At 73.7% G+C, this 54,873-nt stretch carries 51 protein-coding genes and 1 riboswitch (1 of these 52 cut by a window edge); of the genes, 30 read left to right on the top strand and 21 right to left on the bottom strand.

Annotated features, from left to right (window positions below; genetic code table 11):
* The 4 genes from ACLQ2R_RS27360 to ACLQ2R_RS27345 form a co-directional block, all read left to right on the top strand.
* A protein-coding gene (locus ACLQ2R_RS27360) for a sugar phosphate isomerase/epimerase family protein (protein WP_425963540.1) crosses the window boundary here: on the top strand, positions 1-738 show its 3' portion. 12 nt of this gene lie to the left of the window's left edge; 738 of the gene's 750 nt are visible here — the last part of the coding sequence; the start codon falls outside the window, past its left edge; it ends in the stop codon at positions 736-738.
* Positions 735-1,847 (top strand): Gfo/Idh/MocA family protein, encoded by a 1,113-nt coding sequence (locus ACLQ2R_RS27355; RefSeq protein ID WP_425963538.1) that lies wholly within the window; start codon positions 735-737, stop codon positions 1,845-1,847. Before ACLQ2R_RS27360 ends, ACLQ2R_RS27355 begins: the two co-directional genes overlap by 4 nt.
* A gap of 133 nt (positions 1,848-1,980) precedes the next feature.
* Positions 1,981-2,592 (top strand): TetR/AcrR family transcriptional regulator, encoded by a 612-nt coding sequence (locus tag ACLQ2R_RS27350; RefSeq protein ID WP_425963537.1) that lies wholly within the window; start codon positions 1,981-1,983, stop codon positions 2,590-2,592.
* Positions 2,589-3,395 (top strand): VC0807 family protein, encoded by an 807-nt coding sequence (locus tag ACLQ2R_RS27345; RefSeq protein ID WP_425963536.1) that lies wholly within the window; start codon positions 2,589-2,591, stop codon positions 3,393-3,395. Before ACLQ2R_RS27350 ends, ACLQ2R_RS27345 begins: the two co-directional genes overlap by 4 nt.
* On the opposite strand, the gene ACLQ2R_RS27340 is transcribed toward ACLQ2R_RS27345, so the two are convergent.
* Positions 3,340-3,633 (bottom strand): hypothetical protein, encoded by a 294-nt coding sequence (locus ACLQ2R_RS27340; RefSeq protein ID WP_425963534.1) that lies wholly within the window; start codon positions 3,631-3,633, stop codon positions 3,340-3,342. The two genes, ACLQ2R_RS27345 and ACLQ2R_RS27340, sit on opposite strands and share 56 nt — an antisense overlap.
* Before the next feature lie 17 nt (positions 3,634-3,650).
* On the opposite strand from ACLQ2R_RS27340, the gene ACLQ2R_RS27335 reads away from it, so the two are divergent.
* Both ACLQ2R_RS27335 and ACLQ2R_RS27330 read left to right on the top strand, forming a co-directional pair.
* Positions 3,651-4,286: a hypothetical protein gene (locus tag ACLQ2R_RS27335; protein WP_425963533.1), complete on the top strand. Its 636-nt coding sequence runs from the start codon at positions 3,651-3,653 to the stop codon at positions 4,284-4,286.
* Positions 4,287-4,400: 114 nt separating this feature from the next.
* Positions 4,401-5,624 carry an NAD(P)/FAD-dependent oxidoreductase gene (locus tag ACLQ2R_RS27330; protein WP_425963532.1) on the top strand — a complete coding sequence of 408 codons (1,224 nt, stop codon included), beginning with the start codon at positions 4,401-4,403 and terminating at the stop codon, positions 5,622-5,624.
* A 59-nt stretch (positions 5,625-5,683) separates the two neighbouring features.
* Here ACLQ2R_RS27330 and ACLQ2R_RS27325 read toward each other — a convergent pair whose 3' ends face one another.
* Positions 5,684-6,145 carry a PPOX class F420-dependent oxidoreductase gene (locus tag ACLQ2R_RS27325; protein WP_425963531.1) on the bottom strand — a complete coding sequence of 154 codons (462 nt, stop codon included), beginning with the start codon at positions 6,143-6,145 and terminating at the stop codon, positions 5,684-5,686.
* A gap of 205 nt (positions 6,146-6,350) precedes the next feature.
* On the opposite strand from ACLQ2R_RS27325, the gene ACLQ2R_RS27320 reads away from it, so the two are divergent.
* Both ACLQ2R_RS27320 and ACLQ2R_RS27315 read left to right on the top strand, forming a co-directional pair.
* Entirely contained in the window at positions 6,351-7,031 is a 681-nt protein-coding gene (locus ACLQ2R_RS27320; RefSeq protein WP_425963530.1) for a fasciclin domain-containing protein, read from the top strand.
* Positions 7,032-7,323: 292 nt separating this feature from the next.
* Positions 7,324-8,967 (top strand): RecQ family ATP-dependent DNA helicase, encoded by a 1,644-nt coding sequence (locus ACLQ2R_RS27315; RefSeq protein WP_425963529.1) that lies wholly within the window; start codon positions 7,324-7,326, stop codon positions 8,965-8,967.
* A gap of 106 nt (positions 8,968-9,073) precedes the next feature.
* Here ACLQ2R_RS27315 and ACLQ2R_RS27310 read toward each other — a convergent pair whose 3' ends face one another.
* The 3 genes from ACLQ2R_RS27310 to ACLQ2R_RS27300 all read right to left on the bottom strand — a co-directional run bounded on the left by ACLQ2R_RS27310 (position 9,074) and on the right by ACLQ2R_RS27300 (position 11,471).
* The gene (locus ACLQ2R_RS27310) at positions 9,074-9,892 is read right to left on the bottom strand and encodes an SAM-dependent methyltransferase (RefSeq protein WP_425963527.1); all 819 of its coding nucleotides are present in this window, start codon (positions 9,890-9,892) and stop codon (positions 9,074-9,076) included.
* 121 nt (positions 9,893-10,013) lie between these two features.
* On the bottom strand, positions 10,014-10,832 hold the full coding sequence (locus tag ACLQ2R_RS27305) for an SAM-dependent methyltransferase (protein ID WP_425963526.1): 819 nt from the start codon (positions 10,830-10,832) through the stop codon (positions 10,014-10,016).
* A 135-nt stretch (positions 10,833-10,967) separates the two neighbouring features.
* Complete coding sequence (locus ACLQ2R_RS27300) at positions 10,968-11,471, bottom strand: ATP-binding protein (RefSeq protein ID WP_425963524.1); 504 nt, start codon at positions 11,469-11,471, stop codon at positions 10,968-10,970.
* Between the two features lie 229 nt (positions 11,472-11,700).
* Here ACLQ2R_RS27300 and ACLQ2R_RS27295 point away from each other — a divergent pair, with 229 nt between their 5' ends.
* The 6 genes from ACLQ2R_RS27295 (at position 11,701) to ACLQ2R_RS27270 (ending at position 18,788) form a co-directional block, all read left to right on the top strand.
* Positions 11,701-11,937 carry a DUF397 domain-containing protein gene (locus tag ACLQ2R_RS27295; RefSeq protein WP_425963522.1) on the top strand — a complete coding sequence of 79 codons (237 nt, stop codon included), beginning with the start codon at positions 11,701-11,703 and terminating at the stop codon, positions 11,935-11,937.
* 137 nt (positions 11,938-12,074) lie between these two features.
* Positions 12,075-13,001, top strand: a complete 927-nt coding sequence (locus tag ACLQ2R_RS27290; protein ID WP_425963520.1) for a helix-turn-helix domain-containing protein — start codon at positions 12,075-12,077, stop codon at positions 12,999-13,001.
* A gap of 202 nt (positions 13,002-13,203) precedes the next feature.
* Positions 13,204-14,760: an SDR family oxidoreductase gene (locus ACLQ2R_RS27285; protein WP_425963519.1), complete on the top strand. Its 1,557-nt coding sequence runs from the start codon at positions 13,204-13,206 to the stop codon at positions 14,758-14,760.
* 313 nt (positions 14,761-15,073) lie between these two features.
* On the top strand, positions 15,074-15,583 hold the full coding sequence (locus ACLQ2R_RS27280; RefSeq protein ID WP_425963517.1) for a PadR family transcriptional regulator: 510 nt from the start codon (positions 15,074-15,076) through the stop codon (positions 15,581-15,583).
* A complete protein-coding gene (locus ACLQ2R_RS27275; RefSeq protein WP_425963515.1) occupies positions 15,580-16,290 on the top strand; it encodes an ABC transporter ATP-binding protein in 711 nt (236 codons plus the stop codon). The genes ACLQ2R_RS27280 and ACLQ2R_RS27275 overlap by 4 nt, the downstream gene beginning before the upstream one ends.
* Positions 16,287-18,788: an FtsX-like permease family protein gene (locus ACLQ2R_RS27270; protein ID WP_425963513.1), complete on the top strand. Its 2,502-nt coding sequence runs from the start codon at positions 16,287-16,289 to the stop codon at positions 18,786-18,788. The genes ACLQ2R_RS27275 and ACLQ2R_RS27270 overlap by 4 nt, the downstream gene beginning before the upstream one ends.
* Positions 18,789-18,845: 57 nt before the next feature.
* Here ACLQ2R_RS27270 and ACLQ2R_RS27265 read toward each other — a convergent pair whose 3' ends face one another.
* Together ACLQ2R_RS27265 and ACLQ2R_RS27260 are read right to left on the bottom strand one after the other, a co-directional pair.
* Positions 18,846-19,334, bottom strand: a complete 489-nt coding sequence (locus tag ACLQ2R_RS27265; RefSeq protein ID WP_425963512.1) for a low molecular weight protein-tyrosine-phosphatase — start codon at positions 19,332-19,334, stop codon at positions 18,846-18,848.
* 83 nt (positions 19,335-19,417) lie between these two features.
* Positions 19,418-19,990 (bottom strand): TetR/AcrR family transcriptional regulator, encoded by a 573-nt coding sequence (locus tag ACLQ2R_RS27260; protein WP_425963511.1) that lies wholly within the window; start codon positions 19,988-19,990, stop codon positions 19,418-19,420.
* A 182-nt stretch (positions 19,991-20,172) separates the two neighbouring features.
* Here ACLQ2R_RS27260 and ACLQ2R_RS27255 point away from each other — a divergent pair, with 182 nt between their 5' ends.
* Genes ACLQ2R_RS27255 through cobM form a run of 3 tightly spaced genes read left to right on the top strand, consistent with a single transcriptional unit; the run spans position 20,173 to position 22,614 of the window.
* Positions 20,173-20,601 (top strand): pyridoxamine 5'-phosphate oxidase family protein, encoded by a 429-nt coding sequence (locus ACLQ2R_RS27255; RefSeq protein ID WP_425963510.1) that lies wholly within the window; start codon positions 20,173-20,175, stop codon positions 20,599-20,601.
* Entirely contained in the window at positions 20,594-21,874 is a 1,281-nt protein-coding gene (gene cbiE / locus ACLQ2R_RS27250) for a precorrin-6y C5,15-methyltransferase (decarboxylating) subunit CbiE (RefSeq protein ID WP_425963508.1), read from the top strand. The genes ACLQ2R_RS27255 and cbiE overlap by 8 nt, the downstream gene beginning before the upstream one ends.
* A complete protein-coding gene (gene cobM / locus ACLQ2R_RS27245) occupies positions 21,871-22,614 on the top strand; it encodes a precorrin-4 C(11)-methyltransferase (RefSeq protein ID WP_425963507.1) in 744 nt (247 codons plus the stop codon). The genes cbiE and cobM overlap by 4 nt, the downstream gene beginning before the upstream one ends.
* A gap of 68 nt (positions 22,615-22,682) precedes the next feature.
* Here the strand turns inward: cobM and ACLQ2R_RS27240 are convergent, their stop codons facing one another.
* Complete coding sequence (locus tag ACLQ2R_RS27240; protein ID WP_425963506.1) at positions 22,683-23,786, bottom strand: cobalt-precorrin-5B (C(1))-methyltransferase; 1,104 nt, start codon at positions 23,784-23,786, stop codon at positions 22,683-22,685.
* A gap of 41 nt (positions 23,787-23,827) precedes the next feature.
* Between ACLQ2R_RS27240 and ACLQ2R_RS27235 the strand changes: the two genes are divergently transcribed.
* Complete coding sequence (locus ACLQ2R_RS27235) at positions 23,828-24,598, top strand: cobalt-precorrin-6A reductase (protein ID WP_425963505.1); 771 nt, start codon at positions 23,828-23,830, stop codon at positions 24,596-24,598.
* Here the strand turns inward: ACLQ2R_RS27235 and ACLQ2R_RS27230 are convergent.
* The 3 genes from ACLQ2R_RS27230 to cobG all read right to left on the bottom strand — a co-directional run bounded on the left by ACLQ2R_RS27230 (position 24,586) and on the right by cobG (position 28,312).
* Positions 24,586-26,238 carry a precorrin-2 C(20)-methyltransferase gene (locus ACLQ2R_RS27230; RefSeq protein WP_425963644.1) on the bottom strand — a complete coding sequence of 551 codons (1,653 nt, stop codon included), beginning with the start codon at positions 26,236-26,238 and terminating at the stop codon, positions 24,586-24,588. The two genes, ACLQ2R_RS27235 and ACLQ2R_RS27230, sit on opposite strands and share 13 nt — an antisense overlap.
* A gap of 116 nt (positions 26,239-26,354) precedes the next feature.
* Positions 26,355-26,981: a precorrin-8X methylmutase gene (locus tag ACLQ2R_RS27225; RefSeq protein ID WP_425963504.1), complete on the bottom strand. Its 627-nt coding sequence runs from the start codon at positions 26,979-26,981 to the stop codon at positions 26,355-26,357.
* Positions 26,978-28,312, bottom strand: coding sequence for a precorrin-3B synthase (gene cobG / locus ACLQ2R_RS27220; RefSeq protein WP_425963502.1), 1,335 nt, complete (start codon positions 28,310-28,312; stop codon positions 26,978-26,980). The genes ACLQ2R_RS27225 and cobG overlap by 4 nt, the downstream gene beginning before the upstream one ends.
* Positions 28,305-28,477: riboswitch (cobalamin riboswitch) on the top strand. It overlaps the preceding gene by 8 nt.
* 121 nt (positions 28,478-28,598) lie before the next feature.
* On the opposite strand from cobG, the gene cobN reads away from it, so the two are divergent.
* Positions 28,599-32,276, top strand: coding sequence for a cobaltochelatase subunit CobN (gene cobN / locus ACLQ2R_RS27215; RefSeq protein ID WP_425963500.1), 3,678 nt, complete (start codon positions 28,599-28,601; stop codon positions 32,274-32,276).
* 91 nt (positions 32,277-32,367) lie between these two features.
* On the opposite strand, the gene ACLQ2R_RS27210 is transcribed toward cobN, so the two are convergent.
* Positions 32,368-33,309: a siderophore-interacting protein gene (locus tag ACLQ2R_RS27210; protein WP_425963499.1), complete on the bottom strand. Its 942-nt coding sequence runs from the start codon at positions 33,307-33,309 to the stop codon at positions 32,368-32,370.
* A 175-nt stretch (positions 33,310-33,484) separates the two neighbouring features.
* The gene (locus ACLQ2R_RS27205) at positions 33,485-34,603 is read right to left on the bottom strand and encodes a CHAP domain-containing protein (RefSeq protein WP_425963497.1); all 1,119 of its coding nucleotides are present in this window, start codon (positions 34,601-34,603) and stop codon (positions 33,485-33,487) included.
* 368 nt (positions 34,604-34,971) lie between these two features.
* On the opposite strand from ACLQ2R_RS27205, the gene ACLQ2R_RS27200 reads away from it, so the two are divergent.
* The 3 genes from ACLQ2R_RS27200 to crcB all read left to right on the top strand — a co-directional run bounded on the left by ACLQ2R_RS27200 (position 34,972) and on the right by crcB (position 37,135).
* The gene (locus ACLQ2R_RS27200; RefSeq protein WP_386236658.1) at positions 34,972-35,421 is read left to right on the top strand and encodes a hypothetical protein; all 450 of its coding nucleotides are present in this window, start codon (positions 34,972-34,974) and stop codon (positions 35,419-35,421) included.
* Between the two features lie 758 nt (positions 35,422-36,179).
* Positions 36,180-36,776, top strand: a complete 597-nt coding sequence (locus ACLQ2R_RS27195; RefSeq protein ID WP_425963496.1) for a fluoride efflux transporter FluC — start codon at positions 36,180-36,182, stop codon at positions 36,774-36,776.
* Positions 36,773-37,135 carry a fluoride efflux transporter CrcB gene (gene crcB / locus ACLQ2R_RS27190; protein WP_425963494.1) on the top strand — a complete coding sequence of 121 codons (363 nt, stop codon included), beginning with the start codon at positions 36,773-36,775 and terminating at the stop codon, positions 37,133-37,135. The genes ACLQ2R_RS27195 and crcB overlap by 4 nt, the downstream gene beginning before the upstream one ends.
* Positions 37,136-37,333: 198 nt before the next feature.
* Here the strand turns inward: crcB and ACLQ2R_RS27185 are convergent, their stop codons facing one another.
* Positions 37,334-37,495, bottom strand: a complete 162-nt coding sequence (locus ACLQ2R_RS27185) for a DUF3073 domain-containing protein (RefSeq protein WP_386236652.1) — start codon at positions 37,493-37,495, stop codon at positions 37,334-37,336.
* A 294-nt stretch (positions 37,496-37,789) separates the two neighbouring features.
* Between ACLQ2R_RS27185 and ACLQ2R_RS27180 the strand changes: the two genes are divergently transcribed.
* Both ACLQ2R_RS27180 and ACLQ2R_RS27175 read left to right on the top strand, forming a co-directional pair.
* Positions 37,790-37,993 carry a hypothetical protein gene (locus tag ACLQ2R_RS27180; RefSeq protein ID WP_425963493.1) on the top strand — a complete coding sequence of 68 codons (204 nt, stop codon included), beginning with the start codon at positions 37,790-37,792 and terminating at the stop codon, positions 37,991-37,993.
* A gap of 2 nt (positions 37,994-37,995) precedes the next feature.
* The gene (locus tag ACLQ2R_RS27175; RefSeq protein ID WP_425963492.1) at positions 37,996-38,331 is read left to right on the top strand and encodes an ArsR/SmtB family transcription factor; all 336 of its coding nucleotides are present in this window, start codon (positions 37,996-37,998) and stop codon (positions 38,329-38,331) included.
* A gap of 125 nt (positions 38,332-38,456) precedes the next feature.
* On the opposite strand, the gene ACLQ2R_RS27170 is transcribed toward ACLQ2R_RS27175, so the two are convergent.
* The 4 genes from ACLQ2R_RS27170 to ACLQ2R_RS27155 all read right to left on the bottom strand — a co-directional run bounded on the left by ACLQ2R_RS27170 (position 38,457) and on the right by ACLQ2R_RS27155 (position 42,698).
* Positions 38,457-39,290 (bottom strand): pentapeptide repeat-containing protein, encoded by an 834-nt coding sequence (locus tag ACLQ2R_RS27170; protein ID WP_425963491.1) that lies wholly within the window; start codon positions 39,288-39,290, stop codon positions 38,457-38,459.
* Positions 39,291-39,425: 135 nt separating this feature from the next.
* Positions 39,426-40,613 carry an FAD-dependent monooxygenase gene (locus ACLQ2R_RS27165; protein ID WP_425963490.1) on the bottom strand — a complete coding sequence of 396 codons (1,188 nt, stop codon included), beginning with the start codon at positions 40,611-40,613 and terminating at the stop codon, positions 39,426-39,428.
* Positions 40,614-41,852: a DUF3500 domain-containing protein gene (locus tag ACLQ2R_RS27160; protein WP_425963489.1), complete on the bottom strand. Its 1,239-nt coding sequence runs from the start codon at positions 41,850-41,852 to the stop codon at positions 40,614-40,616.
* 3 nt (positions 41,853-41,855) lie between these two features.
* A complete protein-coding gene (locus tag ACLQ2R_RS27155; protein WP_425963488.1) occupies positions 41,856-42,698 on the bottom strand; it encodes a fumarylacetoacetate hydrolase family protein in 843 nt (280 codons plus the stop codon).
* A 147-nt stretch (positions 42,699-42,845) separates the two neighbouring features.
* Between ACLQ2R_RS27155 and ACLQ2R_RS27150 the strand changes: the two genes are divergently transcribed.
* The 4 genes from ACLQ2R_RS27150 to ACLQ2R_RS27135 all read left to right on the top strand — a co-directional run bounded on the left by ACLQ2R_RS27150 (position 42,846) and on the right by ACLQ2R_RS27135 (position 48,177).
* A complete protein-coding gene (locus tag ACLQ2R_RS27150) occupies positions 42,846-45,224 on the top strand; it encodes a phosphoketolase family protein (RefSeq protein WP_425963487.1) in 2,379 nt (792 codons plus the stop codon).
* Between the two features lie 178 nt (positions 45,225-45,402).
* On the top strand, positions 45,403-46,350 hold the full coding sequence (locus ACLQ2R_RS27145; protein ID WP_425963486.1) for a TIGR03557 family F420-dependent LLM class oxidoreductase: 948 nt from the start codon (positions 45,403-45,405) through the stop codon (positions 46,348-46,350).
* Between the two features lie 139 nt (positions 46,351-46,489).
* Positions 46,490-47,671, top strand: coding sequence for a zinc-dependent alcohol dehydrogenase (locus ACLQ2R_RS27140; RefSeq protein ID WP_425963485.1), 1,182 nt, complete (start codon positions 46,490-46,492; stop codon positions 47,669-47,671).
* A gap of 32 nt (positions 47,672-47,703) precedes the next feature.
* Complete coding sequence (locus tag ACLQ2R_RS27135; RefSeq protein ID WP_425963483.1) at positions 47,704-48,177, top strand: hemerythrin domain-containing protein; 474 nt, start codon at positions 47,704-47,706, stop codon at positions 48,175-48,177.
* A gap of 199 nt (positions 48,178-48,376) precedes the next feature.
* Here the strand turns inward: ACLQ2R_RS27135 and ACLQ2R_RS27130 are convergent, their stop codons facing one another.
* From ACLQ2R_RS27130 to ACLQ2R_RS27120, 3 genes are all read right to left on the bottom strand, one after another.
* Positions 48,377-49,771 carry an FAD-dependent oxidoreductase gene (locus tag ACLQ2R_RS27130; RefSeq protein WP_425963482.1) on the bottom strand — a complete coding sequence of 465 codons (1,395 nt, stop codon included), beginning with the start codon at positions 49,769-49,771 and terminating at the stop codon, positions 48,377-48,379.
* Between the two features lie 67 nt (positions 49,772-49,838).
* The gene (locus ACLQ2R_RS27125) at positions 49,839-51,389 is read right to left on the bottom strand and encodes a multicopper oxidase family protein (RefSeq protein ID WP_425963481.1); all 1,551 of its coding nucleotides are present in this window, start codon (positions 51,387-51,389) and stop codon (positions 49,839-49,841) included.
* Positions 51,386-51,841: a hypothetical protein gene (locus ACLQ2R_RS27120; RefSeq protein WP_425963480.1), complete on the bottom strand. Its 456-nt coding sequence runs from the start codon at positions 51,839-51,841 to the stop codon at positions 51,386-51,388. Before ACLQ2R_RS27120 ends, ACLQ2R_RS27125 begins: the two co-directional genes overlap by 4 nt.
* Before the next feature lie 251 nt (positions 51,842-52,092).
* Here ACLQ2R_RS27120 and ACLQ2R_RS27115 point away from each other — a divergent pair, with 251 nt between their 5' ends.
* On the top strand, positions 52,093-53,139 hold the full coding sequence (locus ACLQ2R_RS27115; RefSeq protein ID WP_425963479.1) for a LacI family DNA-binding transcriptional regulator: 1,047 nt from the start codon (positions 52,093-52,095) through the stop codon (positions 53,137-53,139).
* A 247-nt stretch (positions 53,140-53,386) separates the two neighbouring features.
* A complete protein-coding gene (locus tag ACLQ2R_RS27110) occupies positions 53,387-54,760 on the top strand; it encodes an ABC transporter substrate-binding protein (RefSeq protein WP_425963477.1) in 1,374 nt (457 codons plus the stop codon).
* Positions 54,761-54,873: the final 113 nt, after the last annotated feature.

The following is a 54,873-nucleotide window of genomic DNA, read 5'->3' as shown; positions in this document are numbered from 1 at the left end:
GCCGTCCAGCTCTACTCCGTACGGCAGGAGGCGGCCGCCGGCCGCCCCGCCGTCCTCCGCGCGATCGCCGACATGGGATACGGCGCGGTGGAGCCGTACGACGTCCATCTCGATCCCGAGGGCCTGCGGGACGACCTCGCCGAGGCCGGGCTCGCGGTGTGCGGCGTGCACGCCCCGCTGCTCGGCGAGGAACGCGCGGCGGCGCTGGCCGCGGCGGTCACCGTCGGCGCCGGCACCGTCATCGTGCCCTTCGCGCCCGCCGAGTGCTTCGCCGACAGGGAGGGGGTGGAGTCGCTGGCCGCGCGCATCGGCGAGGCGGCCCGCGAGGCCGCCGACCACGGCCTGCGCCTCGGCTACCACAACCACTGGTGGGAGCTGGAGCAGCGGGTGGACGGCCGCCCCGCCCTGGAGGTGCTGGCCGACCTGCTCGACCCCTCGGTGCTGCTGGAGGTCGACCTGTACTGGGCGGCGACCGGAGGGGTGGACCCGGCCGCCCTGCTGGCCCGGCTGGGCGACAGGGTGAGCCACCTGCACGTCAAGGACGGCCCCGCCACCCGGGAGGGGCCGATGACGGCGGTCGGGGCGGGCCGGGTGCCCGTCGTGGAGGCCCTGAACGCCGCGCCGGACGCGACGCGGATCGTGGAGCTCGACCACTGCGCCGGCGACATGCTGCGGGCGCTCGCCGACAGCCACGCCTACCTGACGGACCTGGTCGCGACCGGGCGGGTGAGCCGGTGACCGGTCCCCTCGGCCCCGTCGGCGTCGCCGTCGTCGGCTGCGGCACCATCAGCCACCAGTACCTGGCCAATCTCGCGACCTTCCCCGGCGTGCGGGTGGTGGCCTGCGCCGACCTCGACCTGGAGCGCGCCCGGGAGGTCGCCGCGCGGTACGGCGTGCCGGTGGCGGCCACCCCTCCGGAGGCGATCTCCCACCCGGACGTGGAGCTGGTGGTCAACCTCACGATCCCCTCCGCGCACGCCGAGGTGGCGCTGGCCGCGGTCGCGGCCGGGCGGCACGTCTACAACGAGAAGCCCTTCACCGCCGACCGGGAGTCCGGCGCGGCGCTGGTCGAGGCCGCGGCGTCGGCGGGGGTGCTGCTGGGCAGCGCCCCCGACACCTTCCTGGGCGCCGGGCTGCAGACCGCCGCCCGGATCGTCGCCGAGGGCGGCATCGGCACGCCGCTCAGCGCGCTGACCCTGCTCCAGGGGCCGGGACCCGAGTCGTGGCACCCCAGCCCGGAGTTCCTGTTCCAGCCGGGAGCCGGGCCGCTGTTCGACATGGGCCCCTACTACCTGACGGCGCTGGCCACCCTGTTCGGCCCGGCGCGCAGGGTGGCCGCGGTCGCCCGCAGGGCCAGGGACGAGAGGGTCGTCGGCTCCGGCCCCCGGGCCGGGACGCGCTTTCCCGTCGAGGTCCCCACCCACGTGACCGCGCTCGTGGAGTTCGCCGCGGGGCAGGCCGCCACGATGGTGTTCACCTTCGACTCCCCGCTCCGCCGCGCCGGGTTCGTCGAGATCACCGGGACCGAGGCGACCATGCGGGTGCCCGATCCCAACACCTTCGGCGGCGAGGTCCGGCTGCGCCGGGCGGGCGACGACGACTGGACGCCGGTGCCCGTCGAGGGCGCCGAGGCCGGCCGCGGTCTCGGCGTGCTCGACATGGCGCAGGCCGTCCGCGAGGGGCGGCCGCACCGGGCCACCGGCGAGCTGGGCCTGCACGTCCTGGACACGATGATCGCCGTCACCGAGTCGGCGGAGCGGGCCTCGTTCGTGGAGATCGGCAGCGGCTGCCCGGTGCCGGAACCGCTGCCGAGGGGGTGGGACCCGACGGCGATCCGGTTCGGCTGACCCGGGCGCGCGGGCATCGCGCGGACGCCGTACGGGGACGGCACGCACCGGCGGTGAGCGGCGGGGAGGAGGGCCCGGCCGGTGCGCGCCGTGCGCCCTTGCGGACGTTACTCACCTGAGTTATTTTTTACTCATGCAAGTAACAAAGCCTCCGAGTCCCGCGGCCGTCGCGCGGCGCGCGCAGATCGTGGAGGCGGCCGTCGAGACCATCGCCGAGCTGGGCTACGGGCACGCCTCCTTCGCCCGCATCGCCGAGCGGGCCGGGCTCAGCAGCACCCGCCTGATCTCGTACCACTTCCGCGGCAAGGACGAGCTGATCGCCCGCATCATCGCCCAGATCTACGGCGAGATGGGCGACTTCATGTCCGCGCGGCTCCGGGCGGAGACGACGGCCGCCGGGACGATCAGGGCCTACATCACCGGGACCGTCGAGTTCATCGCGACCCACCGCGCCCGGATGAGGGCGCTGTACGAGATCTTCGTCAACCACCGCCCCGAGGACGGCGAGGGGTCCTACGACGCCGCCACCGACCTGGGCGTCCTGTCCCGCATCGAGGAGGTCCTGCGCTGGGGGCAGCGGGAGGGCGAGTTCCGCTCCTTCGAGCCCAGGGTGATGGCGATGAGCATCCAGCGGTCCGTGGACGGGCTGCCCTTCCTGCTGGAGAGCGGCGCCGACGTCGACACCGCTCTCTACGCCGCCGAGCTGGTGACCATCTTCGACCTGGCCACCCGGAGCGGGAGATGAGAACGAGCCGCCGCACCGCGGCCGTGCTGATGCTGGTGGACTTCGTGCTGCCCGTCGGGCTCTACTACGCCCTGCGCGCGGCGGACGTCGGCTACGTCACCGCCCTGGTCGTCAGCTCCCTGGTGCCCGGCACCGGGATGGTCGTCACCCTCGCCAGGGAACGCCGCCTGGACTCGGTGGGGCTGTTCATGACGAGCCTCATGCTGCTGAGCGCGGGGCTGTCGGTCATCGGCGGCAGCCCGAGGTTCCTGCTCCTCAAGGGCGCCCTGCTGATGGTCCTGGCAGGCGGCTGGTTCCTGGCCACCGTGCGCGGGCCGAGCCCGCTGGCGCTGCGGTTCTCCCGGCCGCTGCTGGAGGGCAGGACCGGCGACAGGCGGGCGTCCTGGGACGAGCTGTGGGAGACCTCGCCGCGCTTCCGGCGCGTATGGCGCGTCTGCACGGCCGCCTGGGGGATCGGGGCGCTGGTCGACGCGGCCGTACGGACGCTGATCGCCCTGACCTTCCCGATCGACCTGGCCGTCGGGCTGGGCGGCCTGCAGTACGGGATCTACTCGGTCGTGATGCTGGTGATCCTCAACGTCTACCAGGCGCGCGCCGGCCTTCACGATCCCCGCTCCGCGCTCTACCGCACGCCGCGGGAGGCCGCGGGGGACTCCACGGCGGAGGTCGCGCCCGGACCCGTGCCCCGCCGCGTGCCCGGGGACGCGCCGCGGGAGCCCGCGCCGGGCGCGGACGGATCGTTCAGCGCTACCGGCCCAGCAGGGAGCCCAGCCGGGCCGCCCCGCCCCGGAGCCGCTCCCTGAGCGACCGGTGGGCCCCCGGGGCCGCGGGCATGTCGGAGAAGTCGCCGGCGGGGACGGCCGCGGAGGCGCCGGCGGGCCTGAGGTCGTCCTCGGGCGGCTCCTCCAGCCGGGCGCGCAGCCGGGTCCGGATCTCCTCGGGCGTGTAGGCCTGGCGGCGGCGCTCCGCCCGCGCGATCACCACGCCCGTCGCCGCGACGCCCGCGACACCGGCCAGACCCAGTACCTTCCACCATCGCATGTGCCTACGCTATCGGAATGTCCGGCAAGAGCATCAGCCTCGATGAGGCCGTCAACCTGACCCGCACCGGCGACGTGTGGCTGTTCCGTGGCCGAACGGTCCCCGATCGCGCCATCCAGACCGTGACCAACAGCCCGGTGAACCACGTCGGCATGTCGGTCGTCATCGACGACATGCCCCCGCTGATGTGGCACGCCGAGCTGGGACGGTCGCTGCCCGACCTGTGGTCGGGAACCCACCAGCGCGGCGTCCAGCTGCACGACCTGCGCGAGGCCGTCACGGTCTGGGCCACCCGCTACGGCCAGCGCGGCTGGCTGCGGCAGCTGTCGCCGGAGCCAGCCCGGGAGATGGAGGACGCCGTCCTGCGGACCGTCGCGCGGCTGGACGGCACCCCCTTCCCGTCCACCAGCAGGCTCGCCGGCCGCTGGCTGAGGGGACGGGTGCCCACGCTCCTGAGGCGGGCCGCGCAGGACAACGCCCTGGAGAGCGCGTACTGCGCGGAGGTCGTCGCCGTCACCTACGAGGCGATGGGCCTGCTGCCCGCCGGGCGGCGCCCGAACTGGTACGACCCGGGCCGGTTCTGGAGCGGCGACGACCTGGACCTGGAGGGCGGGTTCCGGCTCGGGGGAGAGATCACCGTGAAGCTGGGGTAGGCCCCGTGAGGAACGGGCGGCGGGCGCAACCCAAGGCGCCCGCCGCCCGAAGACACAGGCGACGGCCCCCGGTCCGCGGGAGCCGCGCCGTCGTGGACCCAGGGGAGATTCGTCATGCCGGACACGGTGATCGTCGTCGGCGCGGGCCTGGCCGGCCTCGCGTGCGCGCTGCGGCTGCGCTCGGCCGGGGTGGACGTGCGCGTCCTCGACGCGGCCGGCGAGGTGGGCGGCCGGGTGCGCACCGACGTCGTGGACGGCTTCCGGCTGGACCACGGCTTCCAGGTGTTCAACACCGCCTACCCCGAGGCCGCCCGCGTCCTCGACCTCGGCGCCCTGGACCTGCGCGCGATCCCGTCGGGGGTGATCTCCTTCGACGAGGGACGGCGGGAGCGGCTCATGCTGCCCTGGCGTCACCCGTCCCAGGCGTTCAGCGGGGTGCTGGCCGACGTGGGCACGCCCGTGGACAAGGCGGTCCTGGCCGCGCTGACCACGCGCGACATCGTGCTGCCGGCGAGCCGGCTGCGCGCCGGGCGCGAGCGCACCACCCTGGAGGAGCTGAAGCACTGGGGCGTCTCGCCCAAGATGGTGGAGAAGCTGATCCGCCCCTTCCTGGCGGGCGTGGTGCTGGAGCGGGAGCTGGAGACCTCCAGCCGTTTCTTCCACCTGATCTGGCGCACCTTCGCGCGCGGCACGATCGCGGTGCCCGCGCTCGGCATGGGCGAGATCACCCGGCAGCTCGCCGCCCGCCTGCCGGCGGAGGCGGTCACGCTGGAGACCCCGGTCATCGCGGTGACCGAGGAGGGGGTGGAGACGGCCCAGGGCGGGACGATCCCGGCCCGCGCCGTGGTGGTGGCGACCGACCCCGCCATGGCCGCCGCGCTCCACCCGGGGCTGGAGATCCCCGCGATGCGCTCGGTGACGACCTTCTACCACGCGGCCTCGCGCCCGCCCACGGACGACGCCACCCAGTTCGTCGACGTGCAGGGGGAGATCACCGACACCCTGGTCATCAGCAACACCGCGCCCGCGTACGCCCCGCCGGGCCGCGCGCTGATCTCCACCTCGGTGCTGGGGGTGCTCACCGACGCCGACGAGCCCCGGGTGCGGGCGCGGCTGGCGCGGATCTACGACACCGACGCCTCCGGCTGGGAGCACCTGGCGACGTACGCCGTCGAGGGGGCGCTGCCCGCGATGACGCCGCCGTTCTCGATGCGCCACCCGGTCCGCCTCGGGCCGGGGCGCTACGTGTGCGGCGACCACCGCGACACCGGTTCGCAGCAGGGCGCCCTGGTCTCCGGGCGGCGGGCGGCCGACGCCGTCCTGGCCGACCGGCGCTGAACGGGGCGGGACGGCTGGAGAGACAGAGGGGACGGGCTCGGGAGGGCGGGGGAGAGGGCTCAGGCCAGGCGGGCGGGGAAGCCGCCGGTGGCGATCGGGCCCCAGCGCTCCGGGGTGACGCGCAGCAGCGACTTGCCCTGCCGGGTCATGGCCTCGCGGTACTCCGCCCAGTCCGGGTGCTCGCCGGAGATCGACCGGTAGTACTCCACCAGCGGTTCGAGCGCCTCGGGCAGGTCGAGCACCTCGGCCGTGCCGTCCACCTGCACCCACGGGCCGTCGAAGTCGTCCGACAGGACCACGACGCTCACCCGGGGGTCGCGGCGCGCGTTGGCGGCCTTGGCGCGCTCGGGGTAGGTGGACACCACGACGCGGCCCTCGGCGTCGAGACCGCAGGTCACCGGGGACGCCTGCGGCCTGCCGTCGCCCCGCGCCGTGATGACCAGCGCGCGGTGACGGTCGCGCAGGAAGTCGAGCAGGCCCTCCCGGGAGACGGTCTGATTGGTGGCGATCCTGGGGCTCATGGTTCCACTGTACGTGGGTGGGACGAACCCGTATTCACGCCCCGACGAATGGAAAATAGCTATCTTTCTTGGGAGATATGTAGTCAAGAGTGCTCTAATGGGGCATTTAGCATCAAATTTCAGGGAATTGATCTCCAATACAGCACATGAGCGGTTCTGGCCCGTCCGGCCCGAGCGGCTCATCCGCCCGAAGAAGGAGATAACCGTGAAGCAGAAGTCTCTTCTGGCATCGGCCCTGACCGTGCTCGCGCTGACCGCCGCCCCCGTCGCCGCCGAGGCCGGGACCGGCGCCTTCGCGCGTACCCTCTCGCCGACGCCGGTCCCCACGGACATGGCCTCCCCGCCGGCGGAGAGCGCCTCGCCCACGGATTCCGTCATGCCCACGGACGGCACCTCGCCGTCGGCGGGCGCCGCGGGCGAACCGTTCGGTCCCGCCTGCGCGTCCCTGCCCACCAGCGGGGCGGGCAGCCCGGCCGAGATGGCCACCCAGCCGGTCGCCACCGCGGCCTCGTCCAACCCCGAGCTGTCCACGCTCGCGCAGGCCATCGAGCAGGCCGGCCTGACCGAGACGCTCAACTCGGCCAAGGACATCACCGTGTTCGCGCCGACCAACGACGCGTTCGACAAGATCCCGAAGGACACGCTCGACAAGGTCCTGGCCGACAAGGAGCAGCTCACCAAGCTCCTGACCTACCACGTCGTCGAGGGGAAGAAGACCCAGCAGGACCTCGCCGACGGCGAGCTGACCACCATGCAGGGCGGCACGCTCACCGTCCAGGGCTCGGGCCAGGAGTACACGGTCAACGACGCCAAGGTCGTCTGCGGCAACGTCCAGACCTCCAACGCCGTCGTCTACCTGATCGACACGGTCCTGATGCCCAAGTGAGCACGGTGTCCGAGGCGGCCACGGCCCGAAAAGGGCGGGCCGTGACGCCGGCCGGAGCCTGATCCGGCCGGTCGGGCCCGTGGTCCGACGGAGGGGTGCCCGCGGGAGGTGCCCCTCACCCGTGTCCGGACCCCGTTCCGTGTCCCTCCCCGCGCCCCGTCCTCGTCTTCTCCCCATCCTTCCGTCATGCTCTCCGCCCAGCTCATGCCCGCGGACCGGGTCCGCGCCGCGACGGCCGGGGACTACCGCGCCGATCATGGGGTAACGGGGGCGGGACACGGAAGGCGGAGGCATGAGCATCAAGGACAGGTTCGGGCCGCGGGCGCGGAAGTTGCGCTCGGTGGCCCGCAAGGTCTTCGGCTGGAAGGACCTGCGACCCGGGCAGCTCGACGCGATGCGTCACCTGCTCGAAGGCGGTGACGCCCTCGTCGTCATGCCCACCGGCAGCGGCAAGTCGGCCGTCTACCAGGTGCCCGCGCTGCTGCTCGACGGCCCCACCGTGGTCGTCTCGCCGCTCATCGCCCTGCAGCGCGACCAGGTCGCCGGGCTGGCCGAGGCCGACGCCGGAGGCGCGGTCGCGGTCAACTCCGCCCAGTCCGGCGCGGAGGCGTCGCTGGAGGAGGTACGCGCCGGCACCACCGAGTTCGTCTTCCTCTCCCCCGAGCAGCTCGCCAAACCGGAGACCGTGGAGCGGCTGCGCGCCGCGCGCCCCTCGCTGATCGCCATCGACGAGGCGCACTGCGTGTCGGCGTGGGGTCACGACTTCCGGCCCGACTACCTGCGGCTCGGACAGGTCATCGAGCGGCTGGGCCACCCCCCGGTGGTGGCGCTGACCGCCACCGCCACCCCCTCGGTGCGCGAGGAGATCGTCACCTCCCTCGGCCTGAGGAACGTCCGCCAGATCGTGCGGGGCTTCGACCGGCCCAACATCGACCTGGAGGTACGGCGATTCGTCACCCAGGAGGACCTGCGGCGGGCACTGGTGGAGGACGCCGTGTCCCGCGAGGGGCTCGGCCTCGTCTACGTGGCCACCCGCAAGGCCGCCGAGGAGTACGCCGCCGCGCTGCGCGAGGCCGGTCGCAGGGCCGAGCCCTACCACGCGGGCATGAAGGCGGCCGAGCGCCACCGGATCCACGAGATGTTCCGCGACGACGAGCTGGACGTGGTCGTGGCCACCTCGGCGTTCGGCATGGGCATCGACAAGCCGGACGTGCGGTTCGTGCTGCACGCCTCCCCGCCGGAGTCGCCGGACTCCTACTACCAGGAGATCGGCCGTGCCGGACGCGACGGGAAGCCGGCCGCCGCGGTGCTGTTCTACCGGTCCGAGGACCTCGGGCTGCGCAGGTTCTTCGCCGGCGGGCGCGCCGACGAGGAGCTCCTGCTGCGGGTCGCCACGCTGGTGGGCGAGCACGGCGGCACCGTGCCCACCGGTGAGCTGCGCGGCGTGCTCGACATCGGCGCCACCCGGCTGACCCGGGTGGTCAACCTGCTGGAGCGGGCGGGCAGCGTCCGGGTCACCCCCAAGGGCGACCTGCGCCGGGTGCCCGGCGCGCCCGGCCCCGAGGAGGCCACCGCCCGCGCCGTCGAGCTGGACGAGACCCGCCGCCGCATCGACGACTCGCGGATCGACATGATGCGCGGGTACGCCGAGACCACCGGCTGCCGCCGCCGCTTCCTGCTGGAGTACTTCGGCGAGCCGCGCGAGCGTGCCTGCGACGCCTGCGACACCTGCCGCGCGGGCCTGCCCGACGAGGCCGAGACCGTGGCCGAGGGGCCGTTCGCGATGCACGCCCGGGTACGGCACAGCGCCTGGGGCGCGGGAATGGTGATGAGCAGGGAGAGCGACCGGATCACCGTGCTGTTCGACGAGGTCGGCTACAAGACGCTCTCGCTGGAGGCAGTCGAACGCGAGGACCTCCTGGTCCCCGCCGGGTGACCCCACCGGGCCGCCCGCCACCGGGCGGCCCGGCGTACCGGCCACCGTGCGGCTCGATGTCCCCCGATGTCCCCCGATGTCCCCCGGCGTCCCCCGGCGGGCGGGGTCAGCCCTCGGTCTTGCGGCCGATCCCGCCCATCGACCACGTCCTGTCGCCTCCCCGCGTCGTGAGCGGGTTGTCGGGACGCCAGTGACGGAGGTGGACCAGGCCGGGCTCGACGAGCTCCAGCCCGTCGAAGAAACGCAGCACCTGGTCGCTGGTGCGCGAGGCGTCCTCCTGGCGGCCCAGGACGCGCCGGTAGATGTCGACCAGCGGGCCGGCCGCCTCGGGACGCGTGTCGAAGACGACGTGGGCGATGGCGAAGTGGCTGCCGACCGGCACGGCCTCGCGCAGGACGGCGACGCTCTTGTGGGGATCGTCCTCGTCGGGGATGAACTGCAGGGCCGACAGGATCAGCACGGCCACCGGCCGCTCCAGGTCGATCAGGCGCCGCAGCCCGGGATCGTTCAGCAGCTCCCGGGGGTGCAGCACGTCGCCCTCGACGACGGTGACGCGCTCGTCGGTGGCGAGCATGGCGCGGGCGTGGGAGAGCACGACCGGATCGGTGGCGACGTAGACCACCCGGGTGTCCGGCTCGACCTCCTGGGCCACCTGGTGGACGTTGCGGGGGCCGGGCAGCCCGGAGCCGATGACGAGGAACTGCCTCATGCCCTCTTCGGCGAGGTGGCGCACCACCCGGCCGAGGAAGGCGTGGGACTCCTGGGCCATGGCCCTGATCTCCGGCGCGACGGCGAGCACCCGCTCGGCCGCCTCGCGGTCGGCGGCGAAGTTGTCCTTGCCGCCCAGGAAGTAGTCGTTCATCCGGGCGACGTTGGGCACGCTCGTGTTCAGGCCGGGAACCGGCCGCCGTTCGGCGTCGCTCATGCGTCGTCCTCTCCGCTACCTGTGACATCAAAGGACCGCACGCCCGGTGAACGGATGTCAAGGCCCGTGCCGGATCCAGGATCCCCGCGCGTCCCGTCCCGGTCTGGTCTCCCCACGGGGCCTACTCCTTGACCCCGACCCCGCCGACGACCCAGATGGGGGCGGGGTGATGGGGCGCCGTCCCGTCCGGCCGCCACTCGGGGATGTAGACCAGGCCCGGTTCGACGAGTCTCAGCCCCTCGAAGAAGGGCTCGACCTCGGCCATGGTCCGCAGGTTGCCGCGGTGGGGGCCGGCGATCGACCCGCGTTCGCGGTAGAGCTCGGAGAGCTTGGCCGTCGTCTCCGGGCACAGGTCCGAGACCGCGTGCGAGAGGGCCAGGTGACTTCCCGGCGCCATGGCCTTCTGCAGGACGGTCGTGATCTGCGTGGCCTCGACGTCGTCGCTGAGGCGGGTCAGCGCCGAGAAGAGCAGGACGGCCACGGGGGCGTCCAGGTCGATCGTGGCGGTGAGGCCGGGGTGTCTCAGCAGCCGCTCGGGGTCCCGGACGTCGGCCTCGACGGCGACGGCCGGGCCGTCCTGCTTCAGCACGGCCTGGGTGTGCACGACCATCATCGGGTCGTGGTCGACGTGGACGACCCGCGCGCCGGGGGCGAGATCGCCCAGGAGCCGGTGCACGCTGTCCTCGTTCGGCAGGCCGCAGCCGATGTCGACGAACTGGCGGACACCGGCCTCGACGAGGAACCGCAGGACGCGGCCGTGGAACCTGCGGCCCTCCCTGGTCAGGGCGGGCAGTTCGGGGGCCAGCGCCAGCGCCATCTGCGCGGTCTCGCGGTCGGCGGCGAAGTTGTCCTTGCCGCCCACGTAGTAGTCGGACATGCGGCCGGCGTTCGGGGTCGTGGGGTCGAACCTGAGGCGTTCGGGCTGTTGCGACGCCATCATGTCCTCCGTCCAGCGATGCGGCTTGCAGCGGACATTATCGGCCTTTTGGCCACGGCGTGACGTTTTTCGGTGTGACTTTCTCCCCTGTGGGTGATGTGTCGTATCTAGTGGGGATTGCCCGTCTTTCGGCCGCGGTCAGTGACAGGGCTCCGGGTGCCGGCCGCTCCCCGGGGGCAGCGCGAAGGCCGCCCACACCGCCTTGCCGCGCTCCTCCAGCGGGGCCCAGCCCCACGTCTGGCTGACACCGTCGATGAGCTGAAGTCCCCGGCCGCACTCGGCCTCGTAGTCGGGCTCGCGCAGGCGAGGGGCCCGGTCGCTGGGGTCGGTGACCGCGCAGAGCATCGAGTGCCCGGTGTGGCAGAGGATCACCGTGACCTCGGGGAGGGGGCAGGCGTGCGGGGCCTCCCGCGTACCGTGGCGCAGCGCGTTGGTCACCAGCTCGGAGACCACGACGCCGGTGTCGTCGATCAGCGGCTCCAGCTCCCAGGCACGCAGCGCCCGTACGGCGAACTCGCGGGCCGTCCGCGCGGCGCGCGGGTCGTGGCGCAGGCTGCGGACGGCCATCTGCATCTGGTCGGCGCGGCCCTCGCCGCCGCTCCAGAAGGGGACGCCGTCGGGGGGGAGTACGTGATCGAGCATCGACAACCACCGTTCCCACCCTCCGATCGCGGATCGGACGGGTGTGGCTTCGTGTCTTCGGTAACCAGTCATCGGAGACCTTGGGGTAGGGCGATCGTGGGCGGACAGAGATCCTTTCAAGCAATCTTGCACGCCGTTATGTGCATAGGCAAGTACAGATGCACGTGCATCTGCACAAATGCCCCTATGCTCATGGGTGTTGTCCCCTCCCACATCCCGAGAGGCGAGGATGAATCCGCCGTACAACGGCATGCCGGCCGCCCACATGGGCGGCGTCGTCTGGCGCAAGAGCCACTTCAGCAATCCGAGTGGCAACTGCGTGGAACTCGCGGAGCTTCCCGACGGCCGGGTCGCCATGCGCAACTCCCGCGACCCCGAGGGGCCCGCGCTCGTCTACACCCGCCACGAGACCGACGCCTTCGTCCGAGGGGTGAAGAGCGGGGAGTTCGACGACCTGATCGCCTGACCGCCCGCCCTCCGGCCGGAGACGGTCGAGGAGTGAGGTTCTCTATGGTCTGCGCGGGACGGGCGGAGTACCGTGAAGGGTCGCGATCGCCGTGAACGGTGGGCGGCGGCTCGCCCCCGTGCCCGAAGGACTGGTAGATGACCACACCCCACGCCGACGGCGGACCGGTCGCCCCGCTCGCGATCGCCGCGCAGCGGGGCAACTCCACCGTCCTGCGGATCGTCCTGGGCGCGCAGCTACGCCGCCTGCGCGAACAGCGCGGCATCAGGCTGGAGGAGGCGGGGTACGCGATCCGCGCCTCGCACTCGAAGGTCAGCCGCATGGAGCTCGGCAGGGTCGGCTTCCGGCTCAGGGACGTGGCCGACCTGCTGACGCTGTACGGGGTGACCGACGACGCCGACCGGGAGCCGCTGCTCTCCCTGGTGGACAGGGCCAACCTCGCCGGCTGGTGGCACAACTACAGCGACGTGCTGCCCGCCTGGTTCGAGACGTACGTGAGCCTGGAGGAGGCCGCCACCGGCATCCGCAACTACGAGGTCCAGTTCGTGCCGGGCCTGCTGCAGAGCGAGGGCTACGCGCGGGCCGTCGTCCAGCTCGGCTTCCCCTCGGCGACCCCCGCCGAGGTCGACCGTCGGGTACGGCTCCGCCTGGCACGCCAGCGGCTCCTGCACCGCCCCGACCCGCCCCGCCTGTGGGCCGTGCTCGACGAGGCCGTGCTGCGCCGCCCGCTCGGCGGCGTCGAGGCGATGTGCGAGCAGATCGACCACATCCTGGAAGCCCTCGAACTGCCCAACGTGACCGTCCAGATCGTGCCCTTCAGCGTCGGCGGCCACGCCGCGGCCGGCGGGCCCTTCAGCATCCTGCGCTTCTCCCAGCCCGACCTGCCCGACGTGGTCTACATGGAGCAGCTCACCAGCGCCGTCTACCTGGAGAAGCGTGACGACGTGGACCGCTACCTGGAGGTCATGGAGCGCCTGTGCATCGAGGCCGAGCCGGCCACGCGCACCCGCGAGATCCTCCTGGGCATCCGCGAGGGGTTCCGGTCCCGGAGCACCGCTCCCTGAGCCGGGGCGCGGTCCCGGGCGGGTTTTCCCGCCGGACCGGCCCGTGCGGCGTCCGCGGCCGGGGGTGGCCGTCTCCCGGGCCGCGGCGCGGTCCCGGAAGGGGCTCTCCCGCCGGACCGGTCCGTGCGCCGTCCACGGTCCCTGGCGCGCTCCCGCGCGGCCCGGCCGCAACCGCCGGAGGGGGCCGTACGAAGATGGGTGAATGAGATGTCTCGTGACCGGTGCGACCGGATACATCGGGGGACGGCTGGTCCCCGAGCTGCTGGACGCGGGTCATGAGGTCCGCTGCATGGCCCGCTCGGCGGGCCGGCTGCGCGACCAGCCGTGGGCCTCGCGGGTCGAGATCGCCCAGGCCGACGCGACCGACGCCGGGCAGGTGGACGAGGCCCTGGAGGGCGTCGACGTCGCCTACTACCTGATCCACACCATGGGCGGGGGCAAGGACTTCGCCGCGGCCGACCGCGAGGCGGCCACCGTCTTCGCCGCCGCGTGCGAGCGGGCCGGGATCCGCCGCGTCGTCTACCTGGGCGGCCTGGCGCCCGACGAGAAGCTCTCGGCGCACATGAGCTCCCGTACCGAGGTGGGGGAGATCTTCCTGGACTCCGCCGTGCCCGCGGTGGTGCTGCGGGCGGCGATGATCATCGGCTCCGGCTCCGCCTCCTTCGAGATGCTGCGCTACCTCACCGAGCGGCTGCCGGTGATGACGACGCCCCGCTGGGTCTCCACCAGGACCCAGCCCATCGCCATCCGCGACGTCCTGCGCTACCTGACGGCCTGGGCGAGCGTGCCGGACGAGGTGAACCGCTCCTTCGACCTCGGCGGCCCCGACGTGCTGACCTACGCCGACATGATGCGCGTCTACGCCGACGTCGCCGGCCTGACCCGCCGGTTGATCATCCCGGTCCCGCTGCTCAGCCCCGGCCTGTCCAGCCACTGGGTGGGGCTGGTCACCCCCGTCCCCGCCGGGCTCGCCCGCCCGCTGGTGGAGTCGCTGCGCAACGAGGCGGTCTGCGGCGAGCACGACGTCGCCCGGTACGTCCCCGACCCGCCCGAAGGCCTGATCGGGCTGCGGCGCGCGGTCGAGCTCGCCCTCAAGAAGATCAAGGAGGCCGGGGTCACCACCCGCTGGTCCTCGGCCTCCACCCCGGGCGCGCCGAGCGACCCGCTGCCCACCGACCCCGACTGGGCGGGCGGCAGCCTCTACCTCGACGCGCGGGCCCGCCGGGTGAACGCCTCCCCGCGGCAGCTCTGGGAGGTCGTCGAGGCGATCGGCGGCGAGGCCGGCTGGTACTCCCTGCCCATCGCCTGGCACGTGCGCGGCCTCATGGACCGCGCGGTCGGCGGCGTGGGCCTGCGCAGGGGACGCCGGGACCCCCGGCGCCTGCGGGTGGGCGACTCGGTCGACTTCTGGCGCGTCGAGGAGGTGCAGCCGGGCCGCCTGCTGCGGCTGCGGGCGGAGATGCGGCTGCCCGGCCTGGCCTGGCTGGAGATGCGGGTGCTCGAACACGAGGGGGAGACCGTCTACGGCCAGCGGGCGATCTTCCACCCCCGAGGACTGTCCGGTCACCTGTACTGGTGGTCGGTCTCGCCCTTCCACACCCTGATCTTCGGCCGGATGCTGCGCAACGTGGCCGCCGCCGCCGAGCACGGACCGGTCTCGCCCCGCCCGTCCCGTGACGGGGGCGCCGGACCCGGGGACGGCCCGGCCGGGTCCGGCGAACCTGCGGCCCCGGCCCGGGACGCGACGGCCCGGCCCTGAACCCCCGCTGAATTCACGGCCGCGATGTCCGGCCGCCGAACCTACGGCCCCTGGCCCATGCCCGGGGCCGTATCCATGCCCGGGCGGGACGTGGCGTCCGGCCGCCGAGCCCGCGTTCCCGGCCCTGAGCGCCGTGCCCGGACGTGACGACCCACCGGCGGGAGCCGGCCGTCCGGGCTGTGCCGGCACGCCTGTCCCGCATGCCCGGAGGACACCCGGGCGCGACGGCGGCCGATGAAGTGAAATGCCCGTCCCGTAGGGAAATGCGGGAATCCCTTGAGTGATGCATACTGAATATGCATACTTAGTATTTATGTCCATCAGGCACGCCCTGCTCGCCCTGCTCAGCCTGGGACCCCGGCACGGCTACCAGTTGCGGGTGGAGTTCGAGGCGTCGACGGGGGCGACCTGGCCGCTGAACGTCGGCCAGGTCTACACGACGCTGTCCCGCATGGAGCGTGACGGCCTGGTCACGCCGGGGGAGCCGGACGAGCAGGGCCGGATCGTCCACGCGATCACCGAGGCCGGCCGGGCGGAGATGGGGCGATGGTTCGACACCCCCGTCGTCCACTCCGACCGGCCTCGGGACGAGCTGGTCGTCAAGCTGGCCATGGCCGTCGCCGCCGGGGAGGTGGACGTCGCCGAGGTCGTCCGCAGGCAGCGGACCGCGACGATGCGCGCGCTCCAGCAGCTGACGAAGGCCAAACGGGCCGCCGGGGAGGGCGTGGCCCGGCGGCTCGTGCTCGATTCCATGATCTTTCAGGCCGAGGCCGAGCAGCGATGGCTGGATCACTGCGAGGCCGTTCTCAAGGAGGAGAGATGACCGTTGTACGGCTGGCCGACGTGGCCAGGGTCCATGGCGGGGGGGCTACGGCCGTACACGCTCTGAGGGGCGTGAGCCTCGAGGTCGGCGAGGGGGAGCTGGTCGCGGTCACGGGCCCGTCCGGTTCCGGCAAGTCGACCCTGCTCAACCTGGCGGGCGGGCTCGACCGGCCCACGTCGGGGACGGTGAGCGTCGGCGGGCAGGACCTGACCGCCGTGCGCGACCTGGCGGCACTGCGGCGCCGCGGCGTCGGCTACGTCTTCCAGGACCTGAACCTGATCACGTCGCTGACGGCGGCGGAGAACGTCATGCTGCCCCGCGAGCTGGACGGCGTGCGCTCACGCCTCGCCCGCGAGGAGGCCATGGCCGTGCTGGCGGAGATCGAGGCGGAGGACCTCGCCGACCGCTTCCCGGACGAGCTGTCCGGTGGCCAGCGCCAGCGGGTCGCGATCGCCCGCGCACTGGTCGGCGAGCGGCGCCTGCTGCTGGCCGACGAGCCGACCGGCGCGCTCGACACGCGTACCGGGGACGAGATCCTGCACGTCCTGCGGGCCCGCTGCGACGCGGGCGCGGCGGTGCTGCTCGTCACCCACGAGCCGCGCTACGCCGCCTGGGCCGACCGGGTGGTGTTCCTGCGCGACGGGGTGATCGCGGACTCGACCGACTCCACCGGCTCGACCGGCTCCACGCCGGTGGGCGCCCGATGAGCGCCGTCGTCGCCGCGCTGCGCATCGCGCGGCGGAACGCGTGGCGTTCCCGGGGCCGAAGCGCGCTCGTCATGGTGATGATCGGCCTGCCCGTCCTGGTGATCACGGCGATGCTCACCCTCACCGAGACCACGACCGTCACCGGGGCCGAGGGGATGGTGGCCCAGCTGGGCGCCGCCGACGCCGCCATCACACAGTTCCCGAAGGGCTCGATGCTCCGGCAGGACCCGAACGGGGCGGGCTGGAACAGCGACGGCGACGGGACGCCCGTGCCCAGGCTCGGAGACGCCGAGCTGGCGGCGCTGCTCGGGCCGGGCACCCGGTCGATCCCCTTCGACGCCGGCGTGCTCCGGCTGGGCCCCGAACGGGTCGAGGCGCTGGAGACCGACCTGCGCGACCCCCTCACCGCGGGGATGCTGACGCCGGCCGAGGGCAGGTTCCCCTCCTCCGCCCGCGAGGTCGTGGTGACGCCCGCGCTCGGCCTGAGGCCCGGCGAGCTCCTGCGCCTGCCCGGCGAGGCGCCGCTGACGGTGGTGGGCGTGGTCGAGCACCCGCACCGGCCCTCGCTCCGCAAGGTCGTGGGCTTGGATCTCCCGTTGAGCCCGCAGGAGGCGCACTCCCCGGGCGAGTACGGCACCGGGTGGCTCGTCGACACGGCGAAGCCGATCTCCTGGGCAGAGGTGCCCGCGCTGAACAGGGCCGACCTGTACGTCGTCTCCCGCGCCATGCTCACGGACCCGCTGAGCGCCCAGGCCCGGCGGGCCCCGGCCTTCGACGTCGAGCAGACGGCCGGGCTCGGCGCCATGGTGATCGTCACCGTGCTGGAGACCGTGCTGCTGGCCGGCCCGGCCTTCGCGGTCGGGCTCAGGAGACGGCGCCGGGAACTGGCCCAGATCGCGGCGCAGGGCGGCTCGGCCCGGCACCTGCGGGCGATCGTGCTCGCCGACGGGCTGATCCTCGGTGGTGCGGCCACCCTCGCGGCCACGGCGCTGGGCATCGGAGCCGGAGTGCTGGCCGCCCGGGTCGCGACGCGCTGGGGAGGGACGATCGGCCCGCCGGGGGTGCCGTGGGCGCCGGTTCTGGGCGTCGCCGCGCTGGGCCTGCTCGCCGGTCTGGTGGCGGCGCTGGTGCCCGCCGTGCAGGCGGCCCGGCAGGACACCGCGGCCGTGCTGGCCGGCCGCTCGCCCGCCGTGGCCGACCGGCCGGGACGGCCCCTGGCGGGGGTCGTGCTGGTGCTGGCCGGGCTGGGGGCGACCGTGGTGGCGAGGCGCCAGCCGGACCCGGTGTGGGTGTTCGTCTCGGCGGTCCCGGTCCTGCTCGGGCTGGTGGTGCTGACGCCGTGGCTGGTCGGCCGCACGGGACGGGCGGCCGCGCGGTTGTGGCTCCCGCTGCGGGTGTCCGTCCGCGACGCGGTCCGTCACCGATCCCGGACCGCGAGCGCGGTGGCGGCCGTCATGGCGGTCACGTCCACGGTCGTGGCGGTGGGCATCGGTTTCCAGAGCCAGTACACGGACCAGCGCAACGCCTACACCTCGGCGCGCCCGACCGGCACGCTGGCGATCTGGGGCGGAAGCATGCGCGACGCGACTTGGGACAGGGTCCGCGCCGAAGCGGCCCGCCTGCTGCCGGGCGTGCCGCTGGTCCCCGGCTACCAGGTCAGGGACGCCCAGGACCGCCACTACGCGTTGCGGTACTCGGTGCGATGGAACGGGGCGCGGACGCGCCGCACGGTGGCCGTCGGGGACCGGGCCCTGCTCGCGTTCCTGCAGGGGCGCCACGACCCGCGGGCGGCCGCGGCGCTGGCGAGCGGCAAGGCCGTGGTGTTCGACGCGGCCGCGCTGCGGAACGGCATGCTCACGCTGCGGGCGAGCTCCACGTCCGGTCCGCCGCGCAGGTTCGACGTGCCCGCGGTCGTGGCCGCGCCGGCCGACGAGCACCAGGGCGGCGCCCTGCTGCCGCGCGCCCTGGTCGAGCGGACCGGTTTCTCGACGGTGGAACGCCAGCTCTACGCCGCCCACCGGCCCCCGGGCGGCTCGTCGCTGTGGCGCGACCTCAACGCGGTGACCCCCCGCGTCACGGTCGCCGTCGAGGAGGGCGACCGCCACCTGCCCGCCCCGGGCCTGTGGGGCTGGCTCGCCGGCGCCCTCGTCCTCGTCGTCGGCGGCACGCTGGCCGCCACCCGCCTGGCGGCCGCCGACATGCGGCCCGAGCGGGCGACGATGGCGGCCATCGGCGCCCCGCGCGGGACGCTGCGGATGGTCGTGGCGGGCCAGGCGCTCTACATCTCCGGGCTCGGCGCGCTGGTGGGGCTGGTCGCGGGAACGGTGACGGGCGTGGCCCTGAGCCGGCCGCTGACGACCTCCGGCACCGGGGATCCCGCCACGCTCGCCGTACCGTGGCCGTTCGTGATCGCCGTGGTGGTGGGCCTGCCCGTTCTGGCGACCCTGGCGGCGCTCGTCACCCGGACCGGGCCGCTCCTGGCCCGCCGCCTTCCGTGACCCCTCGGCTTACTTTGTAAAGGCGAGCGCCTGGATCGAAACGATCATGAAGCGGGATCACACACCGGTGGATCGGGGAAGGGTGGCGGCCAGGTGCCCGGCCAGACCGGCGGAGGCGGCCTCGACCATCCGCAGCACCTCGGCGAACCCCTCGCGTTCGCCGTAGTACGGGTCGGGCACCTCGGCACCCGGCGGGGCGGCGGGGTCGAAGGAGCGGAACAGGCGCACGTCCGCGCCCGCCGGGGCGAGGCGGCGCAGCGCGTCCAGGTTGCGGGCGTCCATGGCCAGCACCAGGTCGATCCCTCCCCACCAGTCCGGCAGGAACTGCCGGGCGCGGTGCTGCGAGCCGTCGTAGCCGTGGTCGGCGAGCATCGCGGCGGCCCGCGCGTCCATCGGGCCGCCCTGGTGCCAGTCCCCGGTGCCCGCGCTGTCGACCGTGACGAGGTCGCCCAGGCCGTGACCGGCGAGGGTCGCGCGCAGCACGATCTCGGCCATGGGGGAGCGGCAGATGTTTCCCATGCACACCAGGCATACGTGATAGCTCATGCGTACAGGATGCCGCCTGGCGGGACGGCTCCGGCAGGTGTCCCGTCGGAGGATCGCGCCCCGCCCGGCTCCGCCACGTGGCGCTACGGGCGCGCGGGCCAGCTCTCCAGCAGGACGTGCAGGGCGTCCAGGGCCCGTTCCCACGAGGCCCGCACGTCGCGGGAGTGGCCGAACCCGCCGTTGGCCTCCAGGACGACGTAGCCGTGGAAGGTGCTGCGCAGCAGGCGGCCCGCGTCGGTCAGGTCCGGTTCCTCCAGCCGGTACGCGCGCAGCATCGCGTGGGTGAGCTCGATGTTGCGCGCGTAGGCGGCGGATCCGGCGACGACGGCCGGGTCGAGCCGGACCTGGGTGGCGGCGTAGCGGCCGGGGTGGGCCAGCGCGTACTCCCGGTAGGCGTCGGCGAACGCCGTCATGGCCTCCTTGCCGGCGCGGCCCGCGACCGCCGCGGCGATGTGGTCGGCGAGCTCGCCCGCGGCGAGGAGCGCGACGCGCTCGCGCAGGTCCTGGAGGTTGCGGACGTGCGAGTACAGGCTCGCGTCCTTGACCCCGAAGCTCCGCGCCAGCGCGGACACGGTGAGGTTCTCGAACCCGACGGCGTCGGCCATCTCCGCCGCCGCCCGCGTCACCCGCTCGGCCGTCAGCCCCGCACGCGCCATGCGCCGGCCTCGTCTTTCCTGGGGGAACGTGGGTTGTCGCTTGGTGGGCACAGGGATTCTAGCGTTCCGCGCCGTGTGACCGGCGGGTGAGCGGACGCGGGTGGCGTGCGGTTTCGTACGGGCGGGCGGGTGAGGCGCGCCGGGCCGGTGCGGTCCGCCGGTGCCGCGGGGGCAGGACTAGCATGTCGCCCGACGGAACGGCATGGGGAGGGGTGGGGTCGGTGAGGGATCTCGGGGAGGAGCTCCGCGCCTTCTGGCGGGAGCGTCACCTGTGCACGCTGAGCACCGTGCGCGCCGACGGCACCCCGCACGTGGTCCCGGTGGGGGTGACGCTGGACGCGGACGCGGGGATCGCCCGGGTGATCACGTCGGGCGGGTCGCACAAGGTCCGGCACGTGCTGGCGGCGGGCGAGGGGGGCGCGGCGGTCGCGGTCTGCCAGGTGGACGGGCGGCGCTGGTCGACGCTGGAGGGGCGGGCGGTGATCCGTACCGACCCGGAGTCGGTCGCCGACGCCGAGCGCCGCTACGCCGAGCGGTACCGGGTGCCGCGCGAGAACCCGGCCCGCGTGGTGGTGGAGATCCGTATCACCCGGGTGCTGGGCAATGTCTGACCCCTTCACCGGTTCCGCCGCCGGTCCCGCGACCGTTTCCGTGACCGGCCCGGTGACCGACCTGGTGACCGTGGTGGGGATCGGGGCGGACGGGTGGGCCGGTCTCTCCAGGGCGGCGCGGTGGGAGCTGCACGCCGCCGAGGTGCTGATGGGCGCCGCGCGGCAGCTCGCGCTCGTTCCCGAGCCCAGCGCCGAACGGGTGGTGTGGCCCTCACCGCTGCTCCCGGCGCTGCCGGGCCTGATCGACGCCCATCGGGGCCGCCGGGTGTGCGTGCTGGCCAGCGGCGACCCCATGTTCCACGGGATCGGCGCGACCCTGGTGCGACTGCTGGGCGCCGACCGGGTCCGGGTGCTGCCGCACCCCTCGTCGGTATCGCTGGCCTGCGCCCGGCTGGGCTGGGCGGCCGACCGGGTCGAGGTGGTCAGCCTCGTGACGCGCCCGCCCGAGGTGCTGCACCCGGCCCTGCACGACGGCCGCCGCCTCCTGGTCCTCAGCGCCGACGGCCGCACCCCGGCCGCGGTCGCCGCACTACTCGTCGCCCGCGGGTACGGGGCGAGCGCGATGACGGTCCTGGAGCGGCTCGGCGGCGCCGAGGAGCGGGCGGTCACCGGCACGGCCGCCGGGTGGTCCCCGGCGGCGTCCCACGACCTCAACGTGGTGGCCGTGGAGTGCCGCGCCGACGCCGGCACGGTGGCGCTGCCCCGGCTGCCGGGCCTGCCGGACGAGGCGTTCGAGCACGACGGCCAGCTCACCAAGCGGGAGGTGCGCGCGGTCACCCTCTCCCGGCTGGCCCCCGCCCCCGGCGAGCTGCTGTGGGACGTCGGGGCGGGGGCGGGCAGCATCGGCGTGGAGTGGATGCGCGCCCATCCGGACAACCGGGCCGTGGCGGTGGAGTCGCGTCCCGGCCGGGCGGCGGCGATCGCCCGTAACGCCGCCGCGCTGGGCGTTCCCGGCCTGGAGGTGGTGGTCGGTGCCGCTCCGGCGGCGCTGGCGGGCCTGGAGCGTCCCGACGCCGTCTTCGTCGGCGGCGGGGTGACCGTGCCGGGGGTGGTGGAGGCGTGCTGGGAGGCGTTGCGGCCGCGGGGCAGGCTGGTGGCCAACGCGGTCACCGTCGAGTCGGAGGCGGTCCTGGCCTCCTGGCACGGCGAGCTGGGGGGCGAGCTGGTACGGCTGGCGGTCAGCAGGGCGGCCCCGGTGGGAGGGTTCACCGGCTGGCGGCCGATGATGCCGGTCACCGTCTGGGTCGCGGTCAGGGGCGAGGGGGAGCGATGACGGTGCGTTTCATCGGTGCCGGGCCGGGTGCCGCCGACCTGGTGACCGTACGGGGACAGCGGGCGATCGAGGCCGCGCCGGTCTGCCTGTTCGCGGGGTCGCTCGTCCCCCGGGAGCTGCTGGAGTCCTGCCCGCCGGGCGCGCGGCTGGTCGACACGGCCAGGATGGCGCTGGGGGAGATCGTCGCGGAGATGGTCGCCGCGCACCGGGCCGGGCACGACGTGGCCCGGCTGCACTCGGGCGACCCGTCGGTGTTCAGCGCGATGGCCGAGCAGATGCGCCGGCTGGACGCCGAGGGGGTGCCGTACGAGGTGGTGCCCGGGGTGCCCGCGTTCGCGGCCGCCGCGGCGTCGCTGCGGCGCGAGCTGACCGTGCCGGGGGTGGGGCAGACGATCGTGCTGACCCGCACGTCGGTACGGGCCACCCCGATGCCCGAGGGCGAGGATCTCGGCACGCTGGGCCGGAGCCGGGCCACGATGGTGCTGCACCTGGCGGTGCAGCGGATCGGGGAGGTCGCGGCGGAACTCGTGCCCAACTACGGGGCCGACTGCCCGGTGGCGGTGGTCGCCAGGGCCAGCCGCGACGACGAGGTGATCCTGCGCGGGACCCTGGCCGACATCGCCGAGCAGGTGCGACGGGCCGGGATCCTGCGGACGGCGGTGATCGTGGTGGGCCGGGTGCTGACCGCCTCGGAGTTCCCCGACAGCCACCTGTACTCGGCCGCGCGCTGCCGTGACTGACCCGCGCGGTGCGGCGCCGGGCCCGCGTGGTGCGGCGACCGGCCTGCGCGACGCCGCGCCGGGCGGGATCAGCCGGCGCGGCCGACGACGGTGCCGGCGCGGTCGATGACCACCACGTCCACGATCACCGGCGCCTCGCGCAGTACCCCGGCGGCGGTGCGGCGGGCACCCTCGGCGACCAGGTCGCCCAGCGGAAGCCCCGCCTCCTGGCACAGGTGCAGCGCGTGCAGCGCCGTGTTGGCCTCCAGGACGCGACCGGCCAGGCCCTCGTCCCCGCCCGCGGAGCGGACGAGCCCGGCCAGCATCCCCGGATCGACCTGGGAGCGCCCGGAGTGAAGGTCGAGGTGGCCGTCGGCGAGCTTGGAGAGCTTGCCGATGCCCCCGGCGACGGTCAGCCGGGGGACGGGGTGCCTGCGCAGGTACTTCAGCACCGCCCCGGCGAAGTCGCCCATGTCCAGCAGCGCGTCGTCGGGAAGCCCGTACAGCTCGGCGGCGACCCTCTCGGAGGTGCTGCCGGTGCAGCCGGCGACGTGGGTGTGGCCCGCGGCCCTGGCCACGTCGATGCCGCGGCGGATGCTGTCGATCCAGGCCGAGCACGAGTAGGGCACCACGATGCCGGTCGTGCCGAGGATCGACAGGCCGCCCAGGATGCCCAGCCGCGGGTTCCAGGTCCTCTTCGCCAGCTCCTCGCCGCCCTCCACGGAGATCTCCACGAGCACGTCGCCGCTCCCGCCGTGCCGGGCCGCGACCTCGGCGACGTGCTCGCGCATCATCGTCCGGGGGACCGGGTTGATCGCGGGTTCGCCCACCGGCAGCGGCAGGCCGGGCTTGGTGACGGTGCCCACGCCGGGGCCGGCACTGAAGGCCACCCCGGAGCCCGGGGCGCCGTGCCGTACGGTCGAGGAGATCAGCGCGCCGTGCGTCACGTCGGGGTCGTCACCGGCGTCCTTGACCACCGCCGCCCTGGCAGCGGTCCCGGTCGCGGCCCCGGTGGCCACGGTGGCGCCGGTGAGCTCCTCGACGGCCAGGGCGAAGGCCGGGCGTCGCCCGCCGGGCAGGGTGATCCGCACCGGGTCGGGGAACTCACCGGTCAGCAGGGCGGTGTACGCGGCCGCGGTGGCCGCGGTCGCGCAGGCGCCGGTGGTCCAGCCGTGCCGCAGGGAAGTGCTCATGGTCCAAGCATCCGACGGTGCGAGCGGGGAGAGGTGGCGGGGTGCCGAACATCCTGATCCTGGGCGGTACGGACGAGGCCAGGAGGCTGGCCGCCGCGCTGGCCGGGCGCGAGGGCACGCACGTGGTGTCGTCGCTCGCGGGCCGGGTGCGCGATCCGAAGCTGCCGGTGGGGGAGGTGCACGAGGGCGGGTTCGGCGGTCCCGGCGGGCTCGCGGCCTGGCTGGCGGAGCGGGGGATCGACACGGTGGTGGACGCCACCCACCCGTTCGCGTCCCGGATGACCGCCTCGGCGGTCGAGGCGACGGGGCGGACCGGCCTGCCGCTGCTGATCCTGCGCCGTCCCGGCTGGCAGGCGGGCCCCGGGGACGACTGGCGCTGGGTGACGTCGCTGGAGGCCGCCGCCGGGCTGCTGCCGTCGCTGGGGGAGCGGGTGTTCCTGACGACCGGACGCAGGAGCCTGCCGGTCTTCGCGGGCCTCGACGACCACTGGTTCCTGGCCCGTTCGGTGGACCCGCCCGAGCCGCCGATGCCGCGCCGGACGGAGGTGCTGCTCAGCCGGGGGCCGTTCACCGTGGAGGGGGAGACGGCCCTGATGCGCGAGCATCGGGTGGAAGTGCTGGTGACCAAGGACAGCGGCGGCGAGATGACCACGGCGAAGCTGCGGGCCGCCCGCGAGCTCGGGCTGCCGGTCGTGATCGTACGCCGCCCGCCCCCGCCCGCGGGGGTGCCCGCGGTGGGGGACGTGCCGGCCGCGCTCGCCTGGCTGGAGGACGCGGCCGTCCCCGGCGGTGGCGGAGGTCATGCCGGGTAGCGGCGGGGGGTGAAGACCACCCGGCCGCCACCCCGCTCGGCGACCCGGGTGGTGGAGGAGCCCACCAGCAGCAGGCAGCGCATGTCGACCGCGGCCGGGTCCAGGTCGCCCAGGGTGGTGACGGTCACGCTCTCGGCGGCTCCGCCGACGTCGCGGCCGATCACCACGGGCGTCTGCGGGACGCGGTGCTCCAGCAGCAGGTCGCGGGCGGCGGCCACCTGCCAGGTGCGGCTGCGGGAGGCCGGGTTGTAGATCGCCAGGACGAGGTCGGCCCGCGCGGCGGCGCTGATCCTCCCCGCGACCACCTCCCACGGCTTGAGCAGGTCCGACAGCGACAGCACGCAGTAGTCGTGGCCCAGGGGAGCCCCGGCCCTGCTGGCCACCGCGTGCGCCGCGGTCAGGCCGGGCAGCACGCGGACCGGCACGCCGGCGAACCTCGGCTCGCACGCCACCTCCAGCACCGCGCTGGCCATCGCGAAGACCCCCGGGTCGCCCGAGGAGACCACCGCCACCCGGGACCCGGTGAGGGCCAGCTCCAGCGCGTGCGCGGCCCGCTCGGCCTCCACCCGGTTGTCGGTGGGGTGGCGGCGCTGGCGCGGGTTCGGCGGGACGCGGTCCAGGTAGGGGCCGTACCCGACGAGCTCGTCGACGGCGGCCAGCGCCTCCTGCGCCTCGGGGGTCAGCCAGGGCCGCCCGGCCGGGCCGAGCCCCACCACGACCACCTCGCCGCGCGACCGGTCCCCGCCCGTGGCGTGCCGGCCGACCGGCACACCGACCGGCGCCTCGACCGGCCCGCCGACCGGCACGGAGGCAGGCACGGAGGCAGGCACGGAGACCGTGACCGTGGTGCCGGGCGGAACGGAAGCCTGAGCGGTGGTGGCGGGGGAGCCGGTGGAAGCGGGGTGTGCCGCGTTGACCGGGCTGGGGATCAGGGCCAGCGAGAAGTACGGCACGCCGGCCGGATCGACCTCGGCGAGCGGTGCCATGCGCTGCTGCCCGGTGGTGGCGCGCTCGACGTACCACGCCTCGTCCAGACGCCCGGCCTCGGCGAGGGCGTCACGGACCTTGGTGAAGGTACGGCCGAGCTTCAGCACCGCCGCCGAGTCGGTGGCGGCGAGGCGTTCGGCGAGCACCTCGGCCGGGAGCGTTCCCGGCAGCACGGTCAGCACCTCGTCGCGCTCGACCAGCGGGCGTCCCAGCACGGCCGAGGCGCCGCTCACCGAGGTCACGCCCGGTACCACCTCGGTGACGTAGCGGTGCGACAGGCGCTTGTGCATGTGCATGTACGAGCCGTAGAAGAGCGGGTCGCCCTCGCACAGCACCACCACGTCGCGCCCGGCGTCCAGGTGGGCGGCGAGGCGCTCGGCGCAGTCGGCGTAGAAGTCGTCGATCGCCCCCTGGTAGCCGCCCGGGTGGTCGGTGGTCTCGGTGGTGAGCGGGTAGATGAGGGGTTCCTCGACCTGGCCCTCGCGCAGGTAGGGGACGGCCACCGAACGGGCGATGCTCCGGCCGTGGCGGGCGCTGTGGAAGGCGATCACGTCGGCCTCGCCGATCAGGCGGGCGGCCTTGACGGTCACCAGCTCGGGATCGCCCGGCCCCAGCCCCACGCCCCACAGCCGCCCGGTCGCGCGTACGGTCACGCCTGCGTGTGCGCCGGCGCTCACGGTGTGGCCCGCGCCGTCGCCAGCGGTGCCGCTCGTGGTGTCGTTCACGGTGTGGCCCGCGTTGTCGCCCATGGTGTCGCCCACGTCGTCGTTCACTCTTCCTCGCTCGCGATCGCGTTGACCGCGGCGGCGGTCATCGCGCTTCCACCCCGGCGCCCGTCCACGACCAGGTACTCCAGGTTCGACGGGTGCTCGGCGAGGGCCTGCTTGGACTCGGCGGCGCCGATGAAGCCGACCGGGACGCCCAGCACGGCGGCCGGACGCCCGGCTCCCTGTTCGACCATCTCCAGCAGCCGGAACAGCGCGGTGGGCGCGTTGCCGATCGCGACCACCGATCCCTGGAGCCGGTCGCGCCACAGCTCCAGGGCGGCGGCACTGCGGGTGGTGCCCAGTTCCTCGGCCAGGGCCGGGACCCGGGGGTCGCCGAGCGTGCAGATCACCTCGTTGCCGGCGGGCAGGCGGCGCCGGGTCACCCCGGAGGCGACCATCATGGCGTCGCAGAGCACCGGGGCGCCCGCGAGGAGCGCCTCGCGGGCCGCCGGCACCACCCCGGCCGACCAGCGCAGGTCGTTCACCAGGTCGACCATCCCGCAGGCGTGGATCATGCGGACCGCCACCCGGGCGACGTCCGGGGGCAGCGCGCCCAGGTCGGCCTCGGCGCGGATGGTGGCGAAGGAGCGGCGGTAGATCTCCGCGCCGTCGCGGACGTAGTCGATCACAGTTCCCCTCTGGCGGCCGTCACCGCGGCCGCGGTCTCCTCGATGCCGGAGCAGGTCAGGCCGGTGCCGTCAAGCTCCAGGTGGTAGCCGTGGCCGGTGGCGACCACGTCGGCGACCCGCCCCCTGGGACGGCCGCAGCGTCTGGCGCAGCCCGCCCAGTGCACGGGGAGCGTATCGGTGCCGTACGGGCGCCGGGAGGGCGGGGCCAGGGCGACGACGGCGGTCGCGTCGGCCCGCACGTCGGCCAGGGATTTGGCGCAGCCGGGACGGCCCGCGCAGGCCGTGACGCCGATCCACGGCGAGGCGGGGTCGACGACCAGACCGGCGGCCCGCAGCCGGCCGGCCGCGTCCGCGGCCTCGGCGGGGGCCAGGCGGGGCAGGACCGCGCCGCGCCAGGGGGTCAGGCGGATCTCCCCGCCGGAGGCGAGGCCGGCGAGCAGCCGCGCCTGGTCGGAGGTCAGCCGCCCCAGGGGCACGGCCACCCCGAGCGCGACGCGCGCGGAGTCTCCGACGAGTCCCACCGGTCCGAGCGCCACGGGTCGCGGTCGTACCGGCTCGAAGGGCGTCACCCGCGCGGTGAGGGCGGTCAGCACGCGATCGGCGACCAGGACGGGACCGTCGGGGAGCTCGGAGATCCGCCAGGCGGTGACGTCCCGGGCGGCCAGCTCGTCGAGGAACGCCTCGGCGGCGGCCAGCAGGGCGGTCACGGCCGTATCCGCCCCGACGCGCAGGCCGGTGTCGGTCCCGGCGAGAAGCAGCGCGACCCGGTCGGGAGCGACGAACACGACCGTGGCGTCCGCGCCCAGCCCGGCGACGTCACCGCGCCCGTCGTCGAGGGCGAACATGAACCGGCCGGGAAGGGCGGCGAGCGCGGGCCGGGCGCACAACCGCCGGTCCAGCTCGCCGATCAGCGGCGTGACGTCGGCGATCCCCCCGCCGCCGGGACCGTCCAGGCCGGTCAGCGGGGAGGCCAGGATGTTGCGGATCCGCTCGTGGGTGGTCGAGGGCAGCAGGCCCGCCCGCGCCATCCGCGCGGCGAATCCGTGCTCCTCGTCCGGGGCGAGACCCCGGACCTGCACGTTGGCCCGGGAGGTGAGTTCGAGGGCCCCGTCACCGTGGAGGCGGGCCGCCTCGGCGAGTTCCCGGAGCCGGTCGGGGGTCAGGCGGCCTCCGGGCACGCGGACACGGGCCAGGCCGCCGTCGGCGGCGGCATGGACCTGAAGTGCGCCGGGACACGCGTCAGGCCGGGATCGTCCATGAAAGTCGGCAATGTCCACGCACGGGATGCTAATACCAGTTTCTTGCGGAGAGCCGGACTGCCGTAGTGTCATCGGTGGCGATGGCGTTGGGAGGAAGCCGGTGAGAATCCGGCGCGGTCCCGCCACTGTGACCGGGGAGCGAACCTCAACCGGGCCACTGCCCGGCGACGGGCGGGAAGGCCGGGGCGAGCACCGATCCGGGAGCCAGGAGACTCCAGCCGTCGCGGCCGACGACGACCCGGGGCGAGGACCCCGAGGGAGGATGCTCCGTGCGCTTTTCGCCGTTCCCCCACCGCGGTGCGACACCGCTTTCGCCGTTCCCCCACCGCGGTGCGACACCGCCGATGGAGTGTGCCGCGTGATCCTGCTGCTCTCCACCTCCGACACCGACCTGCTGAGCGCCCGCGCGAGCGGCGCCGACTACCGTCTGGGAAACCCCGCCCGCCTGGGCGTCGACGACCTGCCACCGCTGCTGGAGGGCGCCGAGGTGGTCGTGGTACGCCTGCTCGGCGGGCGCCGCGCCTGGGAGGAGGGACTGGACGCCCTCCTCGCCGGGCCCCGGCCCGTCGTCGTGCTCGGCGGCGAGCAGGCACCGGACGCCGAGCTGATGGAACTGTCCACCGTGCCCGGCGGGGTCTGCGCCGAGACGCACGCCTACCTCGCGCACGGCGGCCCGGCCAACCTGACCGAGCTGCACCGGTTCCTGTCCGACACGCTGCTGCTCACCGGCCACGGCTTCGCCGCCCCCGCCCCCACCCCGACCTGGGGGACGCTGGAGCGCGAGGCGCGCGACCAGGACGGGCAGGACGGGCAGGACGGGCAGGACGGGCCGGTCGTCGGCGTGCTCTACTACCGCGCCCACCACGTGTCCGGCAACACCGCCTTCGTCGAGGCGCTCTGCCTGGCGATCGAGCGGGCCGGGGCGCGGGCGCTGCCGCTGTACTGCGCGTCCCTGCGCACGGCCGAGCCCGGCCTGGTGGAGGCGCTGCGCACGGTGGACGCCCTGGTGGTCACCGTCCTGGCAGCGGGCGGCACCCGGCCGGCGACCGCGTCGGCCGGCGGGGACGACGAGGCGTGGGACGTCGGCGCGCTGGCCGAGCTGGACGTGCCGATCCTGCAGGGACTGTGCCTGACGAGCAGCCGCGCCTCCTGGGAGGAGAACGACGACGGCCTGTCCCCGCTGGACGCCGCCACCCAGGTCGCCATCCCCGAGTTCGACGGGCGCATCATCACGGTGCCGTTCTCGTTCAAGGAGATCGACGAGGACGGGCTGACCGTCTACGTGGCCGACCCCGAGCGCGCCGCGCGCGTGGCGGGCATCGCGGTGCGCCACGCCGCGCTGCGGCACGTGCCGCCCGCCGAGCGGCGGCTGGTGCTGATGCTGTCGGCCTACCCCACCAAGCACGCCCGCATCGGCAACGCCGTCGGCCTGGACACCCCCGCCAGCCTGGTGCGCCTGCTGGCCGCACTGCGCGAGCGCGGCTACGACATCGGGGCCGAGGGCGAGCTGCCCGGCGTGACCGAGCAGGACGGCGACGCGCTCATCCACGCGCTGATCGCCGCGGGCGGGCAGGACCGGGACTGGCTCACCGAGGAGCAGCTCGCCGGCAACCCGGTGCGCATCGCGGCGACCCGCTACGCCGAGTGGTACGCCACGCTGCCCGCCGACCTGCGGGAGAGGATGGAACGGCACTGGGGGCCGCCCCCCGGGGAGTTGTTCGTCGACAGGTCGGGCGACCCGGAGGGCGAGATCGTGCTTGCCGCGCTGCGCGCCGGCAACGTGGTGGTGATGGTGCAGCCGCCACGCGGCTTCGGGGAGAACCCCATCGCCATCTACCACGACCCCGACCTGCCGCCCAGCCACCACTACCTGGCCGCCTACCGCTGGCTGGCCGACGGCTTCGGCGCCCACGCCGTGGTCCACGTGGGCAAGCACGGCAACCTGGAGTGGCTGCCCGGCAAGTCCGCGGGCCTGTCGGCATCCTGCGGGCCCGACGCCGCGCTCGGCGACCTGCCGCTCATCTACCCGTTCCTGGTCAACGACCCCGGCGAGGGCACCCAGGCCAAGCGCCGGGCGCACGCCACCCTCGTCGACCACCTGGTGCCGCCGATGGCCCGCGCCGACAGCTACGGCGACATGGCCCGCCTGGAGCAGCTCCTCGACGAGCACGCCTCCATCGCGGCGATGGACCCGGCCAAGCTGCCCGCGATCCGCGCCCAGATCTGGACGCTGATCCAGGCCGCGCGGCTTGACCACGACCTCGGCGTCGCCGACCGGCCGCACGACGCCGAGTTCGACGACTTCCTGCTGCACATCGACGGCTGGCTGTGCGAGGTCAAGGACGTCCAGATCCGTGACGGCCTGCACGTGCTGGGCGCCGCCCCCGAGGGTGCGCCGCGCGTGGACCTGGTGCTGGCCATGCTGCGCGCCCGGCAGATGTGGGCCGGCAGCCAGGCGCTCATCGGCCTGCGCGAGGCCCTGGGCCTGGCCGAGGACGGCAGCGCCGGGCGGATCGGCGTCGACGAGGCCGAGACCCTGGCCCGCGCCCTGGTCGAGGGCATGGAGGAGCGCGGCTGGGAGGCGTCCGCCGCCGCAGAGGTGACCGCCGCGGTCCTGCGCCCGGCGACGGACGCTCCCGGTACGGACCCCGGCGCGGACCCCGGCGCGGATCCCGGCGCGGATCCCGGTGTGGTGGAGGAGATCCTGCGGTTCGCCGCGCTGGAGGTCGTGCCGAGGCTGGCGCGTACCACCGACGAGATCGACGCGATCCTGCACGCCCTCGACGGCGGCTACGTGCCCGCAGGGCCGAGCGGATCGCCGCTGCGCGGGCTGATCAACGTGCTGCCCACCGGCCGTAACTTCTACTCGGTCGACCCCAAGGCCGTGCCGAGCAGGCTGGCCTGGGAGACCGGGCAGGCGATGGCCGACTCCCTGCTGGAGCGCTACCGCGCCGACACCGGCGACTGGCCGCGCTCGGTCGGGCTGTCGGTCTGGGGGACCAGCGCGATGCGCACCTCGGGGGACGACGTGGCCGAGGTGCTGTCGCTGCTGGGCGTGCGGCCGGTCTGGGACGAGGCCTCGCGCCGCGTCACCGGGCTGGAGCCGATCCCGGCCGCCGAGCTGGGCCGCCCCCGGGTGGACGTCACCGTCCGGATCAGCGGGTTCTTCCGCGACGCCTTCCCGCACGTGGTGGCCATGCTGGACGACGCGGTACGGCTGGCGGCCGGTCTGGAGGAGCCCGAGGAGCTCAACTACGTGCGCGCGCACGTGCTCGCCGACCAGGCCGCGCATGGCGACGAGCGCAGGGCCACCATGCGCATCTTCGGCTCGCGTCCCGGCGCCTACGGGGCCGGGCTGCTGCCGCTGATCGACAGCCGGAACTGGCGCGACGACGCCGACCTCGCCGAGGTGTACGCGGTCTGGGGCGGCTTCGCCTACGGCCGCGACGTCGACGGCGTACCGGCCAGAGAGGACATGGAGACGGCCTACCGCAGGATCGCGGTGGCGGCCAAGAACGTCGACACCCGCGAGCACGACATCGCCGACTCCGACGACTACTTCCAGTACCACGGCGGCATGATCGCCACGGTCCGGGCCCTCACCGGCAAGGCCCCGGCCGCCTACATCGGCGACAGCACCAGGCCAGAGGCCGTCCGCACCCGTACCCTGTCGGAGGAGACCTCCAGGATCTTCCGCGCCCGGGTGGTCAACCCGCGCTGGCTGGCCGCCATGCGCAGGCACGGCTACAAGGGCGCCTTCGAGCTCGCCGCGACCGTCGACTACCTGTTCGGCTACGACGCCACCACCGGCGTCGTCGCCGACTGGATGTACGACAAGCTGGCCGCGACCTACGTGCTGGACCCGGAGAACCGGGAGTTCATGGAGAAGTCCAACCCCTGGGCGCTGCACGGCATCGCCGAACGGCTGCTGGAGGCCGCGAACAGGGGCATGTGGGAGCACCCCGACCCGGCCGTCCTGCGCGACCTGCAGGAGGTCTACCTCAAGTCGGAGGGGGACCTGGAGGACGGCGTCTGATCGCCGGGCCGTTCCCCGCCGGCCGTCCCCGCCTGGGCGGCCGGCAGGGGCTGCTCGGCGCGGTGAACCGGACGGGGACGGGCAGGGGCCGTCAGTTGCTCTCGGAGCGTCCCAGCCGCCAGTAGCCCATGAAGGCCACCGACGAACGGTCGACGCCCAGCTCCTGGACCAGGTGCCGGCGCAGCAGCTTGACCACGCCCGCCTCGCCCGCCAGCCAGGCGTACAGGCCCTCGCCGGGCGGGGACTCGGGGACCTCCCAGAGGATGTCCGCGTCGACGTCGACGTCCTCCAGACGACCCGCCGAGGGAGCGCCCGGCGCCGGGTGCGCCGTGACGAGCGCCCGCAGGGTCTCGCGGACGGCGGGTACGAGCAGGTCGCCGTGACGGGCGCCGTCGCGCGGCAGCCAGACGACCCGCACGCCGGGCCGGACGTCGAGCGGGAGCCGGTCGGCGTCCTCGGGCACCTCGAGCAGCGCCGTGGCCGGCACCTCACCGGACAGCGACTCGACGATCGAGGCGATGGCGGGCACGGCCGTCTCGTCCCCGGCCAGCAGCAGGTGCGTCGCCCCGGCCGGCTGCGCCCACTCCCGGCCGCCGGTGGGACCGGGGAAGGCCGCGTTGGGGCCGACCACCGTGACCCGGTCGCCGGGGGCGGCGCGGGTCGCCCAGCGCGAGGCCGGGCCGCTGTCGCCGTGCAGGAAGAAGTCGACGTCCAGTTCCCGCAGGTGCGGCCGCACGGCGCGTGCGGTGTAGGTGCGGATCGGGTTGCGCAGCTCGTCGGGGAGCTCCCGCCAGCGCCGGTACCAGTCGGCGTCGTCGCCCAGAGGGGTCAGGCCGCCGTCGGCCAGCGGGAGGATGACCTTGATCCGCTGGTCGAAGCCGTGGTCGGCGAACCCCGCCAGGTCCTCACCGCCGAAGGTGATCCGCAGGAAACCCGGGCTGAGCCGCGTGGTGCGCACGACCCTCACGTCGTGGCAGCGGTAGGCCGGTACCTCCGCCGCGCGCTCCAGGGTCTGCTCGCCGCCCGATGTCATCGTGCCGCCTTCGCTGGGAGATACCGTCCACAGCAACTTAGCTTTGCCTAACCTTAATTATCAACTCACCTTCGGTGACGCCGCCATCGTCGCCGGCCTCACCATCGGCGTCACCATTGACCTTGTCACCCGCCGTCGCCGTCGCCGTCGCCGTCACCGTCGCGTCGGCGTCTCGTCATGCGGCCCGTTGCGAATCCGGCGCGTGCCCGGTGGCCTCCGCCGCCCGACGGCCCGTCTCCGCCGCGCCGGGCGCGTCCGCGACCTGTCTCGGCGCCGGGGTCCACGGCCGGTACGGTTCGTAGGCCCAGCCGGGCCTGGTCACCCGGAGCACCTCGTACAGGTGCGGCGCCACGACCGGCTCGCCGGGCCGTTCCGGCGAGGACGTCCCCTCGATCGACGCGCCGGCCTCCCGGGCCGCCTCGTGCGTCCTTCCCCCCGGGCCCGTTCCCCCGCTCACCTCACGGGCCTTCTCCCGCGGGTCCGCCTCACGTCCTCGTTCGCGCGGATCGGGCTCTCCGGCCGGCTCGCGCGTCCTCGTGCGCGGACCCGCCTTCTCCTCGGCCGGCGCCTCCGCCCTCCGCCACCCGTTCCTCCTGCGGTGCCGCCCGGCGGAGACCCGGGGGCGCCGGGGGCGCCGCCGGGAAAGGACGAACGTCATTCCCAGCACGAGGGTCAGCAGCCCGGCGATCACGGCCGTCTCCACCGAGACGGGAGTCGCCTGGGGCACCTCGGTCAGGGACACCGGCTTCTGGGCCCGCGCCGGACGGATGTCGATGAGGCCGGACGCCTGCCCGGGGGCGGCGTCCTCACCGGGCACGGTACCGGCCAGGTTCTCCTTGACCTTGCGCGGCAGGCCGTAGCCGACGACCTTGTCCTGGTCGCGTTTCTTGCGCTTGAGCCAGATCCGATCGACGTTTCCCTCGATCGTGTGGATCGTTCCACCCTCGACCCGCTCCACGACGCCGACGTGGTCGATCCCCGAGATGTCCCTGCCCCCCGACCAGTCGAAGAAGACCAGGGCGCCCGGCTCCGGCGTACGCGACCAGGCGCCGTTCGTCTCGAACCAGCGCGCCTGCGACGGGGTCCAGGCGAACTGCCCGACGTACTGCTGCACGCCCGCCTTCTCGGCGGCCCAGGCGATGAACATCCCGCACCAGGGGGCCGTCCTGTACTGCGGGTCCTTGACCACGTTGACCGAGTACCACTCGCCGAACTTGCTGTTGCGGCCGGGGCCCTCCCGGTACCCGATCTCCGTCTTGATGGTCCTGAGCAGATCGTCACCGATCGGATCCATTGCCGCGAGCCACCCCGTCAATCTCCTCCGCCCTGCCGCGAAGGGGGGCGCCGTCCGACAAAGACGGACTGTATTCGCAGATAAATGGCTAAGTAGGGTTATTCGCGCAAAAAGGCGGTCTGGACGGCCGTTGGATACCGGATCCGAAGAAACGGGTGAAACGCGGCGCCGTACCTTTTATCATCTACGGCTGCCCTGCTGGCGGGGGCCGCACCCCCCCTCGCCGGCCTGTCGCGCCGCTCCGGCGGCACCTGCCGCGTCCCGGCGGTCGAATACCATGTGACGGCACGTGCGCGGTGAGCGCGGGTGCGGTGCCGTGGCCCCTCCCGGCCCGGCGGGACGCGGACGCGAAGGCGGAATGGGTTTCCATGTTCGACGACAAGACGCAGGAGACCCTGCGCCGTCTGCTGGACCTCGCCGAGCACCCCGCGACCCCCCAGGCGGAGCGAACCCTGGCCGTGGCGCGGGTACGCGCCCTGATCATGGTGCCCGAGGGCGACGCCCGCAGGGCGCCGGTCACCCCGGCGATGGAGGCCGCGATCCTCACCCGGATCAGGCCGCTCGCCCACCGGGTCGAGGAGGAGTCGGTGGAGGAGGTGCACGGTGACCTCTACGCCTTCAGCACCCGCTACCGGGTGATCGGCGAGCTCGCCGAGGAGATCGCCCTGCTGCTCGAACGCTGGAGCGCCGCCGTCCCGCAGAAGCGGTACCGGCACGAGGAGGCCGTCATGACCGCCGCCTCCAAGCTCGTCTACCTGCTGGAGCGCCGCGACCTGTTCCGCAAGCCCCGCTGGGGCAACCGCCCGAGGACCCGGTAGCCCTCCCGCGAGTTTTCCCTGGGGAGTTCACGGCATTGATCGTCACCCGGCGACCTGCCCCCTCCCCGTGGCCCTGCCCGCCCGTACCCGGGGCGCCGGGATGGTGACCGTGGCCCAGGGAGACCTTCCGCCCGGACGAGGCCCTGCCTCGCGCGGGACCGGCGATTCGTCCCGGGGCCACGGCGTGTGACTGGCAGATCCCGGTGGCCGGCGAGGAAGGAGAAGGGAACCGGTCACCGTGAGGTGAGGTGGGACCCGCCAGAGCTCTCCGTCGTGCGCTGGGGGCACGCGTTCCGCCGCCTGGCCGACGCGCACAATCGTGACGGTAGACAGCGCCGCGCGAGCGCTTCAACGATGTTGCACGATGTTGCGCGGAATCCGCCGCCGTGTAAGACCGGCTCGCCCACGGGCGCGGCGGACACGGGGGCGGGCGCGGCTTCAGGGGTGTGGCGTCCACGGGTGTGATGTGCACGGGCGTGCCGTGTGCGGGCGCGGCCTGCTCGGCCGGGTGATCGATATGCTGGACGGGCCCTCATCGGGGGCGAACGGCGGCGTGCCTCTCCGGCTGACGGCTGACGGCCGTCGAGGTGTCACACCGGCGTCGCGGCGGGCCTCCCGCCGCACCGGCGGGAGAGGACGGGAACGGGGGAGAGCGCGTGTCCGAGCCACCCGCCCGCCGTCCGGCCTCAGCCGAGCCACCCGCCCGCCGTCCGGCCTCAGCCGAGCCACCCGGCCGGGCCGTGCCCTCCGAATCCACCGTGTTCCCCGAATCCACCGTGCCCGCCGATCCTGCTCCCCGTCCCGCTCAAGCCACACCCGCCGACCCCGCTCCCGCCGACCCCGCTCCCGGCGACTCCACGCCCCGTTCCGCTCCGGCCATGCCCGCCGACTGCGATGTCGACCTGACCGTGCCGGCGCACCGCGCGGAGCTTGGCCGGGCCCCCTGGGGAACGCTGGGGGCGATCTCGGCCGGGGGGACGGCCGGCGCGCTGGCCCGCCACGGGCTCACCGTCGCCTTCCCGTACCCGCCGGACGGCCTGCCCTGGGTCACGTTCGCGATCAACGTGTCCGGGTGCCTGCTCATCGGCCTGCTCATGGTGTTCGTCACCGAGATCCCAGGGGTTCACCCGCTGGTCCGCCCGTTCCTGGGGGTGGGGGTGCTGGGCGGCTTCACCACCTTCTCGACGTACGTGGTCGACATCGAGCGGCTGGCGGCCGCGGGTGCCCCGCGGGTCGCGCTCGGGTACCTGTTCGGAACGGTCGCGGCGGCGGTGGCGGCGACCTGGACCGGCATCGCGCTGGCCCGCCTCGCCGTCCGGCTCGGCCGGGGCCGCCACGCGGCCGGTGACCGGTGAACGCGTTGCTGGTCGCGCTCGGCGCGGCCCTGGGCGCCCCGCTGCGCTACCTCGTCGACCGTGCCGTCCAGGCCCGGTACGGCACGAGGTTCCCCTGGGGGACCTTCGCCGTCAACGTCGCCGGATCGGCCCTGCTGGGGTTCCTGATCGCGCTCCCCGCCGGGGACGAGATCATGGCGCTGGCCGGGAGCGGGTTCTGCGGAGCGCTGACCACCTACTCCACCTTCGGCTACGAGACGGTGCGCCTGGCCGGATCCGGTGCCCGCCCGGCGGCCGTGCTCAACGTCGCCGGGAGCGTCCTCGCCGGTCTGGGCGCGGCCTGGTGCGGCATGCTGGCGGCCCTGGCACTCGTCTCCTGACACGTCTCCCGCAGGAGCTTCTGAAAGCGCCTCCCGTGGGAGGACGCCCCGTGACGGCGGGAGGCGGGGGCGCGAAGGCCGGTCGGGGCGCATTGACCGGCCGATGACGCGAACCCGCGGCCCGGCACTCCCGTGGCTGTCCGGTGGGCTCGGCCCGGGGGCGTGCCGCCGACTACCGCCGACTGCCGCTGTCCGCCGCTACCTGCCGGTGGGCTCGCCGGTGTCGTCGGTCTCCTCCGGCGCGGGATCGTCACCGGCGCCCAGCTCCTTGCGCAGCCGGTCGATATCCATGTTGTGGCTGCTGTACTTCAGCTCGCGAGCAACCTTCGTCTGCTTCGCCTTGGCTCGGCCCCGTCCCATTGGCTGTACTCCCTCGCGCCGGCCGTGCCCGGCCTTCTCGTCACTGTCGCATCGCCGGCTGGCGTGCTCTGACGCCGCAGGTCAGCCCGCGGTAGCCGCACCAAGTATCCCGCTTCCGGGCTGATCCGTCATCGGTCGGGATCAAATCGGTCGCGGGTCCTGTTGGAAAACGGCCGTCGCCATCATAGCCAACGTCATTATGATTTGAAGAATTAAGCAATTTGACACATGATGAGGGCCGGTGTAGCGGTGAACCGGTCATCCGGAGCGGTCCGATCATGGGGGGTGGAAGGCATGAGCGAGTTCGCGGCCGGGTCACGAGCGCGTGTCGCCGACGTCGAGGGCGTCGGCGGCGAGCCGGAGCCCATGCGCCACACCGGCGGCGATCACGCGGCCGGGGCCTCGTCCCGGGGGCCGGAGACCTCGCCGCGCGTCGCGGAGCGGCACGGCGCCGACGCGCGGTACGCGGGCCGCGGGTCCGGCGGGGGAGCGGTGTGATCATGCCGGTGCCGCTGCACCAGGCCAAGGCCGAGTTCTTCCGCACCATCGGCCACCCGGTCCGCGTGCGGGTGCTGGAGCTGCTGCAGGACGGCCCCCTGCCGGTACGGGACCTGCTGAGCGCCATCGACGTCGAGGCCTCCAACCTCTCCCAGCAACTGGCCGTGCTGCGCCGCGCCGGGATCGTGACGGCCACCCGGGAGGGCGCCACCGTCGTGTACGCCCTGTCCACCCCGGATGTGGCCGACCTGATGTTCGCGGCGCGGTCGATCCTGGCCGAGCTGCTGGCCGGGCAGGGAGAGCTGCTCGCCGAGCTGCGCGCCCAGGCGCGCGGGTGATCCCACGCTCCACCGGCGCGTCGTCACGACCTCATCCATCGGCCGGCCGCCGGAACACGGCCGCTCGGCGGGCCCACGGGGACACGGATGCGCCTTCGGGACACGCCCGGTGGCGCGCCGGCCGATCACCAGTGAGCCGGGTGCACCAGTGAGGGCGGCAGCCGGGTGGTGGCGTCGCCCTTGGCCGCGTCGAGCTGGGACTGGATGAGGAAGAAGCTCCCGGTGAGGTCGGCCCCCCGCAGGTCGGCGCCCCGCAGATCGGCCCCGATGAGGTCGGCCGACCTGAGGTCGGCGCCCCGCAGGTCGGCCCCGATGAGCTGGGCGCCCCGCAGGCTGGCCCCCCGCAGGTCGGCGCCCTTGAGCCTGGCCCCGATGAGGACGGCGCCCCGGTGGTCCTTCCCGCGCCGCCCGGCCCCGGCCCGCGCGAGCTCGCCGGCGCGCAGCAGCAGGGTGTTGACCCGCCGACGGTGCGCCTCCACGTCCAGTTCGACGAGGACCTCCGGCCCGCTCCGGGTCAGCCGCTCGGTCTCCTCCAGCGCGGCGCCGAGGTCGTCGCGAAGCGGGCGGGCCGCCGGAAGCGCCAGTGCCTCGGTGAGGTACCACAGCAGTTCGTGCAGGTCCCGCATGACGGGGAACACCTCGAACATCCGCTTCGCGGTGCCCGGGGCCCGGCGCCAGTCCTGCCCGCCGAAGGTGACCTGTGAGACCTTCTGCCCGGCCCCGAAGCAGTCGTAGACCGTGCAGCCCCGGAAGCCGCTCTGCCGCAGCCGCGTGTGGATGCCGCAGCGGAAGTCCTCCGCCAGGTTGGGACAGGGCTGCCCGGCGCCCTTGTCGATGGCGAAGTCCGCCGAGGCCGAGAAGGCCGGCACCACACAGCACAGGCCGAAACAGTCGGCGCAGTCGGCCCGCAGGTCCGGGCGATCCCTGACCGGCCCCGCGTGCTCACGTTCCTCGGACAACGTACGAGATCTCCCCTGTCGACCGGCCGGTCCGACCGCGTCGATCGGATCCCGCCGGGCTGATCATGCCGCTCACGCCGCCCCGGCGCGAACGGCCTCTCCCTCCCAGCACCCTAGCCTCCCCCTCCGGGACGTTCAGCCGGTCAGGGCGCCCTCGGCGTCGTGGCCGTAAAGCCAGGCGCTCTGCTTCAAGGGGTCGCCCGCGGCGAGGGCGGCGTCGCGCTCGGCCTGGGCGGGCCCGTCGGGCAGGTGGTTCTGCACCTCGCGCCCGCGGCTCATGAGCTGCACCTGTGAGGCCCGCGGCCTGCGGATCTCCTCGTAGCGGGCCAGAGCCTCGGCGACGGTCGCGCCGGTGGCCTCGCGCAGGCAGCCGGTCAGGACCACCGCGTCCTCGACCGCCTGGGCGGCGCCCTGGCCGAAGAAGGGCAGCATCGAGTGGGCGGCGTCACCGAGCAGGGCCACCCGCCCGGACGTCCAGCGTTCCAGGGGGCCGCGGTCGTACAGGGCCCAGCGCTTGGTCTCGGTGGCCGCGCCGATCAACCGCCCCAGGCGCGGGTCCCACGTCTCGAACTCGGCGGCCAGGTCCTCCAGCCGGCCGTCGGCCGTCCACGACTCGACGCGCCACTCCCCGGCGGGGACGATCGCGACGATGTTGACCAGCTCCCTGTCCCGGATGGGGTAGTGCACGAAGTGGCGGCCGGGTCCCAGCCAGAGCGTCTGCACCCGCCGCAGCGCCAGCTCGGGCGCCCGCCGGGCGTCGACCAGGCACCGGTAGGCGCACAGGCCGGAGAAGCGCGGCGGCTCCTCCTCGGCCACCGAGGGCCGTACGGCCGAGTGGATGCCGTCCGCGCCGATCACCGCGTCCGCGACCACCGTCGTGCGGCGCCCGCCGGAGTCGGTGAGGGACAGCTCGACCCCGTCGCCGTCCTGCCGCAGCTCCCGCAGCCGCCGGTCGGTCCTGACCACCCCGTCCGGCAGCGCCCGGCGCAGCATGTCCAGCAGGTCGGCCCGGTGGGCGACGTAGCAGTCGGTGCCGTACAGCCGGCGGCACTCCTCGCCCATGGGCTGCGAGGACAGCACCCGGCCGTCCTGCCAGCGCCGGAACTCCCAGGCGGTCTCCAGCGCGACGGCGAAGGAGGCCAGCCGCTCGCCGAGCCCGGCCCGCACCAGCGGCCGGGCCATGTTGGGGCCCACCACGATCCCGGCCCCGACCTCGCGCAGCTCGGCCGCCTGCTCGTACACGACGGCATCGAGCCCGGCCTGCCTCAGCAGCAGCGCGGTGGTCAGCCCGCCCAGGCCTCCGCCGACGATGGCGATCTTCACTCAGGGGTTCCTCTCCTCGAAGGGCGTCCTCGCCGCGCCGCGGTGCTCCTCCAGGAGGTGCCTCGTCAGGAGGTCCTCGCCGAAGTCGCCCGTGGGGTCGCGCCACACGCTGTGGGCGTGGTTGGCCTCGTCCTCGGTGTTGTCGAACTCGATCAGCGTCACCGGGCCCTGGACGCGGTAGTAGTGCCCGCGCCCGTGATCGTCGGCGCCGGCCCAGGCGAAGTGCAGCGCGCCGTCGCCGGCGGCGCGTACCCGGTCCATCTCGGCGGCGACCTGGCCGGGCCTGGCCCGCTGCAGGTAGCACTCCAGCAGCGCGTCGAAGGCGCGCCGCTGCGGGGAGGTCAGGTCGGCGGCACTGATCCCGCGCGGGTGCGACCTGATGTAGCGCAGGGCCTGCCGGTCGGCCTCGGTGATCATCGCGTCCCTGCGCCCGACCCCGTGCAGGTCGGGCAGCTCCACCTCGCCGATCCGCGGCACCGTACGGGTGACGAAGTCCGCCGGCGGCACCGGGTGGATGATCGCCTTCGCCCGCCGCGCGTCGTCCAGCGAGCGCAGCAGCGCGAACCCCAGGTCCTCCTCCTCGCCCAGCACCCGGTACGGGCCGAAGCGCGCCGGCTCCGAGCCCAGCAGGAACGGGGTGACCGACAGGTGGTCCTGGTTGACGACGGTGACGTTCACCGACAGGTGGTGGCCGACCAGGCGCCATCCCCACACCGAGTCGGGGTTGGGCTGCCCGAAGAAGGTCAGGAAGTACATGCCGGGGTTGCGGAACTCCCTGGCCACGTGCCCGAACCGCTCCAGGTTCAGCTCGCGCAGCACGTGCTCCAGCGAGATCACCTGCACCACCTGCGCGTACGCACGCTCCGAGCAGGACTGGGCGATCAGGCGGTGCGCCAGGATGCCCTGGTCGAAGGTCAGGTCCCGCAGCGGCAGCCCGGCGCGTCCCGAGGCGGGCAGGAAGTTCCAGTTCGAGCGGTCGGCGTCGGCGAAGGGCAGCAGCACCCGGGAGCGCTGCTCGCCGTCCAGCGCGTCGAACAGGGCCATTGCCGCGAAGGTGATCAGCGTGACGTTGAAGTCCCCCGGCCGGTCCTCCAGCCCGGAACGCGGCACCCGGCCGTGATCACCGCTCGGACCGTGGTGGTGGCCGAGCGATCCGGAGCCGTTCTCCTGATCCGGTGAGGTCTCGTCCGGCCGTACCGGATCCGGGGACGAGGGGTGCGCGTGCGACTCCTGCGGCATCGGTCAGTCCTCCGGCCAGGCCACGATCGGGTTGCGCACCGCGCCCAGCCGGTCGATCTCCACCTCGACCACGTCGCCGGGCCGCAGGAACCACGCCGGGGTCCTGGCGTGGCCCACCCCGGCCGGGGTGCCGGTCACCACCACGTCCCCGGGGCGGAGCGTCATGGTCCGGCTCAGGTGCGCGAGCACCCGCCCGACCGAGAAGATCATGTCCCTGGTGTCGCCGTCCTGGACGACCTCGCCGTTGACCCGGGTGACCAGCCGCAGCCCGTCCGCGGGGTCGCCGACCTCGTCGGCGGTCACGACGGGCCCGATGGGCCCGCTGTGGTCGGAGTTCTTGCCGAGTGTCCACTGGGCGGTCAGCCGCTGTGCCCGCCGGGCGCTCAGGTCGTTGAAGGTCGCGTAGCCGAACACCCCCGCGAGCGCGGTCTCCTCGTCCGCGCACCGCAGGCTCGTCCCGACCACCGCGGCCAGCTCGACCTCCCAGTCCAGGCCCGCCTCGTCCGGCGGCACCGGCACCGGCGTCCCGCCGACCGCGAGCGACGCCGTCCACCGTCCGAAGATCGCCGGGGTCTCCGGGATGGGGAAGCCGCCCTCGGCGGCGTGGGCCCGGTAGTTCAGCCCGACGCACACCACCCGCGCCGCGTCCGGCACCGCCGGCGCCAGGGTCAGCTCCGCCGGCGTGAGCCCGCCGGCGGTACCGCCGGCGAGTTCGCGCGCCCTGGCGCTCCAGCGGGGCAGGTCCGCGTAGAACTCGCCCACCTCCGCCAGCGGCGCCACCCGGTCAGCGGCGGTCAGCACCCCGACCCGGACCTGACGGCCGTCCAGAAACCCGACGAACCTCATCGCTCACTCCCGACGTTCCCCGCGAGTTCCCCGGGATGGGGGTCCACCGCGCCTCGAATCCACCATGGCGCCACCGGATCGTCCGCCGGATCGTTCCGGAGATCTTCCTACACGGCACCCGATAACGGTAGTGGGGCGTGCCCGGCCGTGTTCCACGGGGTTTTACGCCGGGTTCGGGTTCGAACGCCTCAGGCGAGGAACTGTCGGGGTATGGACGAACTTCAGAAGATCGACGCGTACTGGCGGGCGGCCAACTATCTGTCGGTGGGGCAGATCTATCTGCTGGACAACCCGCTGCCCGGCCGCTCGCTGGAGCCCGGGCACGTCAAGCCGCGCCTGCTGGGGCACTGGGGGACCACGCCGGGGTTGAATTTCTGTTTCGCGCACCTGAACCGGATCATCGCCGAACGCGACCAGGACATGATCTACATCGCCGGCCCCGGGCACGGCGGTCCGGCGGCGGTGGCGCACGCCTGGCTGGAGGGCTCCTACACCGAGCGCTACCCGGAGATCTCCCGCGACGCCGAGGGCATGCGCAAGCTGTTCCGGCAGTTCTCCTTCCCCGGCGGGATCCCCAGCCACGTGGCGCCCGAGACGCCCGGCTCGATCCACGAGGGCGGTGAGCTGGGGTACGCGCTGGCGCACGCCTACGGGGCCGCGTTCGACAACCCCGGCCTGGTGGTGGCGTGCGTCATCGGTGACGGCGAGGCCGAGACCGGGCCGCTGGCCGCGAGCTGGCATTCCAACAAGTTCACCGACCGGGAACGCGACGGGGTGGTGCTGCCGATCCTGCACCTGAACGGCTACAAGATCGCCAATCCGACGGTGCTGGCCCGCATCCCCGAAGAGGAGCTGGTCAAGCTCATGGAGGGCTACGGTCACCGCCCGCACATCGTCTCCGGCGACGACCCGCAGGTCATGCACGAGCTGATGGCCCGCACCCTCGACACCGTCTTCGAGCAGATCGCCGACTACCGGGCGGGACGCGCCGATCGCCTGCCGATGATCGTCCTGCGCACCCCCAAGGGCTGGACCGGGCCGCGCGAGGTCGACGGGGTCCAGGTGGAGGGCACCTGGCGCTCCCATCAGGTGCCGCTGGCCGGGATGCGCGACAACCCCGAGCACCTGGCGATGCTGGAGGAGTGGATGCGCTCCTACCGCCCCGAGGAACTGTTCGACGAGGAGGGCCGCCCGGTCGCCGAGGTGCTGGCGACGGTGCCGGCGGGCACGCGGCGGATGAGCGCCAGCCCGCACGCCAACGGCGGGGAGCTGCTGCGCCCGCTGGTGCTGCCCGACTTCCGCGCCTACGCCGTCGAGACGAAGTCGCCGGCCACCCGCTCCAGCGAGCCGACCCGGGTGCTGGGCGCGTTCCTGCGCGACGTGATCGCCGCCAACCCCGACTCCTTCCGGCTGATGGGACCCGACGAGACCGCCTCCAACCGGCTGTCGGCGGTGTTCGAGGCCACCGACCGGGCGTGGAACGCCGAGGTCCTGGACGGCGACGAGCACCTGGGCGCGGGCGGGCGGGTGATGGAGGTCCTCAGCGAGCACCTGTGCCAGGGCTGGCTGGAGGGCTACCTGCTGACCGGCCGCCACGGACTGTTCAACTGCTACGAGGCGTTCATCCACATCATCGACGCGATGTTCAACCAGCACGCCAAGTGGCTGGAGTCCTCCCGCAAGATCCCCTGGAGGCGTCCGGTGGCCTCCCTGAACTACCTGCTCTCCTCCCACGTCTGGCGCCAGGACCACAACGGCTTCTCCCACCAGGACCCGGGCTTCCTGGACGTGGTGATGAACAAGAAGGCCGAGGTGGTGCGGGTCTACCTGCCGCCGGACGCCAACACGCTGCTGTCGACGGCCGACCACTGCCTTCGCTCGCGCGACTACGTCAACGTGATCGTGGCGGGCAAGCAGCCGATCCTGGACCTGTTCACCATGGACGAGGCGATCGCGCACTGCACCCGGGGCCTGGGCATCGTGCCGTGGGCGGGCACCGACGCCGGGGTCGAGCCGGACGTGGTGATGGCCTGCGCGGGCGACGTGCCCACGCTGGAGACGCTGGCCGCGGTCGCGCTGCTGCGCGAGCACCTGCCCGAGCTGAGGGTCCGGGTGGTCAACGTGGTGGACCTGATGCGGCTGCAACCCCCCACCGAACACCCCCACGGCATGTCGGACGCCGAGTTCGACACCCTGTTCACCCCCGACAAGCCGGTCATCTTCAACTTCCACGGCTACCCGTGGCTGATCCACCGCCTGACCTACCGCCGCACCGGCCACGCCAACATCCACGTGCGCGGCTACAAGGAGGAGGGCACCACCACCACGCCGTTCGACATGGCCATGCTCAACGACATCGACCGCTTCCACCTGGTGATCGACGTCATCGACCGGGTTCCGGGGCTGGCCGAGCGGGCGGCGTACCTGCGCCAGCACATGGTCGACTCCCGCCTCGCGGCACGCGCGCACACCCGCGCGTTCGGCGAGGACCTCCCCGAGATCCGCGACTGGACCTGGCCCTCCTGACCGGCCGCACCCGGCGGCCCCCGGCCGTATCGGCCTCTCCGGCTCCGGTCACGGCTCTTGCGACCGGAGCCGGAGAGGCCACGCCCGCGGCGGCGCACTCCTTGCCACAACCGGCCGTTTGGCCCCCGAATACGGGGTAGGGAGATCGTTGTCGCAGCTCAGGGGATGGAGAGGGAACATGACAAGATTCGGATATTTTCTTTCCAGCGAGGAACACGGCCCGGCCGAGCTCGTCCGGCAGGCCCAGCTCGCCGAGCGGGCGGGCTTCGAGGGATTGTGGATCTCCGACCACTTCCATCCCTGGCTGGACGTGCAGGGGCAGAGCCCCTTCGTCTGGACGGTGATCGGCGCGGTGGCCCAGGCGACCTCGCTGCCGATCACCACCGCCGTCACCTGCCCGCTGGTCCGCACCCACCCGGCGATCATCGCGCAGGCCGCCGCCACCACCGCGGCGCTGACCGGCGGACGCTTCACGCTGGGCGTGGGCACCGGCGAGGCCCTCAACGAGCACATCCTCGACTCACGCTGGCCCCCGGCCTCCGAGCGGCTGGAGATGCTGGAGGAGGCGGTCGAGCTCATGCGGGACCTGTGGAGCGGCCGGCTGGTGACCCACCGGGGCACCCACTACCGGGTCGACACCGCGCGGCTGTACACGCTGCCCGACGAGCCGCCGCCGGTCTACATGTCCGCCTTCGGGGAGAAGGCCGTGACACTGGCCGGGAAGATCGCCGACGGCTACATCTGCACCTCTCCCAGCGCCGAGCTGGTGGAGAAGTTCCACAAGGCCGGAGGCGCGGGCAAGCCCTCCCAGGGCGGCCTGAAGGTCTGCTACGGCCCCGACGAGGCCGCCGCGCGCAAGACCGTGCACAAACTGTGGCCGACCCAGGGCATCCAGGGCGAGGCCTCGCAGCTCCTGCCGCTGCCCCGCCACTTCGAGGAGCTCGCCGAGATGGTGAGCGAGGACGAGGTCGGCTCGCCCTGCGGCCCCGACCCCGAGGTCCACGTCACGGCGATCCAGGAGTACGTGGACGCCGGCTTCGACGAGGTCTACATCAGCCAGATCGGCCAGGACCAGGACGCCTTCTTCGACTTCTACGCCGAGAAGGTCCTGCCCCGGCTGCGCTGAACGACCGGTCCGCCCGCCCGGCCCCGGCCCGGGCGGGCCTCCCCCTCGCCGCCCGGCGGCCGACCGGCCCGACAGGAGGAAACACCCCGACACCCTTCCCGGGACCCGGCGTCCCGGGGACCCCACACGGAGGTACGCCATGAAAGCCCTCACCTGGCACGGCAAGCGCGACGTGCGCGTCGAAGAGGTCCCCGACCCGGTCGTCAAGGAGCCGAACGACGCGATCATCAAGGTCACCACCACCGCGATCTGCGGCTCGGACCTGCACCTGTACGAGGTGCTGGGACCGTTCCTGGGTGAGGGCGACATCCTGGGCCACGAGTCCATGGGCGTGGTGCAGGAGGTCGGCCCGGACGTCACCGGCCTGGTGCCGGGCGACCGGGTCGTGATCCCCTTCAACATCTCCTGCGGCCACTGCCACATGTGCGGCCTGGGACTGTACGCCCAGTGCGAGACCACCCAGGTCCGCGAGCAGGGCATGGGCGCGGCCCTGTTCGGCTACACGAAGCTGTACGGCGAGGTCCCGGGCGGGCAGGCCGAGTACCTGCGTGTCCCGCAGGCGCAGTTCGGGCCGATCAAGATTCCCGAGGGGCCGCCGGACGAGCGGTTCGTCTACCTGTCGGACGTGCTGCCCACCTCCTGGCAGGCGGTGGCCTACGCCGACGTCCCCGAGGGCGGCAGCGTCACGGTCTTCGGCCTGGGGCCGATCGGGCAGATGTGCTGCCGCATCGCCAGGCACCTGGGCCACCGCGTCATCGGCGTCGACGGCGTCCAGGAGCGGCTGGCCATGGCCCGCAGGCACGGGATCGAGGTCCTCGACGCCTCGGTGACCCCCGACGTGCCCGCGGCGGTCAGGGAGATGACCGCCGGGCGCGGCACCGACTCCGTGATCGACGCGGTCGGCATGGAGGCGCACGGCTCCCCGGTGGCCAAGTTCGCCCACGCCGTCACCGGCCTGCTGCCGGACGCGATCGCCGCCCCGCTGATGACCAGCGCGGGCGTCGACCGGCTCGCCGCGCTCAACCAGGCCGTCGACACGGTACGCCGGGGCGGCACGCTCTCCATCAGCGGCGTCTACGGCGGCATGGCCGACCCGATGCCGATGCTGAGGATGTTCGACAAGGGCATCACCATCCGGATGGGCCAGGCCCACGTCAAGCGCTGGATCGACGACCTGATGCCGCTGGTGAGCGACGAGTCCGACCCGCTCGGCGTCATGGACCTGGCCACCCACCGGCTGCCGCTGGAGCAGGCGCCGCACGGCTACGAGATCTTCCAGAAGAAGCGGGACGGGGCCATCAAGGTCCTGCTCAACCCCTGACACCGAACAGAACGGATCACGAGAGGATGACGATGGACGCGATCGTGCTGCTCAAGGACGACCACAAGACCGTGGAGAAGCTGTTCAAGGAGTTCGAGAAGGCGGGCGAGCAGGCGTACAAGACGAAGCAGGAGATCGTCGGCAGGATCGTCGAGGAGCTGACCGCGCACGCCTACATCGAGGAGCAGATCTTCTACCCGGCCGCCCGCGAGGGCGCTCCCGACACCTCCGACCACGTCCTGGAGAGCGTGGAGGAGCACCACGTGGTGGTCTGGATGCTCTCGGAGCTGACCGGTCTCGACCCCAAGGACGAGCGGTTCGACGCCAAGGTCAGCGTGCTGATGGAGAACGTCCGCCACCACGTCGAGGAGGAGGAAGAGGAGTGGTTCCCCAAGGTCCGCGAGGCCATGGGACGCAAGAGGCTCCAGGAGCTGGGCGAGGAGATGGCCAAGGCCAAGGCCGACGCGCCGCGTGATCCCCTCGCGCTGAGCAGCGCGAGCGCGTAGCACCCCGGCCGGCCGGCGCGGCCGGGTCCGCGCGGCCGGGGATGCTCCGGACGACCCGGACGACGGGCCCCGGCTCTCGAGGGAGCCGGGGCCCGTCCGCGTCCCGGGCCGCGAGCCGGTCGTGGCGGGAGCCCTTCGCGAAGGAGTCCGGGATCCCCTCACCGTCCTCGCGGGAAACGGCGCGGGAAACGGCGCGGGCTCACCCCCGTTCGCGCAGCTCCTCCAGGCGCTGGGCGGTCTTGCGCGCGGTGATCAGCACCGGGTCCCAGACCGGGGAGAACGGGGGGGCGTACGACAGGTCCAGCCCGGTCATCTCCTCCACCGTCATCTCGTGCCAGACCGCGACCGCCAGGACGTCGATGCGCTTGGCCGACCCCTCCCGGCCGACGATCTGGGCCCCCAGCAGGCGCCCCGTGGCCCGGTCGGCGATCATCTTGGTCCTCATCGGGCGCGCGCCGGGGTAGTAGCCGGCCCGCGTGGTGGACTCCACCACCACGCCGACCGGCTCGAACCCGGCCCGCAGCGCCTGTTCGGTCGACAGGCCGGTGCGCGCCACCTCGTAGGCGCAGACCTTGGAGATCGCGGTGCCGACGACGCCGGGGAAGGCGGCGTAGCCGCCGCCGATGTTGATGCCCGCCACGCGCCCCTGCTTGTTGGCGTGGGTGCCGAGCGCGATCGCGACCGGCCGCCCGGAGACCCGGTGGACGGTCTCGACGCAGTCGCCGGCGGCCCAGACGCCCTCCACGGACGTGCGCATCCTGCGGTCGGTCCTGATCCCCGAGGTCTCGCCCACCGGGATGCCCGCGGCCTCGGCCAGCGCGCTGTTGGGCCGGGTGCCCAGGCCGAGGACCACCAGGTCCGCGGGCAGGGTCCGGTTCTCGGTGCGGACCGCGCCGACCCGGCCGCCGGACTCCTCGAAGCCCTCCAGGCGCTCGCCCAGGTGCAGCTCCACGCCCAGCTCGCGCAGGGCGTCGGCGACCAGGGCGCCCATGTCCGCGTCCAGGGTGGTCATCGGCTGCTCGGCCAGGTCGACGAGCGAGACCCGCAGGCCGTGCCGGACCAGGGCCTCGGCCATCTCCAGGCCGATGTAGCCGCCGCCGACCACCACCGCCCGCTCCGGCTTCTCCCCCAGCGCCTCCAGCAGCGCGGTCCCGTCGTCGAGGGTCTGCACCCCGTACACGCCGGGTGTCTCGACGCCGGGCACGTCCGGGCGGTTGGGGACGGCGCCGGTGGCCACCACGAGCTGGTCGAACGGCTCCCACCGGGCAACCCCGCCACCCCCGGCGCCGGTGCCGCCGGTGTCGCGGACGGCCACGGCGCGCCGGTCCAGGTCGATCTCGACGACCTCGCTGTGCAGCCGCAGGTCGATGTCGAGCTCGTCGCGGAACACCTCCGGGCGGCGGCTGACCAGGTCCTCGACGTCGCCCACCTCGCCGCCCACCAGGTAGGGGATCCCACAGGCCGAGTAGGAGGCGTGCGCGCCCCTCTCGAAGGCGACGATCCGCAGGTCGCCGGGCCCTCGCCGGTCCCGGGCCTGGGAGGCCGCGCTCATCCCCGCGGCGTCGCCGCCGATCACCACCAGTCGTTCCGTCATCGCTCCCCGTCTCCGCAGCAGACCGCCGATCGTAGAGCCTGCCCGGCCGGAGGGGCGAACGACCCCCCTACACCACCTCGAAGTCGGCCATCATCGCCATGTCCTCGTGTTCGAGGTTGTGGCAGTGCATCATGTAGCGCCCGCGAAATCCCGCGAAGCGCACCAGCACGTCCACCACCTCGTACGGCCGGACGTCGACGGTGTCCTTCCAGCCGCCGTCGGTCGCACCCGGCGCCCGGCCGTTGCGCGAGAGCACCCGGAAGTGGGCCAGGTGCACGTGCACCGGGTGGTGGAAGTCGCTGGTCAGGCGCCAGACCTCGGTGGTGCCGAGCCGGGGGCGGGCCAGCGGGACACCGGGCCGGAACGGCACCCCGTTGATCGTCCAGGCGGCCCGGGCGCCCTGCCCGGTCCGCCGGAAGTCGAAGCGCCGCCTGGCCGCGGCCGCGGACGCGGCGGCCGGTCCTGCGGGTTCCGGTACGGCCAGCCGGGCGGGCACCGCGCTGTCGTCGCGGGCCCGGCGCGCCACGACGAAACGCATCACGTCGCGGGTGCGGCCGGAGCCGAGCGTGTTGACCATCGTCACCTCGGTGCCGACGGGGTGGGCGGAGAAGTCCACCACCACGTCGAAGCGCTCGCCGGGGGCGATCGTGATCGTCTCGTGCGTCACCGGCGCGGGCAGCAGGCCTGCGTCGCTGCCGATCTGGACGAACCGGCCGCCGGGTGTCAGCCGCAGCCGGTAGCGGCGGGCGTTGGAGGCGTTGAGCAGCCGCAGCCGGTGGCGGGTGGCCGAGACCTCCAGCACCGGCCAGGGGGCGCCGTTGACCAGGATGACATCGCCCTCGACCCCCTCCATGTAGGCGTCCTCGACCCCGGGGACGCCCAGCAGGCCGGGGTCCTTCGAGGGGTAGAGGAAGGAGCCGTCCTCGGCGAAGGACCGGTCGCAGATCATCAGCGGGACGTCCCGCTCGCCCCTGGGCAGCGGCAGCGTCCCGTTCTCGCCGTCCCGGTCGTCCTCGACGATCACGAACCCGGCCAGGCCCCGCCAGACCTGCGGCGCGGTGAAGTCCATCCGGTGGTCGTGGTACCACAGCGTGGCGGCCGGCTGGTCGAGCGGGTAGACGTGGTCCCGGAAGCCCCGGTGCAGCGTCCACCCCTCCACCGCCGCGCCGTGGTGGGAGTGGCTCCCCGAAGGCGGCCGGAAGGTGCCGCCCTCGGGCACCACCAGGTCGGTGGGGTAGCCGTCGGAGCCGGGCGGGGTGACGCCGCCGTGCAGGTGGGTGGAGGTCGGCACGGGCAGCCGGTTGCGGACCCGGACCGTGACCGGGCTCGCCCGCCCGACCCGGAAGGTCGGCCCCGGGAACGTGCCGTCGAACCCCCACACCTCGGTCGTGGTGCCCGGGACGATCTCCACCCTGGCCGGGCGCTGGACGACCTCGTAGTGTCCCGGCCGCACCGGGCGCGCCACGGCGGGGATCGGCAGCGGGACGGTGAACGGCCGGGGCGCCGGGAGCGCGCCGGCCAGCGTCTGGCCCGAGGTCTCGGCCGGCGCGGCGCCGCACCCGGCGGCGGCCAGGCCCGTCGCGCCGAGCGCGCCCAGGAAACCCCTTCTGGAGATCACGAGCGCCCCCGTCCGGTACGCCAGGTCCACGCGGTCATCGACACGGCCACGCCGAAGATCACCATCGCCAGCGGGACGTGCGGGGCGAGCATCCGCTGCATTCCCAGCAGGACCTGGGCGTTCATCAGCACGAGTTGTACCGCGCTCACCCACAGCGGCCACGCCGGTCCCCGGGCGGGACGCCACAGGGCGACCGCGGCGGCGAGCTGCAGGCCCACCAGTGCGGTGCTCGCGCCGGCGTTGACGTTGTGCCAGGTCAGCAGGTCGACCTCGCCGGTGACGAACAGCCCGCCGATGACCGCCTGGCCGAGCACGCCGGCCAGGTGCAGGGTGGCGGTGACGCGCAGGGACCAGACGATCCAGGCGGGCACGCGGGAGCGGGGGGCCTGGGAAGCCGGGGGAGCCGGGCCGGCCGCGGGGGGCGGGCCGGTCAGGGGGGCCGGGGAAATCATGGAAACCTCCGTTGGATCACCTCTGGATCACGCGGCCCAGGCTCCCCGGTCACGGCGGCGCCGTCGTCACCCCGGGGAAGGTCATCGGCCGTACGTCACGCGGTGTAGGAGGGCCACGGCCGGCGGGGACGGATACCACCGGGGGAGTACCCGCCCGATCCAGGAGAACGGTGGCCCTCCCACTTCTGCGATGAAATTAACTCGCAAAAACTATGTAAGAAATCTGCCGTGACAGCCCTATGCTTGCGGGCATGACGCGAAGGCTTGCCGAGGTGGCCCGGAGGGTCGGGACGAGCGAGGCGACGGTGAGCCGGGTGCTCAACGGCAGGCCCGGCGTCTCGGAGGCCACCAGGCGGGCCGTGCTCGCCGCGCTGGAGACGCTCGGCTACGACCGCCCCACCCGGTTGCGCCGCGACCGGGCGCGCCTGGTCGGCCTGGTCTTCCCCGACCTGCGCAACCCGGTCTTCCCGGCGTTCGCCGAGGTGGCCGGCGGGGCGCTGGCGCAGCAGGGGTTCACCTCGGTGCTGTGCACGCGCACCCCGGGCGGCTCGCAGGAGGCCGACCGCGTCGACGCGATGCTGGCCCAGCACGTCTCGGGCGTGCTGTTCGCGGGAGGCGCCTACGCCGACGGCGACGCCGGTCACGAGCACTACGAGCGCATCCGGGAACGGCGCCTGCCCGCCGTGCTGGTGAACGCCGCCGTCGGCCACCTGGGCTTCTCCCGGGTCTCCTGCGACGACGTCGCCGCCGCCCGGATGGCGGCCGGGCACCTGCGCGCCCTGGGCCACGAGCGGGTCGGGATGATCCTGGGACCCGCCGACCACCTGCCCTCGCGCCGCAAGCTGGACACCTTCACCGCGTACGCGCGCGCGTACGGCATGGAGCCCGTCGAGCACCTGGTCGAGCACGTGGTGTTCTCGATGGAGGGCGGCCAGGCCGGCGCCGCCCGGCTGATCAGGGCCGGGGTGACGGCCCTGATCTGCGGCAGCGACCTGCTCGCGCTGGGCGCGGTGCGCGCCGTGCGGCGCGAGGGCCTGCGGGTGCCCGGCGACGTGTCGGTGATCGGCTACGACGACGCGCCCATGATGAACCGGACCGACCCGCCGCTGACCACGGTGCGCCAGCCGATCGAGGCGATGGGCCGGGCCGCGGTGGAGCTGCTGGTCGCCCAGATCGACGACACCGCCAGGCCCGAGGGGGAGCTGCTCTTCGACCCCGAACTGGTGGTCCGCGCCTCCACGGCACCCCCGCCGTCCCCGGCGGTCCCCGCGTCCTCGTCCCGCCGGTCGCGTCACTGAAACCGGGCATGAAAATTTCGACAGGATTATGACGTCGTACGGCATCGATTCGCAAGCGCTCGACTCCGTGCCGTGTCACCCGGCCGTAACCGCAGTTCGAGGCCGGTGGGCGGGTACGGCGGGCGCGTTACACAACGATGTCTGATCGATCACTGTCACTTTTTTGCATCTAGATTGACGGGCTCTTGCTACTTCCTGCACGCCTCTATATGTTTCTCGCAACCGACCCGCCAAGGAGTGCCCCCGGATGAAATCCCCCAAGCTCGCGATGCTGCTCGCCGCGGCCATCGCGCTCACCGCCGCCGGGTGCGGCGACGACGACAGCGGATCCAAGGCCGCCGAGACCACGCCGGGCGCCGCCGGGGCCGACGCTCCGGTCACGATCTCCGTGGGCTGCCAGCCGCCCAAGAGCAACCCGCTGGAGCGCACGGCCTGGGACGAGGACGTCGCCGCGTTCAAGAAGCTGCACCCGAACATCACGATCGACAGCAAGGACGCCTTCCCCTGCATCAACCCCGACACCTTCCAGGCGAAGCTGGCCGGCGGCACGATGGAGGACGTCTTCTACGTCTACTACACCGACGTCAAGAAGATCATCGCAGCGGGCCAGGCGGCCGACATCACCCCCTACGTCAGCACCGTCAAGCGGCTGAACGACCTGCGCCCCGACGTCATGAGCATCTTCAAGGACGGCGAGAAGGTCTACGGCCTGCCCCGCAACAACTACTCCATGGGCCTGGTCTACAACCGCAAGCTCTTCACCCAGGCGGGCCTGGACCCGGCCGCGCCGCCCGCGACCTGGGCCGAGGTGCAGGCCGCGGCCAAGAAGATCGCCGCGCTCGGCCCCGGGCACGTCGGCTTCGGCGAGTACAGCGCCGGCAACACCGGCGGCTGGCACTTCGCGGCCTCCCTGTACGCCCGCGGCGGCGAGATGGTCGGCCCCGACGGCAAGACCGCGGCCTTCAACAGCCCCGAGGGCAAGGCCGTCCTGGAGAACCTCAAGACGATGCGCTGGACCGACAACAGCATGGGCGCCAAGCAGCTCCTGCAGTGGGAGGACCTGATGCGCATGATGGGCGGCGGCAAGCTCGGCATGATGATCGGCGCCCCCGACGTCGTCCAGGCCGTCAACAACGACTTCAAGGGCAAGTTCGAGGACTACGGCGTCACCTCGATGCCCGAGGCCAAGGCCTCCCTCAACGGCGGCGACGGCTACATGATCAACCCCAAGGCCACGCCCGAGAAGATCAAGGCCGCCATGCTCTGGCTGGACTTCCACGAGCTGACCCCCGGCCAGGGCCAGTTCAACTACGCCCGCAGCAAGCAGCAGGGCCGCCCCGTCGGCCTGCCGATCCCCGACCTGTACGGCGACACCGCCCCCGGCAAGGAGATCACCGAGCTGCGCAAGGCCAACGCCACCGTCCCGGTGGAGAACTTCACCCCCTTCGTGGAGGGATCGGGCGCCATCCAGAACAAGCTGGAGCCGCCCAAGTCCCAGGAGCTGTACGCCATCCTCGACGTGCCCATGTCGGCGGTGCTGACCAGGCAGGACGCCGACATCGACAAGCTGCTGGCCGACGCCGAGGCCAAGGCCAACAAGGTTCTGGCGAAGTCGAGCTGACCTTCTGAGACCCGGGGTGGGGGGGGGGGGGGCCCCCCCCCCCCCCCCCCCTCGCAAAAGCCGCCAGCGCCGGGGGCCCCCACACCCGTGAACTGGACCGCGCGGCGCCCGAG

Source organism: Streptosporangium sp. DT93, assembly GCF_049844535.1.
Lineage (GTDB): Bacteria > Actinomycetota > Actinomycetes > Streptosporangiales > Streptosporangiaceae > Streptosporangium.
This window is presented reverse-complemented; position numbering and strand designations above follow the sequence as displayed.

What these genes read in the sequence shown, in the direction of transcription:
- ACLQ2R_RS27350 (WP_425963537.1), top strand. Translation starts at nt 1,981, where the DNA reads ATGCAAGTAACAAAGCCTCCGAGTCCCGCGGCCGTCGCGCGGCGCGCG.
- ACLQ2R_RS27345 (WP_425963536.1), top strand. Translation starts at nt 2,589, where the DNA reads ATGAGAACGAGCCGCCGCACCGCGGCCGTGCTGATGCTGGTGGACTTC.
- ACLQ2R_RS27340 (WP_425963534.1), bottom strand. Translation starts at nt 3,633, where the DNA reads ATGCGATGGTGGAAGGTACTGGGTCTGGCCGGTGTCGCGGGCGTCGCG.
- ACLQ2R_RS27335 (WP_425963533.1), top strand. Translation starts at nt 3,651, where the DNA reads ATGTCCGGCAAGAGCATCAGCCTCGATGAGGCCGTCAACCTGACCCGC.
- ACLQ2R_RS27330 (WP_425963532.1), top strand. Translation starts at nt 4,401, where the DNA reads ATGCCGGACACGGTGATCGTCGTCGGCGCGGGCCTGGCCGGCCTCGCG.
- ACLQ2R_RS27325 (WP_425963531.1), bottom strand. Translation starts at nt 6,145, where the DNA reads ATGAGCCCCAGGATCGCCACCAATCAGACCGTCTCCCGGGAGGGCCTG.
- ACLQ2R_RS27315 (WP_425963529.1), top strand. Translation starts at nt 7,324, where the DNA reads ATGAGCATCAAGGACAGGTTCGGGCCGCGGGCGCGGAAGTTGCGCTCG.
- ACLQ2R_RS27310 (WP_425963527.1), bottom strand. Translation starts at nt 9,892, where the DNA reads ATGAGCGACGCCGAACGGCGGCCGGTTCCCGGCCTGAACACGAGCGTG.
- ACLQ2R_RS27305 (WP_425963526.1), bottom strand. Translation starts at nt 10,832, where the DNA reads ATGATGGCGTCGCAACAGCCCGAACGCCTCAGGTTCGACCCCACGACC.
- ACLQ2R_RS27300 (WP_425963524.1), bottom strand. Translation starts at nt 11,471, where the DNA reads ATGCTCGATCACGTACTCCCCCCCGACGGCGTCCCCTTCTGGAGCGGC.
- ACLQ2R_RS27295 (WP_425963522.1), top strand. Translation starts at nt 11,701, where the DNA reads ATGAATCCGCCGTACAACGGCATGCCGGCCGCCCACATGGGCGGCGTC.
- ACLQ2R_RS27290 (WP_425963520.1), top strand. Translation starts at nt 12,075, where the DNA reads ATGACCACACCCCACGCCGACGGCGGACCGGTCGCCCCGCTCGCGATC.
- ACLQ2R_RS27285 (WP_425963519.1), top strand. Translation starts at nt 13,204, where the DNA reads ATGAGATGTCTCGTGACCGGTGCGACCGGATACATCGGGGGACGGCTG.
- ACLQ2R_RS27280 (WP_425963517.1), top strand. Translation starts at nt 15,074, where the DNA reads ATGTCCATCAGGCACGCCCTGCTCGCCCTGCTCAGCCTGGGACCCCGG.
- ACLQ2R_RS27275 (WP_425963515.1), top strand. Translation starts at nt 15,580, where the DNA reads ATGACCGTTGTACGGCTGGCCGACGTGGCCAGGGTCCATGGCGGGGGG.
- ACLQ2R_RS27270 (WP_425963513.1), top strand. Translation starts at nt 16,287, where the DNA reads ATGAGCGCCGTCGTCGCCGCGCTGCGCATCGCGCGGCGGAACGCGTGG.
- ACLQ2R_RS27265 (WP_425963512.1), bottom strand. Translation starts at nt 19,334, where the DNA reads ATGAGCTATCACGTATGCCTGGTGTGCATGGGAAACATCTGCCGCTCC.
- ACLQ2R_RS27260 (WP_425963511.1), bottom strand. Translation starts at nt 19,990, where the DNA reads ATGGCGCGTGCGGGGCTGACGGCCGAGCGGGTGACGCGGGCGGCGGCG.
- ACLQ2R_RS27255 (WP_425963510.1), top strand. Translation starts at nt 20,173, where the DNA reads ATGTCGCCCGACGGAACGGCATGGGGAGGGGTGGGGTCGGTGAGGGAT.
- cbiE (WP_425963508.1), top strand. Translation starts at nt 20,594, where the DNA reads ATGTCTGACCCCTTCACCGGTTCCGCCGCCGGTCCCGCGACCGTTTCC.
- cobM (WP_425963507.1), top strand. Translation starts at nt 21,871, where the DNA reads ATGACGGTGCGTTTCATCGGTGCCGGGCCGGGTGCCGCCGACCTGGTG.
- ACLQ2R_RS27240 (WP_425963506.1), bottom strand. Translation starts at nt 23,786, where the DNA reads ATGAGCACTTCCCTGCGGCACGGCTGGACCACCGGCGCCTGCGCGACC.
- cobG (WP_425963502.1), bottom strand. Translation starts at nt 28,312, where the DNA reads ATGACACTACGGCAGTCCGGCTCTCCGCAAGAAACTGGTATTAGCATC.
- ACLQ2R_RS27210 (WP_425963499.1), bottom strand. Translation starts at nt 33,309, where the DNA reads ATGACATCGGGCGGCGAGCAGACCCTGGAGCGCGCGGCGGAGGTACCG.
- ACLQ2R_RS27205 (WP_425963497.1), bottom strand. Translation starts at nt 34,603, where the DNA reads ATGGATCCGATCGGTGACGATCTGCTCAGGACCATCAAGACGGAGATC.
- ACLQ2R_RS27200 (WP_386236658.1), top strand. Translation starts at nt 34,972, where the DNA reads ATGTTCGACGACAAGACGCAGGAGACCCTGCGCCGTCTGCTGGACCTC.
- ACLQ2R_RS27185 (WP_386236652.1), bottom strand. Translation starts at nt 37,495, where the DNA reads ATGGGACGGGGCCGAGCCAAGGCGAAGCAGACGAAGGTTGCTCGCGAG.
- ACLQ2R_RS27180 (WP_425963493.1), top strand. Translation starts at nt 37,790, where the DNA reads ATGAGCGAGTTCGCGGCCGGGTCACGAGCGCGTGTCGCCGACGTCGAG.
- ACLQ2R_RS27175 (WP_425963492.1), top strand. Translation starts at nt 37,996, where the DNA reads ATGCCGGTGCCGCTGCACCAGGCCAAGGCCGAGTTCTTCCGCACCATC.
- ACLQ2R_RS27160 (WP_425963489.1), bottom strand. Translation starts at nt 41,852, where the DNA reads ATGCCGCAGGAGTCGCACGCGCACCCCTCGTCCCCGGATCCGGTACGG.
- ACLQ2R_RS27155 (WP_425963488.1), bottom strand. Translation starts at nt 42,698, where the DNA reads ATGAGGTTCGTCGGGTTTCTGGACGGCCGTCAGGTCCGGGTCGGGGTG.
- ACLQ2R_RS27145 (WP_425963486.1), top strand. Translation starts at nt 45,403, where the DNA reads ATGACAAGATTCGGATATTTTCTTTCCAGCGAGGAACACGGCCCGGCC.
- ACLQ2R_RS27140 (WP_425963485.1), top strand. Translation starts at nt 46,490, where the DNA reads ATGAAAGCCCTCACCTGGCACGGCAAGCGCGACGTGCGCGTCGAAGAG.
- ACLQ2R_RS27135 (WP_425963483.1), top strand. Translation starts at nt 47,704, where the DNA reads ATGGACGCGATCGTGCTGCTCAAGGACGACCACAAGACCGTGGAGAAG.
- ACLQ2R_RS27130 (WP_425963482.1), bottom strand. Translation starts at nt 49,771, where the DNA reads ATGACGGAACGACTGGTGGTGATCGGCGGCGACGCCGCGGGGATGAGC.
- ACLQ2R_RS27120 (WP_425963480.1), bottom strand. Translation starts at nt 51,841, where the DNA reads ATGATTTCCCCGGCCCCCCTGACCGGCCCGCCCCCCGCGGCCGGCCCG.
- ACLQ2R_RS27115 (WP_425963479.1), top strand. Translation starts at nt 52,093, where the DNA reads ATGACGCGAAGGCTTGCCGAGGTGGCCCGGAGGGTCGGGACGAGCGAG.
- ACLQ2R_RS27110 (WP_425963477.1), top strand. Translation starts at nt 53,387, where the DNA reads ATGAAATCCCCCAAGCTCGCGATGCTGCTCGCCGCGGCCATCGCGCTC.